The organism is Chitinimonas naiadis (assembly GCF_054780835.1).
The window spans coordinates 1-56,647 of sequence record NZ_BAAGVO010000007.1; the positions used below are offsets into that span (position 1 = coordinate 1).

At 61.7% G+C, this 56,647-nt stretch carries 50 protein-coding genes (1 of these 50 cut by a window edge); 30 read left to right on the forward strand and 20 right to left on the reverse strand.

What is annotated here, in order from left to right; translation table 11 throughout:
* Positions 1-118 precede the first annotated feature (118 nt).
* Complete coding sequence (locus ACYVHK_RS20450; protein WP_460535958.1) at positions 119-823, reverse strand: hypothetical protein; 705 nt, start codon at positions 821-823, stop codon at positions 119-121.
* Positions 823-1,737: a LysR family transcriptional regulator gene (locus tag ACYVHK_RS20455; RefSeq protein ID WP_460535960.1), complete on the reverse strand. Its 915-nt coding sequence runs from the start codon at positions 1,735-1,737 to the stop codon at positions 823-825. The genes ACYVHK_RS20450 and ACYVHK_RS20455 overlap by 1 nt, the downstream gene beginning before the upstream one ends.
* A 236-nt stretch (positions 1,738-1,973) precedes the next feature.
* Here ACYVHK_RS20455 and ACYVHK_RS20460 point away from each other — a divergent pair, with 236 nt between their 5' ends.
* The 4 genes from ACYVHK_RS20460 to ACYVHK_RS20475 all read left to right on the forward strand — a co-directional run bounded on the left by ACYVHK_RS20460 (position 1,974) and on the right by ACYVHK_RS20475 (position 3,949).
* Positions 1,974-2,270, forward strand: a complete 297-nt coding sequence (locus ACYVHK_RS20460; RefSeq protein WP_460535962.1) for a hypothetical protein — start codon at positions 1,974-1,976, stop codon at positions 2,268-2,270.
* 101 nt (positions 2,271-2,371) lie between these two features.
* Positions 2,372-3,058 (forward strand): sulfite exporter TauE/SafE family protein, encoded by a 687-nt coding sequence (locus ACYVHK_RS20465; RefSeq protein WP_460535964.1) that lies wholly within the window; start codon positions 2,372-2,374, stop codon positions 3,056-3,058.
* Positions 3,055-3,525: a DUF7931 domain-containing protein gene (locus ACYVHK_RS20470; protein WP_460535966.1), complete on the forward strand. Its 471-nt coding sequence runs from the start codon at positions 3,055-3,057 to the stop codon at positions 3,523-3,525. Before ACYVHK_RS20465 ends, ACYVHK_RS20470 begins: the two co-directional genes overlap by 4 nt.
* Before the next feature lie 136 nt (positions 3,526-3,661).
* A complete protein-coding gene (locus ACYVHK_RS20475) occupies positions 3,662-3,949 on the forward strand; it encodes a hypothetical protein (RefSeq protein ID WP_460535968.1) in 288 nt (95 codons plus the stop codon).
* Between the two features lie 171 nt (positions 3,950-4,120).
* Here ACYVHK_RS20475 and aroC read toward each other — a convergent pair whose 3' ends face one another.
* Positions 4,121-5,221 carry a chorismate synthase gene (aroC, locus tag ACYVHK_RS20480; RefSeq protein WP_460535970.1) on the reverse strand — a complete coding sequence of 367 codons (1,101 nt, stop codon included), beginning with the start codon at positions 5,219-5,221 and terminating at the stop codon, positions 4,121-4,123.
* 201 nt (positions 5,222-5,422) lie between these two features.
* Entirely contained in the window at positions 5,423-6,037 is a 615-nt protein-coding gene (locus ACYVHK_RS20485) for an FMN-dependent NADH-azoreductase (RefSeq protein WP_460535972.1), read from the reverse strand.
* Positions 6,038-6,158: 121 nt separating this feature from the next.
* Between ACYVHK_RS20485 and ACYVHK_RS20490 the strand changes: the two genes are divergently transcribed.
* The 4 genes from ACYVHK_RS20490 to thiD all read left to right on the forward strand — a co-directional run bounded on the left by ACYVHK_RS20490 (position 6,159) and on the right by thiD (position 11,290).
* Positions 6,159-7,067 carry a LysR family transcriptional regulator domain-containing protein gene (locus tag ACYVHK_RS20490; RefSeq protein WP_460535974.1) on the forward strand — a complete coding sequence of 303 codons (909 nt, stop codon included), beginning with the start codon at positions 6,159-6,161 and terminating at the stop codon, positions 7,065-7,067.
* 220 nt (positions 7,068-7,287) lie between these two features.
* Positions 7,288-8,583 (forward strand): MFS transporter, encoded by a 1,296-nt coding sequence (locus tag ACYVHK_RS20495; RefSeq protein ID WP_460535976.1) that lies wholly within the window; start codon positions 7,288-7,290, stop codon positions 8,581-8,583.
* Between the two features lie 221 nt (positions 8,584-8,804).
* Positions 8,805-10,472: a phosphoethanolamine transferase gene (locus ACYVHK_RS20500; RefSeq protein WP_460535978.1), complete on the forward strand. Its 1,668-nt coding sequence runs from the start codon at positions 8,805-8,807 to the stop codon at positions 10,470-10,472.
* Positions 10,460-11,290, forward strand: a complete 831-nt coding sequence (gene thiD, locus ACYVHK_RS20505; protein ID WP_460535980.1) for a bifunctional hydroxymethylpyrimidine kinase/phosphomethylpyrimidine kinase — start codon at positions 10,460-10,462, stop codon at positions 11,288-11,290. Before ACYVHK_RS20500 ends, thiD begins: the two co-directional genes overlap by 13 nt.
* A gap of 17 nt (positions 11,291-11,307) precedes the next feature.
* Here the strand turns inward: thiD and alr are convergent, their stop codons facing one another.
* Positions 11,308-12,375 (reverse strand): alanine racemase, encoded by a 1,068-nt coding sequence (gene alr, locus ACYVHK_RS20510; protein WP_460535982.1) that lies wholly within the window; start codon positions 12,373-12,375, stop codon positions 11,308-11,310.
* 99 nt (positions 12,376-12,474) lie between these two features.
* Positions 12,475-13,785 (reverse strand): D-amino acid dehydrogenase, encoded by a 1,311-nt coding sequence (locus ACYVHK_RS20515; protein ID WP_460537077.1) that lies wholly within the window; start codon positions 13,783-13,785, stop codon positions 12,475-12,477.
* 132 nt (positions 13,786-13,917) lie between these two features.
* Here ACYVHK_RS20515 and ACYVHK_RS20520 point away from each other — a divergent pair, with 132 nt between their 5' ends.
* The 4 genes from ACYVHK_RS20520 to ACYVHK_RS20535 all read left to right on the forward strand — a co-directional run bounded on the left by ACYVHK_RS20520 (position 13,918) and on the right by ACYVHK_RS20535 (position 18,685).
* Entirely contained in the window at positions 13,918-14,388 is a 471-nt protein-coding gene (locus ACYVHK_RS20520) for an Lrp/AsnC ligand binding domain-containing protein (RefSeq protein WP_460535984.1), read from the forward strand.
* Between the two features lie 74 nt (positions 14,389-14,462).
* Complete coding sequence (locus ACYVHK_RS20525; RefSeq protein ID WP_460535986.1) at positions 14,463-15,869, forward strand: amidohydrolase family protein; 1,407 nt, start codon at positions 14,463-14,465, stop codon at positions 15,867-15,869.
* Between the two features lie 1,071 nt (positions 15,870-16,940).
* Positions 16,941-17,999 (forward strand): SphA family protein, encoded by a 1,059-nt coding sequence (locus ACYVHK_RS20530; protein WP_460535988.1) that lies wholly within the window; start codon positions 16,941-16,943, stop codon positions 17,997-17,999.
* Positions 18,000-18,073: 74 nt separating this feature from the next.
* Entirely contained in the window at positions 18,074-18,685 is a 612-nt protein-coding gene (locus tag ACYVHK_RS20535; RefSeq protein WP_460535991.1) for a chalcone isomerase family protein, read from the forward strand.
* A 303-nt stretch (positions 18,686-18,988) separates the two neighbouring features.
* On the opposite strand, the gene ACYVHK_RS20540 is transcribed toward ACYVHK_RS20535, so the two are convergent.
* Complete coding sequence (locus tag ACYVHK_RS20540) at positions 18,989-20,257, reverse strand: mechanosensitive ion channel family protein (protein WP_460535994.1); 1,269 nt, start codon at positions 20,255-20,257, stop codon at positions 18,989-18,991.
* A gap of 75 nt (positions 20,258-20,332) precedes the next feature.
* On the opposite strand from ACYVHK_RS20540, the gene pcaC reads away from it, so the two are divergent.
* From pcaC to ACYVHK_RS20560, 4 genes are all read left to right on the forward strand, one after another.
* Positions 20,333-20,710 carry a 4-carboxymuconolactone decarboxylase gene (gene pcaC / locus ACYVHK_RS20545; protein ID WP_460535996.1) on the forward strand — a complete coding sequence of 126 codons (378 nt, stop codon included), beginning with the start codon at positions 20,333-20,335 and terminating at the stop codon, positions 20,708-20,710.
* Positions 20,703-21,284 carry an adenylate/guanylate cyclase domain-containing protein gene (locus ACYVHK_RS20550; RefSeq protein WP_460535998.1) on the forward strand — a complete coding sequence of 194 codons (582 nt, stop codon included), beginning with the start codon at positions 20,703-20,705 and terminating at the stop codon, positions 21,282-21,284. The genes pcaC and ACYVHK_RS20550 overlap by 8 nt, the downstream gene beginning before the upstream one ends.
* Before the next feature lie 121 nt (positions 21,285-21,405).
* Positions 21,406-22,704, forward strand: coding sequence for an HD-GYP domain-containing protein (locus ACYVHK_RS20555; RefSeq protein WP_460536000.1), 1,299 nt, complete (start codon positions 21,406-21,408; stop codon positions 22,702-22,704).
* Between the two features lie 80 nt (positions 22,705-22,784).
* On the forward strand, positions 22,785-23,690 hold the full coding sequence (locus ACYVHK_RS20560) for a DMT family transporter (RefSeq protein ID WP_460536002.1): 906 nt from the start codon (positions 22,785-22,787) through the stop codon (positions 23,688-23,690).
* Positions 23,691-23,707: 17 nt separating this feature from the next.
* On the opposite strand, the gene ACYVHK_RS20565 is transcribed toward ACYVHK_RS20560, so the two are convergent.
* Positions 23,708-24,175 carry a Dps family protein gene (locus ACYVHK_RS20565; RefSeq protein WP_460536004.1) on the reverse strand — a complete coding sequence of 156 codons (468 nt, stop codon included), beginning with the start codon at positions 24,173-24,175 and terminating at the stop codon, positions 23,708-23,710.
* A 444-nt stretch (positions 24,176-24,619) separates the two neighbouring features.
* On the opposite strand from ACYVHK_RS20565, the gene ACYVHK_RS20570 reads away from it, so the two are divergent.
* Positions 24,620-25,465, forward strand: a complete 846-nt coding sequence (locus ACYVHK_RS20570) for a tryptophan 2,3-dioxygenase (protein ID WP_460536006.1) — start codon at positions 24,620-24,622, stop codon at positions 25,463-25,465.
* A gap of 14 nt (positions 25,466-25,479) precedes the next feature.
* Here ACYVHK_RS20570 and ACYVHK_RS20575 read toward each other — a convergent pair whose 3' ends face one another.
* The 3 genes from ACYVHK_RS20575 to ACYVHK_RS20585 are packed head-to-tail and all read right to left on the reverse strand — an operon-like array spanning position 25,480 to position 27,171.
* Positions 25,480-25,875 (reverse strand): group II truncated hemoglobin, encoded by a 396-nt coding sequence (locus ACYVHK_RS20575; protein WP_460536008.1) that lies wholly within the window; start codon positions 25,873-25,875, stop codon positions 25,480-25,482.
* Positions 25,876-25,894: 19 nt separating this feature from the next.
* Positions 25,895-26,233: a YkgJ family cysteine cluster protein gene (locus ACYVHK_RS20580; protein WP_460536010.1), complete on the reverse strand. Its 339-nt coding sequence runs from the start codon at positions 26,231-26,233 to the stop codon at positions 25,895-25,897.
* A gap of 8 nt (positions 26,234-26,241) precedes the next feature.
* Positions 26,242-27,171: a tRNA dihydrouridine synthase gene (locus ACYVHK_RS20585; RefSeq protein WP_460536012.1), complete on the reverse strand. Its 930-nt coding sequence runs from the start codon at positions 27,169-27,171 to the stop codon at positions 26,242-26,244.
* 211 nt (positions 27,172-27,382) lie between these two features.
* Here ACYVHK_RS20585 and ACYVHK_RS20590 point away from each other — a divergent pair, with 211 nt between their 5' ends.
* Entirely contained in the window at positions 27,383-29,011 is a 1,629-nt protein-coding gene (locus ACYVHK_RS20590; RefSeq protein ID WP_460536014.1) for a methyl-accepting chemotaxis protein, read from the forward strand.
* Here ACYVHK_RS20590 and ACYVHK_RS20595 read toward each other — a convergent pair.
* The 4 genes from ACYVHK_RS20595 to ACYVHK_RS20610 all read right to left on the reverse strand — a co-directional run bounded on the left by ACYVHK_RS20595 (position 28,964) and on the right by ACYVHK_RS20610 (position 33,016).
* Entirely contained in the window at positions 28,964-29,620 is a 657-nt protein-coding gene (locus ACYVHK_RS20595) for a GNAT family N-acetyltransferase (protein WP_460536016.1), read from the reverse strand. The genes ACYVHK_RS20590 and ACYVHK_RS20595 overlap by 48 nt on opposite strands.
* A gap of 11 nt (positions 29,621-29,631) precedes the next feature.
* Positions 29,632-30,165, reverse strand: coding sequence for a peptide-methionine (S)-S-oxide reductase (gene msrA / locus ACYVHK_RS20600; protein ID WP_460536018.1), 534 nt, complete (start codon positions 30,163-30,165; stop codon positions 29,632-29,634).
* A 71-nt stretch (positions 30,166-30,236) separates the two neighbouring features.
* A complete protein-coding gene (locus ACYVHK_RS20605) occupies positions 30,237-31,556 on the reverse strand; it encodes a TldD/PmbA family protein (protein WP_460536020.1) in 1,320 nt (439 codons plus the stop codon).
* Positions 31,556-33,016, reverse strand: a complete 1,461-nt coding sequence (locus tag ACYVHK_RS20610; protein WP_460536022.1) for a TldD/PmbA family protein — start codon at positions 33,014-33,016, stop codon at positions 31,556-31,558. The genes ACYVHK_RS20605 and ACYVHK_RS20610 overlap by 1 nt, the downstream gene beginning before the upstream one ends.
* A gap of 366 nt (positions 33,017-33,382) precedes the next feature.
* Here ACYVHK_RS20610 and ACYVHK_RS20615 point away from each other — a divergent pair, with 366 nt between their 5' ends.
* The 4 genes from ACYVHK_RS20615 (at position 33,383) to ACYVHK_RS20630 (ending at position 39,864) form a co-directional block, all read left to right on the forward strand.
* Positions 33,383-34,567: an efflux RND transporter periplasmic adaptor subunit gene (locus ACYVHK_RS20615; RefSeq protein ID WP_460536024.1), complete on the forward strand. Its 1,185-nt coding sequence runs from the start codon at positions 33,383-33,385 to the stop codon at positions 34,565-34,567.
* Positions 34,568-34,579: 12 nt separating this feature from the next.
* Complete coding sequence (locus tag ACYVHK_RS20620; protein WP_460536027.1) at positions 34,580-37,723, forward strand: efflux RND transporter permease subunit; 3,144 nt, start codon at positions 34,580-34,582, stop codon at positions 37,721-37,723.
* A 2-nt stretch (positions 37,724-37,725) separates the two neighbouring features.
* Positions 37,726-39,168, forward strand: a complete 1,443-nt coding sequence (gene adeC / locus ACYVHK_RS20625; protein WP_460536029.1) for an efflux transporter outer membrane subunit — start codon at positions 37,726-37,728, stop codon at positions 39,166-39,168.
* Between the two features lie 84 nt (positions 39,169-39,252).
* Positions 39,253-39,864 carry a TetR/AcrR family transcriptional regulator gene (locus ACYVHK_RS20630; protein WP_460536031.1) on the forward strand — a complete coding sequence of 204 codons (612 nt, stop codon included), beginning with the start codon at positions 39,253-39,255 and terminating at the stop codon, positions 39,862-39,864.
* A 15-nt stretch (positions 39,865-39,879) separates the two neighbouring features.
* Here ACYVHK_RS20630 and ACYVHK_RS20635 read toward each other — a convergent pair whose 3' ends face one another.
* From ACYVHK_RS20635 to ACYVHK_RS20650, 4 genes are all read right to left on the reverse strand, one after another.
* Positions 39,880-40,713, reverse strand: a complete 834-nt coding sequence (locus tag ACYVHK_RS20635; protein WP_460536033.1) for a DMT family transporter — start codon at positions 40,711-40,713, stop codon at positions 39,880-39,882.
* A 32-nt stretch (positions 40,714-40,745) separates the two neighbouring features.
* Positions 40,746-42,038: an MFS transporter gene (locus ACYVHK_RS20640; RefSeq protein WP_460536035.1), complete on the reverse strand. Its 1,293-nt coding sequence runs from the start codon at positions 42,036-42,038 to the stop codon at positions 40,746-40,748.
* A gap of 120 nt (positions 42,039-42,158) precedes the next feature.
* Entirely contained in the window at positions 42,159-43,355 is a 1,197-nt protein-coding gene (locus ACYVHK_RS20645) for an aminotransferase class V-fold PLP-dependent enzyme (RefSeq protein ID WP_460536037.1), read from the reverse strand.
* A gap of 97 nt (positions 43,356-43,452) precedes the next feature.
* Positions 43,453-44,061 (reverse strand): putative metalloprotease CJM1_0395 family protein, encoded by a 609-nt coding sequence (locus ACYVHK_RS20650; RefSeq protein ID WP_460536039.1) that lies wholly within the window; start codon positions 44,059-44,061, stop codon positions 43,453-43,455.
* Positions 44,062-44,340: 279 nt separating this feature from the next.
* Here ACYVHK_RS20650 and ACYVHK_RS20655 point away from each other — a divergent pair, with 279 nt between their 5' ends.
* The 8 genes from ACYVHK_RS20655 (at position 44,341) to ACYVHK_RS20690 (ending at position 55,422) form a co-directional block, all read left to right on the forward strand.
* On the forward strand, positions 44,341-46,053 hold the full coding sequence (locus ACYVHK_RS20655) for an autotransporter assembly complex protein TamA (protein WP_460536042.1): 1,713 nt from the start codon (positions 44,341-44,343) through the stop codon (positions 46,051-46,053).
* Between the two features lie 2 nt (positions 46,054-46,055).
* Entirely contained in the window at positions 46,056-49,964 is a 3,909-nt protein-coding gene (locus tag ACYVHK_RS20660; protein ID WP_460536044.1) for a translocation/assembly module TamB domain-containing protein, read from the forward strand.
* A gap of 111 nt (positions 49,965-50,075) precedes the next feature.
* Complete coding sequence (locus ACYVHK_RS20665) at positions 50,076-51,512, forward strand: exonuclease domain-containing protein (RefSeq protein WP_460536046.1); 1,437 nt, start codon at positions 50,076-50,078, stop codon at positions 51,510-51,512.
* A gap of 109 nt (positions 51,513-51,621) precedes the next feature.
* Positions 51,622-52,716: a bifunctional 3,4-dihydroxy-2-butanone-4-phosphate synthase/GTP cyclohydrolase II gene (gene ribBA / locus ACYVHK_RS20670; protein ID WP_460536048.1), complete on the forward strand. Its 1,095-nt coding sequence runs from the start codon at positions 51,622-51,624 to the stop codon at positions 52,714-52,716.
* 70 nt (positions 52,717-52,786) lie between these two features.
* Positions 52,787-53,272, forward strand: coding sequence for a 6,7-dimethyl-8-ribityllumazine synthase (gene ribH, locus ACYVHK_RS20675; protein WP_460536051.1), 486 nt, complete (start codon positions 52,787-52,789; stop codon positions 53,270-53,272).
* Between the two features lie 136 nt (positions 53,273-53,408).
* Positions 53,409-53,894, forward strand: a complete 486-nt coding sequence (gene nusB, locus ACYVHK_RS20680; RefSeq protein WP_460536053.1) for a transcription antitermination protein NusB — start codon at positions 53,409-53,411, stop codon at positions 53,892-53,894.
* Between the two features lie 71 nt (positions 53,895-53,965).
* The gene (gene thiL, locus ACYVHK_RS20685; protein ID WP_460536056.1) at positions 53,966-54,925 is read left to right on the forward strand and encodes a thiamine-phosphate kinase; all 960 of its coding nucleotides are present in this window, start codon (positions 53,966-53,968) and stop codon (positions 54,923-54,925) included.
* 5 nt (positions 54,926-54,930) lie between these two features.
* Complete coding sequence (locus tag ACYVHK_RS20690) at positions 54,931-55,422, forward strand: phosphatidylglycerophosphatase A family protein (RefSeq protein ID WP_460536059.1); 492 nt, start codon at positions 54,931-54,933, stop codon at positions 55,420-55,422.
* Positions 55,423-55,528: 106 nt separating this feature from the next.
* Here ACYVHK_RS20690 and ACYVHK_RS20695 read toward each other — a convergent pair whose 3' ends face one another.
* On the reverse strand, positions 55,529-56,647 hold the 3' portion of the coding sequence (locus ACYVHK_RS20695; RefSeq protein ID WP_460536061.1) for a carbohydrate porin. Its footprint extends 153 nt past the window's final position; the window shows 1,119 of its 1,272 coding nt (coding positions 154-1,272); its start codon lies off the right edge, out of view; the stop codon is at positions 55,529-55,531.

A 56,647-nucleotide genomic window follows, 5' to 3' on the forward strand; every position in this document is an offset into this window, starting at 1 on the left:
AGATAAGCGCATTGAACCAGACCAAGCCCCGCGGTGAAGCCGCGGGGCTTGGTGCGTTCTGGCTGGTTTTTTGAGTATCGAGGTATCCCGGCGCACCCCTGTACCGTGGATACGCGACTTAGCCGGCAGCTTGTTTCTGTTGGTGTAGCCACAGCAATAGCGCCGCCAGCTTGCGGGCCGGAGAGTCAGTGGCAACGCTATTGGGCGGCGTTAGCGAGAATACGGCGGGCAGGGGATTGATGGGGTGGTAATCCTCATCTCCACTCCCCGCCAGATAGCGCTGTGCCAGCTCGGCCAGCCGGGCAGACAATGCTTTCTGGCCTTGCCAGAACGGGTCCAGGCCGGTGGCTGGATTGCTCAGAAACAAGGGTGCCAGTCCAGCTAGCCCGCCTCCGCATTCTTCCATGACCTGGTTGAAAAAGGCGGGTGCGCTCAAGCCGCCAGCATGCAGCCAGGCGCCAGGATTGGGTGCCAGTGCATCAAGCAGGGGGGCCGCAAGAGGAATCAACGCCGCAGGCCCTCCTACCGTCAGAAGAAAGCCATGCGCCACTGCAAACGGGCTTCCTTGCCAGCGCAGGCCGAGCGTCTGTGTCGCTGCCGCGGCTGGCGTGGTATCAAGCAGAACGTCGTCCGTTGCCAGCGTTGGCTTACGTCCGGCCGCGCTCAGCCATACCCTTGGCCTGTTCAGTGCCTCTGCCGCATCCATGCTGGCCAGCGCCTGCCAGCTTGAGGGTGGGTCGGTACCCAGGCAGGCACCCGACCAGCCTTTGCTGGCCAGGCGCTGTGCAATTTCCGTTGGGGTATCGAGCAGTACCAGTTGCATCAGACGGAAGCGCCCTCGCAAAGGCGGCGCTGTACCGCCTCATTGCTCAGATTGTCGAGGAACCAGCGCAAGGCATTGCCACGGGACTTGGTCGGCCAGCCGACAAAGAGTTGCGCTCGCGGCTTGCTTTCTTCCACTTCCAGCGCGACCAGGCGGCCCGCTGCGATATGAGGGACCGCAATCCGTTCAGGCAGGAAGCCAACACCGAGGCCGGCCAACTGGGCTGCGAGTTTGTCGCGCTGGCTCGATACGCTCAGGGTAGGTTGTCCTGTCAGCAAGCCGGATGTTCTGGGGGCCAGGCTGCGCGAGCTGTCTGCCACGCTGACAGCGCGATGGGCGCGGATGGTCTGCATCGGGATGGGTTGTGGTTCCTTCGCGAGCGGATGGCCGGGCGCAACGGCCAGTACGAAGGTCACGGTGCCCAGCGACAGGCTCTTGAAGCCACCGCCGGGCGGGGCTTCGTCCGGTGCTCCGATAGCCAGGTCGGCCCTGCCGGTATAGAGCGCATCCCAGGTGCCACCATAGCCCTCATGGGAGAAACGCAGTCGGGTCGCTCCGCCGACCCGGTCAAAGGCCGCGACGGACTCCAGTAGGACATCGAAGTCGACCAGATCCCCCACGGCAATACGTAATTCGGGTTCCCAACCTGTGGCCACGCGCTTGACGCGGGCCTCCAGCGCGGCTGCCGCATCGAGCAAAGGTCGGCCTTCTCGCAACAGTTCCTGGCCGGCCGGCGTCAAGCGGGCGCGATGGCCGCTGCGGTCAAAAATCAGAACATCCAAATCTTGTTCAAGCTTTTGTATGGTGTAGGTCACCGCGGAAGGGACACGATGCAGTTCCCCTGCGGCGGCAGCAAAGCTGCCCTTGCGTTCTATGGCATCCAATACGATCAGTGCGTCGAGCGATAAGCGCATTTCAATTTTTCCGATGCAGTCCAGGACTGTATTTACAGGCCCTCCTAATAGGGATTATGAGCGAGTCAGGGTGGGCTGCCGGATATTTCATCGGATTTATTGAATGGATGCTGCGCCGCACCATGAAAATCAATGCTAGGTTATTGATCGGTAGGGGTTTTCCGGTGATTTGTGCAGGAGTAGGATGCATTTCAGGACCGGCGTTAGATCGGGACAAAAACATGGAGACATCCTGCATGAAACTGAAGTCGATCTTGGTACTGTGGCCTTCGTTTCTAGTGGCCGGTATTGTGAACAGCCTGTTTTTCACCTTGTTTGATCCATTGGACCTGATGGTCAGTGGCGAGCCGATTTTTGATAGCCGTGTGGTGGCCTACTCGGTTGGTTTTTTTGTCTGCTGGCTGTTTGCCGGCCTGTCGAGCGGACTGACACTGTTTTTCGAGCGGGATGGGGCGGAGGTCAACAAGTACTGCCCGGTTGATTTCAGCAAGCCGCGTGGCGATGAGGAGAGCGGTACGCTCGCTCCCCATTGAGCATCGCAGCTTTTCTACAGACAAGGCACCCGAGTGGGCGCCTTGTTCATTTGTGGCGCCGTGGCTCGCCAGGGTATGGTCGACCTTGTTAAGCTGCCGCCATGTTTTCCGATACCTTGTTGTTGAGTCTTGCGGGCTGGTTGCTGGCGGGTTTCCTGGGGGGCGTGCATTGCCTGGGGATGTGTGGCGGGCTGGCAGCGGCGCTCGGCTTGCAGAGCCGCCAGTCAGGGCGATTCCCGATGCTGCTGGCGGCCAACCTGGGGCGTATATCGAGCTATATGCTGATTGGTGCGCTGCTAGGTGGTTTGTCCGGCTTGCTGGCCTGGCTACCCCAGGCATCCCATGTTCAGGCAGCCCTCTATTTGCTGTCCTTGCTGCTGGTCCTGCTGCTGGGCTTCTATCTTGCGGGCTGGTCGCCCTTGCTGGCGCGGTTGGAGCGCCTTGGCGGGCCGTTATGGCGCCGGCTGCAACCCTTGCTGGGGCGGCTATTGCCCTTGCGCAGCTTGCGAGGCGCATTCCTGGCCGGTGCGCTATGGGGTTGGCTGCCTTGTGGCTTGGTCTACACCGCGGCAACCGGGGCGCTGGCCAGCGGGGCGGCCTGGCGTGGAGCCGTGATTTTGCTGGCTTTTGGTCTGGGCACCTTGCCCAATCTGATGGCCATGGGGCTGGCAGCTGGCCAGTTACAGCGCTTGCGCCAGCACCGTGCGGTGCGATTGACGGCAGGGGTGCTGCTAAGCAGCTATGCTGTCATTGAACTTGTTCGCTACTTCATGAACCAAGCGCTATGAACGATCTGGCCTTTGAGGATCTGAATACCTATCGGGACGAACTGACCAAGGTAATGGCCGGCGCGACCCGGAGTGTGAGCTGGCTGGATGGCGACCTGGCGGAGACCGGTGCGCACGAGCAAGCCAATGCCCAGGCGCTGCGCCATTTGCTGGCGGGGTCACCGCAGGCTAGGGTAAGACTGTTGTTGCTCAGCGAATCATGGTTCTGGCGGTATTGTCCACGACTGGTGGAGTTGCTGAATACCTATGGTCATGCCTTTTCAATCAGGACCTTAAGTGAAAGCGATAGCAATACACCGGATAGATTTTTGCTGACAGATAATGCGGTGGTACGTCGTTTTCATCCTGAAAATCCGAGGGGTGAGACGAGTATTCAAGGCAGAACGATGGCGCAATGCCATCAGGAATTCGAACTCTTTTGGCAGCGTGCAGAACCTGCCGGGGAGGGGAGACGTCTATTCATATAGATGTTGCGGAGCCATATGTCTTGCTGCGGTGCAATTTCCCCCTAGTTTTTTCTTGAGAAGCTGCTAGAATTTTGGCGTCGGTCGTCTTTGATGCTGTCAAAGGTTTCAAGCCCTCGATCAACGGTCGATTGCTTACTTGTTTTCTGTTGTGAACTCCACTTTTTCAAAAGGTAAAACCATGAATAAGACCCTGCTCGTCGCTGCTCTGTTCGCCCTGGGCCTGGCCGCTTGCGGCAAGAAGGAAGAAGCTGCTCCTGCTCCTGCTGCTGAAGCTCCTGCTGCTGCCGCTCCGGCTCCTGCTGCTGAAGCTGCTCCGGCTGCCGCTCCGGCCGCTGACGCTGCTGCTCCTGCTGCTGCCCCGGCTGATGCCGCTGCCGCTCCGGCCGCCGCTCCTGCCGCTCCGGCCGAAGCTCCTAAGCAGTAATTTGCTTAGTTGCTGCGCTAGCGCAAGCAAGAAAAGCCGACCCTTGGGTCGGCTTTTCATTTGCCTGATTCATAACCCGGATTGAATAGGGTTTGATAGTCGGGCAATAGAAAAGGACGCTCATCGGCGTCCTTTTCTATTGCCTTCAAGCTGTATCGTCCCGCAGGATGATCAGGCGATCTTGCCGGGTATGCGTGGTGTGCTGACGGCTACATCGGCATTCTGGGCGCGATGCCGTAGTGCATGGTCTATCAGGACCAGGGCTACCATGGCTTCGGCGATCGGTGTCGCGCGGATGCCCACGCAAGGGTCGTGGCGGCCAGTGGTCTGCATCATCACGGCCTGACCATCCTTGTCGATCGAATGGCGCTCCTGTGGAATGCTGGAGGTTGGCTTGATGGCGATGCTGGCGCGGATATCCTGCCCGGTCGAGATACCGCCCAATACGCCACCAGCGTGGTTGCTGGCAAAACCGGCTGGGGTTAGTTCGTCGCCATGGACGCTACCGCGTTGCGCGACGACATCGAACCCATCGCCGATCTCTACGCCCTTGACTGCGTTGATGCTCATCAGCGCGTGGGCAAGGTCTGCATCCAGCCGATCGTAGACGGGTTCACCCCAGCCGACCGGCACGTTTTCGGCAACGACCTCGATACGGGCACCGATGGAGTCGCGCTCGGCGCGTATCGCATCCATATAGGCTTCGAGTTCGGGAATGATCTCGTCGTTGGGGGCGAAGAAGGCGTTCTCGGCAATGTGCTGCCAGCCCTTGAACGGGATTTTGATCTCGCCCAGCTGGCTCATGTAGCCACGAATCTCGATGCCGAACTTTTCCTTGAGCCATTTCTTGGCGATGGCCCCCGCTGCAACACGGACCGCCGTCTCGCGAGCAGAGCTGCGGCCGCCACCGCGATGGTCGCGGATCCCGTACTTGTGCCAATAGGTGTAGTCGGCATGACCTGGACGGAAGGTTTCGACGATCTTGCCGTAGTCCTGGCTGCGTTGGTCGGTATTGCGGATCAGCAGGGCGATAGGGTGCCCGGTGGTACGGCCTTCGAATACGCCGGAGAGGATCTCGACCGTGTCGGGTTCCTTGCGCTGGGTGACATGGCGGCTGGTGCCCGGCTTGCGACGGTCCAGCTCGGCCTGGATATCGGCTTCAGCAAGGACAAGGCCCGGAGGGCAGCCATCCACGACGCAACCTATGGCCGGGCCATGGCTTTCGCCAAAGGAGGTGACGGTGAACAACAATCCCAGGGTGCTACCCGACATGATGCGACCTCGTACGTGTGATCCGGCCTGAATGCCAGCCTGAATGATCCGGTAAAGAGTGTGAGTCTAACACAGCACCCAAGGGCCGAATCGCGGCGGCAGGCGGCACGCAGACGGGTCGATCCATGACAAAACCCCCGACCATGACTGGTGCGGGGGTTGTGTGCTGCTATCCGGTACGCGGTACCGAATGGCTCCGTCTTAGCTGACAGTCGCTTCGAACAGGGCGTCGATCTGCTTGCGTGCATCGGCAAAGGCCGCTTCGCGAGCTTCCGGCCCCATGGCGAGGCCTTGGGCGTGGATTACCGTGACGTCGGTGATGCCGACAAAGCCGAGGACAAATTTGAGGTAGTCCTCATGGGCTGCAGCCGATACCTGGCCTGCATGCTTGCCACCTGCGGTGGAGACGATCACCACCTTCTTGCCACCTGCCAGGCCTACCGGGCCGTTGGCGCCGTAGCTGAAGGTCTTGCCGGCCACGACGACGCGGTCGATCCAGGCCTTGAGCTGGCTGGGGATGCTGAAGTTGTACATCGGCGCGCCGATGACGATGCCGTCGGCGGCCAGGAATTCGGCCATGACGTTTTCCGACAGGGCGGCTTCGTGCTGCTGGGCTGCGTCACGCAGCTCGGCAGGAGTACCGTTCGAGCCAAGGGTGAAGCCGGTCAGTTGGGCGACGGAATCACCGCCCAGGTCGCGGTAGCTGACTTCAACACCAGCCTGGCTGGTGCGCCAGGCATCGGCGACTTCGCGGCTGAGTTGGCGCGATGCGGATGCGTCGCCGAGGATGCTGGAATCGATGTGCAAGAGTTTCATGGTTTGCTCCTGAGTGATGTCGCCAACGCCGGCGACTTGCTTGGAGCGAATACTATTCATCGTATCAATTGCGCACTAGATAGCTAAAATGTGATGCATCGTTCTACTGGTGGGACAATCTATGCAAGACCTCAATGATCTGCACTACTTTGCCAAGGTGGTGGAGGCGGGCGGCTTCGCGGCGGCTGGCCGGCTGCTGGGGATACCAAAGTCCAGGCTGTCCCGGCGCATTGCCGAACTGGAAGGCCGGCTGGGGGTACGGCTGCTGCAGCGGACAACCCGCAAGCTCGCTTTGACGGATGTCGGTGACCGATATTTCCAGCATTGCCAGGCGATGCTGCAGGAAGCCGAAGCGGCTGACGAGGCCGTTGCGGCCTTGAGCATCGCGCCACGTGGCCGGATACGGGTGTCTTGCCCGGTAGCGCTGGCGCAGACCCAGTTTGTCGATATCGTGCCGGCGTTTCTCGCAGCCTACCCGGAGGTGCGGCTGGAGATGGTGATGACCAATCGCCGGGTGGATCTGCTGGAGGAGGGCGTGGATGTCGCATTGCGGGTGCGGACCAGCGGTGACGAAGATCCGTCGCTGGTCACCCGACGCTTGCGGCCGGCGAGCAGCATCCTGGTCATGGCGCCCAGCTTGCGCCGGGCGGTGAGGGTACAGAGCCCGGACGACCTGATGCGCCTGCCCGTGCTGGGGGCGATCGAGCAGGACAAGCGCGTGCATTGGTTGTTTACTGCCCCGGATGGACGGCAGCAGGAGGTTGCGCTGGAGCCGCGGCTGGCCATTGATGAGTTCGGCATCCGCAAGGCGGCGGCCGTGCGCGGACTGGGTGTGACCATGTTGCCAGAGGTGTATTGCCTGGAAGAGCTGGCGGCGGGCACACTGATGCGTTTGCTGCCGGACTGGACCATGCCGGGTGGCCATTTGCAGGCTGTCTATGCGCACCGTCGCGGCTTGCTGCCGGCGGTTCGGGTGTTCGTGGATTTTCTGGCGGAAGCTTTTGGGCGGGATGGCGACAGGCTGGTCTAGACTGGTTTGCCCGTGCTTGCTGAATGGCCGGGATGGGGAATACCCTTAGCGCAGAGTGTCTGCCAGTTTGCTAACCTCGATCACTTGCGAAGCGTAAAACGCTCTGTCTGGCGCCACCCGGCCAGTTCATGCGCTCCTTTATGCTGTACCTCGGCACTCCTGCACTGATATCCGCCGTGCAGCGCTTCGCTTCTGATCCCTATCTGGAAGCGAGTACGCGATGTCTGTTTCACACGCTGCAGCCACTGCTGCGGCGCCGCGCACCCTGGGTGCGGGCGACTATAAGACCCTAGGCCTCGCTGCCTTGGGCGGTGCGCTGGAATTCTACGATTTCATCATTTTTGTTTTCTTCGCCGCGGTCATCGGCCAGCTGTTCTTCCCACCGGAAATTCCGGACTGGCTGAGGCAGGTGCAGACCTTCGGCATCTTCGCTGCCGGTTATCTGGCACGGCCGCTGGGCGGCATCATCATGGCGCATTTTGGTGATCTGCTTGGCCGCAAGCGCATGTTCACGCTCAGCATCCTGCTGATGTCGGTGCCGACCCTGCTGATGGGTTGCTTGCCGACCTATGCAAGCATTGGCATGGCTGCACCGGTCCTGCTGCTGGTCTTGCGGGTACTGCAAGGTGCCGCGGTGGGGGGCGAGGTACCCGGTGCCTGGGTGTTCGTCTCCGAGCATGTGCCGCATCGGCATATCGGCTACGCCTGCGGCACGCTGACTGCCGGCCTGACCTTTGGCATCCTGCTGGGTTCGTTGGCCGCCACTGCGATCAATACCGCCTTCAGCCAGGCAGAGCTGTATAGCTATGGTTGGCGCATCGCCTTCCTAGTGGGTGGTGTCTTTGGCCTGTTGTCCATGTATCTGCGACAGTGGCTGCACGAAACCCCGGTCTTTGCCGAACTGCAACAGCAGAAGGCGCTGGCTGCGGAAATGCCGCTCAAGGAAGTGGTGCGGGATCATCGCCGCGCGGTACTGATCTCCATGCTGCTGACCTGGATGCTGTCTGCTGCCATCGTGGTCGTGATCCTGATGACGCCGACCTTTTTGCAGAAGCTGTATGGTTTCAGCGCTGCGACGGCGCTGCAGGCCAATAGCCTGGCGACCTTGTGCCTGACGCTGGGTTGCGTGGTGGCAGGTAGCCTGGCCGATCGTATCGGTGCCAGACTGGTCCTGTCGGTGGGCGGTACTTTGCTGGCCATCTGCAGCTATGTGCTCTTCAGCAGCCTGTGGACCCAGCCGCAGTGGCTGTTCCCGCTCTATGCGCTGGTTGGCTTCCTGGTCGGCACCATTGGTGCCGTGCCCTTCGTCATGGTGCATGCCTTCCCGGGCAAGGTGCGATTTAGCGGATTGTCCTTCTCCTACAATGTGGCCTATGCGATCTTTGGTGGCCTTACGCCCGTGCTGGTCAGCCTGCTGCTCAAGTTCGACAAGTTGGCGCCGGCCTACTATGTGGCCTCGGTGTGCATGGTTGGTGTGGCGACGGCACTGTTCCTGCTCAAGCCGGGAAAGTCCTGACGCCCTGCTGCACGAACAAAACGGCCCGCTGGGCCGTTTTGTTCGTGCAGCCTGTGCTGTGGGCCGGGTCTTGCGATGGAGACGAGGAGACGGGCCGGCGCTCCGTGGCATTTGCCCGTAAGTGGATGCTGGCCGGGTCTTCAGCTTGGGTTAAGCATGCGCGCGCCGCTCCATGCTACATTCCCGCCCCTGTAGCTCTCCTCCCGTTTTGATAGAACGCCATGTCCTCCAACCGCATGTTTGCCTCATCCCCCGATAACTGGTTTGCCCGCTTGCGGGCCTGGCGTCCCGAGATGACGGTGGAGCGCTTGACCTTGCTGGTCACGGCGTTTTTTACCCTGTTCTGCAATGGCCTGTTCTGGCAGGCGGCCCTTGCCGGGCGTGACTGGTCCCAGCCGAAGAACTGGCTGTTCGCGCTGGCCATCTGGATTGCACTGACGGCCATCCATTTCGCCGCGTTCTCCCTGTTCGCCAACCGCTGGACCGTCAAACCCCTGCTGAGCGTGCTGTTGGTGGTCACGGCGTTCGCGACGTACTACATGCAGCGCTACCACGTTTTTTACGATACCAGCATGGTGCGTAACGTCCTGAAGACGGACGTCAAGGAAGCCAAGGAGTTGATGACTCCGGGCATCCTGCCGCATCTGTTCCTGTTCGCTGTATTGCCGCTGGTCGTGTTGTGGCGCAGCCGACTGCAGCTTCGTAGCTGGAAACGGGCCTTGCTGCTGCGTATCGTCTGGATCGGCGTGGCGGTGGCCGTAGCCGTTGGTGCCACCTTGCTGGTTTTTCAGGATTTCTCGGCCTTGATGCGCAACCAGCGGGAGATCCGTCACCTGATCACACCCGGTAACTATGTGGTGTCATTGATCCGCGTACTGGCGGCGGATACCGCGGCTGCCGGTCCGCGCAAACCGGTCGGCAAGGATGCCAAACTGGCGGCGAGCTGGGCCCAGCGGGACAAGCCGGCCGTACTGGTGATCGTCGTGGGTGAAACCGCCCGTGCTGCCAATTGGGGCCTGAATGGCTATGCCCGGCAGACCACGCCTGAGCTGGCGGCCATGGATGTCGTCAATTTCAGTCAGGTGAATTCCTGCGGGACCAATACCGAAGTATCGGTGCCCTGCATGTTTTCGCCGTTTGGGCGCCGGGATTACAACGAAAAGAATATCCGTCAGCATGAGTCCCTGCTGCACGTGCTGGACCATGCCGGCCTGAAGGTGCTCTGGCGGGACAACCAGTCGGGTTGCAAGGGGGTTTGTGATGGACTCGAGACACAGCAGGTTGATAGCGCCAAGGATCCCAAGCTGTGCGATGGTGAGCGTTGTCTGGACGAGATATTGCTGGGCGGCCTGGCGGATCGTCTGAAGAGCGAGAAGGGTAGCCTGGTTGTGGTGCTGCACCAGTTGGGTAACCACGGGCCGGCCTACTTCAAGCGCTACCCTGATGCGCAGCGTCGCTTCACGCCAGAGTGCACGACCTCCGAACTGGGCAAGTGCACGCGCCAGGAAGTGGTCAATGCCTACGACAATGCGCTGCTGTATACCGATCACTTCCTGGCCCAGACGATCAAGCTGCTACAGGCACAGACCAGCCATGATGCGGCCATGATCTATGTGTCCGACCATGGTGAATCGCTCGGGGAGAACGGTATCTTCCTGCACGGCCTGCCATATGCGATCGCACCCAGGGAGCAGACCACGGTACCGATGGTCATGTGGGCATCGCAAAGCTACGCCAACAGCTTTGGCCTCGACATGAACTGCGTCAAGCAGCGCAGCAAGCAGGAGATCAGCCACGATTACCTGTTCAGTACCGTGCTTGGCCTGTTGCAGGTGAATACGCAGGTCTACGACAAGAACTACGATTTCGCGGCGGCGTGCCGTCGCTGAACCAGGGCGGGAACCAGGCGATGATCCATCATGCGCTGACGATTGCGGGCTCCGATTCCGGAGGCGGGGCGGGCATACAGGCCGATCTGAAGGCTTTCTCGGCGCTGGGGGCCTATGGGCTGAGTGTATTGACGGCACTGACAGCACAGAATACCCAGGGCGTGCAGGCCGTTCATCCCGTTCCCCCTGCCTTTGTGGCGGCGCAACTCAAGGCGGTGTTTGACGATATCCGTGTCGATGCCGTCAAGCTCGGTATGCTCGCCAATGCCGAGATTGTCCATGCCGTGGCGGACAGCCTGTCGCTATACCGGCCCCGGCATGTGGTTCTCGATACCGTGATGATCGCCAAGGGTGGGCATCCATTGCTGACGCTGGACGCGGTGGCGGCCATACGCGAGCGCCTGCTGCCGCAAGCCAGCCTGATTACCCCCAACTTGCCGGAAGCCGCTGCCTTGCTTGGTTGCGAGGTTGCGCAGGATGAGGCGCAGATGCGTGAGCAAGGCCAGGCCTTGCTGGCAGCGGGGGCACAGGCCGTGCTGATGAAGGGGGGGCATCTTGGCGGGGTCGAGAGCCCGGACTGGTTACTGGCGCCGGACCTGGCGCAGCGCATTGTCTACCCGCGCGTGGCCACTACCCATACCCATGGTACGGGGTGTACCTTGTCCGCCGCACTGGCGGCACTGCGGCCTCGTCACGCCGACTGGCCCAGTACCATTGCGGCGGCCCGGGCCTATCTGCAAGCCGCCTTGCAGGCTGCAGACCGGTTACAGGTAGGACAGGGTATCGGTCCGGTGCACCACTTTCACGCCTGGTGGTAAGCGTTGCCTGACAGGGATTAGCCCTGGTAGTCGAAGTGGGCTCGCTTGACGTTGCAAAACAGTTCGTAGTCGATCGTTCCTGCCGCCGTGGCAATTTCTGCTGCGGGCAAGCCTTCACCCCAGAGCCGGACGGGCGTTCCCACTGTGGCCTCGGGGTGGTCGGTGAGGTCGATGGTCAACATGTCCATCGACACTCGGCCGATCAACCTACCGCGTTCTCCCGCCACCAGGACGGGTGTGCCATTGGGTACGACGCGCGGGTAACCGTCCGCATAACCACAGGCAACTACACCCACCCGGGTGGGGCGATCGGTGATGAAGCGGGTGCCGTAGCCAATGGTTTCGCCCGCTGCCAGGTGCCGTACCGCGATGACGCGGCTATCGAGGTTCATCACTGCTTGTGGCCAGTCAGCCAGACGACGATCCGTACTGGTGCCGCCATAGAGCATGATCCCGGCACGCGCCCAGTCGCCATGTAGATCGGGCCAGCCCAGTATGCCACCGGAGTTGCACAGGCTGGTTTCCACCGGCAGGCCTTCGATCGCGCGGACAAAGCACTGCTGCTGCTTGGGGCTGGTATCGGAATCCAGCTCGTCGGCCCTGGAGAAATGGGTCATGGCGATGATCTTGCCGACCTTGCCGGTTGCCATCAGGCGTGCGTAGGCAGCCCGGAAGTCATCCGGGTGCAGACCCAGGCGATGCATGCCGCTGTCTATCTTGGTCCAGACGGTGAGCTTCTGCTTGATATCGGACTGTTCAATATCGGCGATCTGCTCAAGGCTGTGTAGCGCGGTCCAGAGCTTGTGCTGGTCGATCAGGGGCAGTTCACTGGCGTCGAACCAGCCTTCGAGCAGCAGGATGGGCTGCTGGATGCCGGCCTCGCGCAGCTGGATGGCTTCTTCGATGGCGGCCACGCCAAAACCGTCCGCAATATCCGCCAGCGCCTTCGCGCATTGGACTGCACCATGGCCGTAGGCATTGGCCTTGATGGTGGCCAGCACTCGGCCGCCATGCAGGCGCTTGGCCAGCAGGTAGTTGTTGCGCAGTGCGGCGAGATTGATGGTAGCGGTCAGCGGGCGGCTCATGATCGGTCGGGCTCAGGAAAGGCTGGGGGGATTATCCGGCAAAACGGGACCAGCCGCCCCGGTACGGCGCAGGGCGGTTGGTCCTGGTCTGTATCGTGTTCAGGCGGTGGCGGGTTGCAGGCTGCCAAGGCGGCCAGCGATGGCTTTGCGGCCATAGCGGTCCAGTGCCAGGCCTTCGGTACTGATCTCCGGACGCTGGCCGGTGACGATGTCGGCCAGCAACTTGCCGGAGCCGCAGGCCATGGTCCAGCCCAGGGTGCCATGGCCGGTATTGAGTGAAAGGTTAGCGTAGGGGCTGGCGCCGACGATAGGGGTGCCATCCGGTGTCATGGGGCGCAGGCCGGTCCAGAAACTGGCGGCGGCGACATCGCCACCCTGTGGAAACAGGTCATTGACCACCAATTCCAGCGTCTCGCGGCGGCGCGGGTTGAGACTCAGATCATAGCCGCTCAGTTCGGCCATACCGCCGACGCGGATTCGGTCGTCGAAGCGGGTGATGGCGATCTTGTAGGTCTCGTCCAGGATGGTAGAGACCGGTGCACCAGCCGGGTCGGTAATGGGGATCGTGAGTGAATAGCCCTTGGTCGGGTACACCGGCAGGTTCAGCCCCAGTTCCTTGACCAGGTGGCGGCTGAAGCTGCCGAGTGCGACCACGTAGTGATCGGCCGTCAGGCGCTCACCGTTGACCTGTACCCCGGCAATGCGGCCACGCTCCACCACCAATTGTTCGATCCGGCTGTTGAAGCAGAACGCCACACCCAGTTGCTCTGCCCGCTGGGCAAGCTCGGTCGTGAAGCGTTGGCAATCGCCGGTTTCGTCGTTGGGCAGGCGCAGGCCCCCAACGATACGTCCCGGTACCTTGGCTAGCGCCGGCTCCGCCTTGGCGCAGCCGGCCTCGTCCAGCAGCTCGAATGGTACGCCACAGGCGTCCAGCACCGGGATGTCGCGTGCGGCACCGTCCAGTTGTTTTTGGGTACGGAACAGCTGCAAGGTGCCACCGCTACGCTCTTCGTAGTGCAGGCCGATATCCCTGCGCAGGGCGCGCAGGCAATCCCGGCTGTACTCGGACAGGCGCATCATGCGTTCCTTGTTGACGGCATAGGCGGCGTCATTGCAGTTGGCCAGCATCTGGGCCATCCATTGCCACTGGAATAGGCTGCCGTCCGGCTTCACTGCAAGGGGGGCATGGCGCTGAAACAGCCATTTGAGGGCCTTGGTCGGAATGCCGGGTGCTGCCCAGGGGGTGGAATAACCGGGCGAGATCTGGCCTGCGTTGGCAAAGCTGGTTTCCAGCGCTACGCCGGACTGCCGTTCCAGTACGGTGACGTCGGCTCCGGCACGTGCCAGGTAGTAAGCCGTCGATACACCAATCACACCGCCGCCGAGTACGATCACACGCATGGTTTGCAGCCCGAATTCAAGGTTAGTTAATTCGCGCAGTCTATTGAGCTAATGGCAAAAAGTGCCACCAAGTTTTATGATGAAATCAGGAATAAGTCCTGCCAATCTGGGTTATGACTAGAAAAAGTCTGGAAATGAGCTATGCGTGAACTGGATCGTACCGATCGCAAGATATTGACGCTGTTGCAAGCGGACGGCCGCATGGCCTTGACCGAGTTGGCCGAGAAGGTGGGATTGTCGACTACGCCTACCTCAGAGCGCGTGAAACGACTGGAGCGGGAAGGGGTGATCGAGGGCTACTACGCGCGGGTGAATCCGCGGGCGGTGGCCTGTGCGCAACTGGTTTTTGTCGAGCTGCGGTTGGCGGCGAAGTCGGCGGAGATATTCGACCAGTTCCGGCGCGAGGTTATGAAACTACCGAATATCGTGGAATGCCACCTGGTTTCGGGTGACTTTGACTACCTCGTCAAGGCGCGTATCTCCGATATGTCCCAGTACCGGACCCTGTTGGGCGACATCCTGCTGAATCTGCCCGGTGCCGTGGAGTCCCGCAGTTACGTGGTGATGGAGGAAGTGAAGGAAACGCTGGTTTTGCCGGTGATGGGCAACTGACCACGCCGGGTCCCGCTGCGCTGGCAGCCGTTGTAGCCTGCCGTTGATAACCTGATCAGGATGAACCCGCTCTCATGCCGAACTGGACATTGACCGCCGCGCTGGCGCTTGGCGCCTCGCTCACCTATGCCGCCAATACCGAGGAATTCGTGGCGCTGCGTGACCCTTTGCTGGCCTTGACGCATGTGGAGCTGTTCGACGGCACCGGCGGTCCGGTCCAGACCGATATGAGCGTGCTGATCAAGGACGGGCGAATTGCCGCCCTTGGTAAAACCGGCAAGCTGACATTGCCCAAGGGGACTGTGGTCAAGGATCTGGGCGGAATGTCGCTCACGCCCGGCTTTGTCATGCTGCACGAGCACACTTTCTACCCGGTCGCGATGGGGGCCTATGGCGCGCTGTTTGATTCCTTCCCGCGTCTCTATCTGGCGGGCGGTGCGACGACGATCCGGACGGCTGGCAGCATGAGCCCGTACGCCGACCTCAATCTCAAGCGGGATATTGATGCGGGTAGCAATATCGGCCCGGATATGGATGTCACGGCACCGTTCCTGAACGGCGCCACGCCATTTGTGATGCAGGTACAACGCATCACGAGCCCGGAACAGGCCAAGTCCATGGTGAGCTACTGGGCTGGCGAGGGAGCGACCTCCTACAAGGCCTATATGCACCTGACCCGGGCGGAGCTGGCGGCTGTGGTCGCTGAGGCGCATGCGCACCAGCAGAAGGTGACGGGTCATCTGTGCGCCATCAGCTATCGGGAGGCGGCCGATATCGGTATTGATAATCTGGAGCATGGTTTTCTGGCGGCCAGCGACTTTGTCGCCAGCAAGCAGCTGGATGCCTGCCCGGCGGCCGATGCCGTACCCAAGAGCCTGAACGCCCTGGCGGTGGATAGTCCGGAGATGCAGGCATTACAGAAGCATCTGCTGGAAAGGAAAGTGGCGCTGACTTCGACCCTGACCGTATTCGAGACGTTTGCCAGCGGCCGGCCGATTGCACCGCAAGGCGCGCTGGACCTACTGATTCCGCAATTGCGGGAAATGTACTTGACGCGTTGGTCCGCCATCGCGGCCCAGCCGGGCAATATCTGGAGCAGTTTGCTACCCAAGGAAATGGCGTGGGAGAAGCAGTATTTCGATGCGGGTGGACTTTTGGTGGCCGGCACTGATCCGACTGGCTACGGCGGCGTCATCCCTGGTTATTCCAATGTGCGCCAGATCGAACTGCTGGAAGAAGCCGGCCTCAGTCGTGCGCAGGCACTGCAAGTCGCTACCTTGAACGGTGCCGTCTACCTGGGGCGTGAGCGAGACATCGGCTCGGTCACCGTGGGCAAGCGGGCCGATCTGGTGCTGTACCAGGGGAGCCTGAGTCAGGATGCCACTGCCTTGAGGCGTATCGTCTGGACCATGAAGGCGGGCGTCGCCTACGACTCTGGCAAGATCAAGGCGGCTTACAAAGGGAAGGTGGGCTTGCAGTAGGGGTTGGTTGGTGAGGTCAGGCTGATAGCCTGATCGAGATCGGTTGGTGGGGGCTTATTGGACGGGCAGTCGTTACAGCGAGGGCTTGCTGGTTAACATGCCAGGTTCAAATGGTGAATTGATGCATCATTCTCTGTGCGAAAGACAGTCAGGATTTGGCTCAATTGCCGGCGTGCAGGGTAAGCGGTCATTGCAAGCGGAGAGGGCGATTTAATATCGCGATTATGGCTGAGTCATAGGGTGTATCGGCCGGTGAATTTAATACTGCTTGAGCATAAGCATGAAATGGCGACGGAGAAATTCGATGTCGTCTGGCTGGCTGCAAAACGGTCTTAAATGGTTCGTGGTCTGGCGAATGGTTGTTGAAATGGGGCCGGTAATCCGCATGGCTTGTCCTGATAGGGACACGTTCAGCCTGAATAACCCAATGGCCCGACATTAAGGTGATTATTACCGCCTTATTGGAAAGTTTCACGTAAGAAACTCTCTGCGCAAGGCACACGCTGGTTTTGCGGGGCGCGGGCCGTATTTCGATCTGTCCTACAAACAGGTGGGAAACTACGTAGAGGACGGTATAATGCGGCCCCGATCAAAAGGTCAACTCCCGTCGGTTGTTGCGCCGCCATGTCGTCCTCAAATGGGTTCAGCAGGCAACGCCTTGCTTGAGACCAGGCCCTGGAGCAGCACATTTCCATGGTAACTGAGACTCTGCGCCGGACTGTTTATCAGGCAGTTCAGGACGCGGAGCTGATCGGCCATGTCTATCGGCGCATCTTCTTCACGCCGGGCTTGTGAGAATTGCTGGCTGCATCAGCCAGCTGTTGCAGCCAATGCGAAGATGCCCAGTTTGCGCTGTAGCGCAAGGCTGGAAATTATTGGCGGATTCCAAGAAGAATACGACTAAAAGCTAGAGGTTGTGTGCCTCGCAGCCCTGTACCCAGTAGTACTTGAATTCAAGCTGGAACCTATCTACAACCAATTGTTACTGTAAAGTAATTGCTCTACTTATTTGCTGTTTGTCCTTGAATGCTTGGTTCGGATAGTCGGCAAATTTGTTTTGGAAAGATGATTATGCGGATTACCCTTGTTTGCCTGCTTGCTGTTGCAGTACCTGGCGTTGCGATTGCCAGCGAAAACTACGATTTGCGCTATGCGCCTGGTATTGGTGGCGCAGACATGTCGGCTCCTTACGAGAGCGGCTGGGTTGTGCAGACGCCAATCTATCGCTATCGCGGCAGCATTCAGCATGATTCCCGCCAGCAAATTGACCTGCAGGCATTGGGCGCACCGGCCGGCTCCGTTGCCAATGTCACGACGGGTAGCAAGATCCGTATTGGGGCAGAAGGTGTGCTGGCACGCCTCAGCTATATGAGCAATACGCAGGTGCTGGGCGCGCAGTTGGGCTTCACCGCCTTGCTGCCGCTGCTGCGCAAGAAAACCGACGTTACGATTGAGCGCGCCGATAGCCAGATCACCCCGGCCAGTCTTGAAGCGCTTGGGCCGGTTGTCCGTGCCGCTGCATTGCAATCGGCCCGCGGTATTGCCAGAACCAATTCGAACAGCAGCACCGGCATTGGTGACCTGGAGCTGGCACCGATGCTGCGTTGGTCTACCGACAACAGCCAATGGATGTTTGTGCCGGCCATTGTCTTGCCGACCGGTTCTTATGATCGCGACAAAGCGGCCAATCCGGGGAGCGGCAAGTTCTACACTTTCCGTCCCTTGGTCCAGTACAGCTATATCGGCGATGGCTGGGACGTGGGTGCGCGTGGTTCGCTGGCGATCAACAGCCGTAACAAGGACACCCATTTCCGCACCGGCAACTATGTGAATGTGGACCTGGCCTTGATGAAGACGGTGACCGAATCATGGCGCCTGGGTATGGCCGGGTATGCCGTGGTGCAGACCACGGAAGACAGCCGTAGCGAGACCCCGCAGGACCCGGCCGTGCTGGCCCGTCAAGGCCTCACCCTCGGTGCCAAGGGTCATGTTTACGGTTTGGGCGTTCAGTTCGCCTACTTGCAGGGCGGTGGTGACTATCTGGTAGACGGCCGCCTCTTGCAGGAGTTTGGCGCCAAGGACCGTCCAGAAGGCACCACCTTTGTACTGAACCTGACGAAGCCGTTCTGAGCCTGTTAATTCCGGTAGGACAGGAGCGTTGTGCGCTTGCCCTCCCTGCACTTTAAGGAATCACGATGATTCGTATGATCCAAGTCTCTTTGGTGGCATTGCTTGCATTGGTCACCATGGTCTCGGCACAGGCCGCAGTTGAAATCGATGGTACCAGCTTCGAGGAAACCATCACCCTGGAAGGTACCAAGCTGCAGCTCAATGGTGTGGGCTGGCGCAAGCGCGGCTACAACAAGGTCGACACCACGGGTATCTATCTGGTGCAAAAGGCCAGCACGCTTGAGGATGTCGAGAAGCTGGCCGGCCCCAAGCGGATCCAGTTGATCATGCTGCAGGATATTTCCGGTGCGACCGCATCGCGCTATTTCCTGTCGGACTTCGAAGTCGCTGCCAGTCGGGACGAGTTCAACCAGCTGATCACCGAGACCTTCCAGATGGGCGCCATCTACAACTCCTTGCGGAAGCTGCAAAAGGGCGATGTCGTGACCATAGACATCATCCCGGGCAAGGGATTGGCTGCATCGATCAATGGCACGCCGCTACTGGTGCCTGAGACCAAGGCGCGTTATATCAACAGCGAATTGATGGGGCGTATTTTCCTACGCATGTATATCGGTGCCCGTACTTCTGCCGAGCTACGGCAAAACCTGCTTGGTACCTCCAGGAGTATGCGTGAGGGAAAATAAGCGCTGCCCTGCATGAGGAAGTTGATTCCTTGTGCAATGCTGACAAAAGTAAAAAGCCGACCTCGTGGTCGGCTTTTTACTTTCAGGGTTACCGTATTGTGTTTTCGTATTGCAATGTCAATTGCAGGACTTTCCTGGTATTCAATCTTGAGCGCGTCAGGATAAAAACCAAAGCAATATTGAGGCGCGATTATGGGTCGATATTGGTAGGGCACTGCAAATATGCACCCTGCGGGGCCTCGGACTTTATTCCCCTATTCCCTGTCGCTATCTGCCTTATGGCCTGCGCCTCCTCATCGGTGGTCAATCCTTTCGGGAGCCCTCTGCCGGCGCTGCATACCATTGTTCCGGCGGCGTGATCACGGTGGTCCTTGCACGATCGAAGTAATGCGGCGACATGATCTGTACACCATGGCGGTTGAAGCTGTCCTGCACGCTGCCATTGAGTGCAGAGAGCACGAAGGGCAGGCGCTCTGGCTGGTTGGTGTAGGCGTTCAATTCGTAACGGATGTAGAAATCCTGCAACTCGGTCTGCAATACAAAGGGCACGGGTGTTGTCATGACTTCCGGAGTATTGGCGGCGGCCTCCAGCAGAAGGGCGTGCACCTGTCGCCAGGGTGTGTCATAGCCGACCGTGATGGCCGTTGTCACCAGCGCACCGCGAGCAGCACCGCTGGAGGACAGATTGGTTACTGCACCTTGCAGGACCACCGAGTTGGGAATGGTGATTTCCTGATTGCGGATGGTATGCAGCTTGGTGACCAGCAGCGAATGGCTGGTGACTACGCCTTGCACGTCACCAATGCGCACCAGGTCTCCCGTCCGATAGGCCCGCATATAGGTCAGAATCACGCCGGCCACGATATTCGATACGGCGCCGGTCGAGCCGAGCGAGAACAGGACACCGATAAACAGCGTGACGCCCTTGAACGCGTCCGAGCTGGAGCCGGGTATATAGGGATAGGCGACCATCAGCGCAAAGATGATCAGCAGGAAGCTCACGATCTTTTGCGTCGGACCCGCCCAGTCCGGATAGAAGCCCTCTACCCGCAGGCTGCCGCGCCCGATCTCCCGGAACAGATAGCGCAGGACGCGCAGCAGGTAGCGGGTGACCAGGATGACCACGAGCAGGAACAGCAGCTTGGGCAGTTGTTCCAGCATGGCCAGCATGCCGTCCTGCAGCGGATCCAGCATCCAGCCGGCAAGACGATCGGCCAGTGGGCGGGTGCTGGGGAAGTAGCTCAATATCCGTTCCAGCGCGACATAGAACACGAGCAGGAACAGCAGCACACGGCCCAACTTGAGCAGGCCGCTTTCCAACCGCAGCAAGGGCATGGCGCGTACGACGCGATGCGTCTTGCGTTCCAGCGCCTGAGCGGTACGGCGGCTGGCACGCACGATCAGTGCGTGCAGCTTGCGATACAGCTTGTTGAGCAGCGCGGTCGCGGTGATGGCGACGATGAGGGTCAGCGCGGTATAGAGCAGGCTGTACCACAGTTGATCGTCTGGCATGTCGGCGGCAAGCGCGGTTTGGGTGATGGCGGCGAGCAGGGGATAAGCGAGTTTGCGCATGAACGATGAAATAGGTGGCGCTGCGGCTATGATGGGAAACCTTTGCATATTAGCGCCAAACAGGAATTGACCAAGATGAGCGAACAATTTGAACGCGGTCTGAAAGTACGCCGTGAAGTGATGGGTGATGCCTTTGTCGACAAGGCATTTGCCGATGCCGATGATTTCACCCGGCCCTTGCAGGAGTTCGTCACCGAGCATGCCTGGGGAACGGTCTGGAACCGGGAAGGGCTGGATCGCAAGACCCGCAGCTTCATTACCCTGGCGATGCTCGCAGCCCTGGGACGAACCCAGGAGCTGAAGGGCCATGTCCGTGGTGCGTTGAACAACGGCGCAACCGTCGATGAAATACGCGAGGTGCTGATGCATTCGGCCATCTACGCCGGTGTACCACTCTGCATTGATGCGGTACGGGCCGCGCGTGAGGTGATCGCCGAGGTTGGTCGTGACTGAGGCGGAAGCGCTCAACGTTTTGCTGGCGGACAGACAGGAACCCGGCGCCGACAAGGTAGCAATCGAAACTGAGATATTCCAGCGCTTCGGGCGGACGCGGGCGGTCATGTTTACCGATCTGGTCGGCTTCTCCCGGCAGGTCGAAGCCTTTGGGATTGTCCACTTCCTGCAACTGATCGTGGAGGCGGAGAACCTGTTCCTGCCTCTGATCGCCCGGCATCAGGGGTATTGCCTCAAGCGTGAAGGAGACTCCTTGCTGGCCGTATTCGAGCAGGCTGGCGATGCGCTGGCTGCAGCAAGGGCGATGGTGGCTGCGACCGAGCAGGTCAATGTCGGTCGCGCAGCAGAAACCCGGATCGAGGTATGTATCGGGCTGGGCTATGGCCAGGTGCTGCTGATTGACGACAAGGAGGTGTGGGGGGCCGAGGTCAATGCCGCTTCCAAGCTGGGGGAAGAGCGCGCAGGGGGTGGCGAGATATTGCTGACCGAGCCGTTCCGCCAGGCTGTTCCGGCAGTGGATTGCCAGCACCATGGTCTGCTGTTTGGTCACCGCAAGGTCTACCGGGCGGGCTAGGTCCTTGCCCATGATTCTTGTTCGCCTTGCGCCGACTGTTGGGCAATGGGCTATGGTGGCATAGGACGAGGAATTGCTTTACCCATCAATGGCCATCGCAGTACAACAATGAGCCGGAGCCGTGCCTGACCTGCTGCTGGAGAATCCCAACCCACACCTGCTTGACCGTGTCCTGTCGCTTGCCGACAGCAAGGAGGTGGTGGCTGCCGAGGATATCTACACCGACAAGGGCGTCAAATTGCTGGCCCGCGGTAGCCAGCTTGACCGCAGCATGCAGGAGCGGCTGCTGGTGCATAAGCTCAAGCGGCCCTTGCTGCAGAGCCTGAGTGTGGCGGAAGGTGTTACGGTCGAGGCGCTGGTGTTGCTGGCCGGTGTGATGCTGGAAGAGCAGTCCATGCTGGCGCCCCTGTGCGAGCAGGATGCGCAGGTGCGCCTGGCGAAGCGCCTTGCCGCCGTGCCGCTGGATCGTGTCTCCTTGCTGCTGCTGACGCTATCCCACCATACCGAAGGTGCCGCCATGCGGCACTCCCTGCTGGTGACGCTGATCGCGCTGGGGCTAGGGCGCAGCATGAAGCTGCCGGTCGATATCATGGGCAGCCTTGTCACGGCGGCGCTGCTCCATGATGTTGGCGAGCTCTATATCGATCCGGCGGTGCTGGAGGGCAGCCACAAGGTGACGCCGGACGAGTGGCGCAGCGTGGCGGTCCATCCGGTGGTGGGCCATCGGCTGCTGCGGGAGACGACGGGGCTTGGTGAAACGGCCGCCCGTATTGTGCTGGAGCACCATGAACGGATTGATGGCAGCGGCTATCCGCGCGGTCTGAGTGGCGCGGTCATCAGCCCTGCGGGGCAGGTACTTGCCGCTGCCGAGATGGTGGTAGGCCTGTTGGGCAAGACTGCCGATTCCTCGATCCGTCTGGATCTGGCGCTCAAGGTTGTTTCTTCTGGGCACTCGCCTCCCATCATGCTGCACCTGAGGGACTGCTTGCTGCCAAACTCGGCCATGGCAGGCTTGCCGCTGTACAGCAATGCTGGCGTGCTCAATGAGCTGAACCAGCTGATACAGACCTTGGCCGTCACCCACGGTGCCTTGGAACGTGCCAAGGCGGATGCCGGTAGTGTGCGGGCGCAGGCGCTGATCGTCGATGCCGAGGGCCGTTATGGGGTAGTCCGGCAGGCGTTCCTGCGGACAGGCCTGGGGAGCATACCGGCTGCCGAGATATCGGCGATGCTGGCCGATACCCCCGCCGCCGAGCTGGCCGAAGCCATGGGGATTGTTGCCGAACTCAATTGGCGCTTGCGCGAGCTGTCCCGCTTCGTCGCCTTGCGCATCGGCATGGTGCCGGCGGACGAGCGCGGTGGCCTGGAGGCTTTGCTGGTGGCGTTGGCTGATCCCTTGAAGCAGGCTTTGCCCGCTTGAGCGCAAGAAGCGGATGGATGCCAGCTCCCGCCCGGTTTAGTCTGTAGGCCAGAATCGATCATTCACCGCCAAGGCCAAGCATGCGATCAAAAGACTTTCTGGAGCTGGTAGTACTGGCTGCCCTATGGGGCGCCTCGTTCCTGTTCATGCGCGTTGCCGCACCCGCCTTCGGGCCGGTCGCGCTGATCTTTGTCCGGGTGCTGCTTGCAACGGCCTGCCTGCTGCCAGTGCTGCTGTGGCGTGCAGAAGGCCGTGCCATGCTGGCGAACTGGCTGCCGCTGACCGTGGTGGGGCTGTTGAACTCGGCGTTGCCTTTCTGCCTGTTCGCCTGGGCCTCGCTCTCACTCTCCGCCGGGTTCACTGCAGTATTGAACGCGACGACGCCATTGTGGGGCGCGGTGGTTGCCTACGTCTGGCTGAAGACATCTCTGGCACGCAGTCGTGTTGTCGGGCTGGTGATCGGTTTTCTCGGGGTGCTGGTGCTGGTCTCGGACAAGATCAGCTTCAAGCCGGGTGGCGATGGCCTGGCGGTATTGGCGGCGTTGATCGCGCCGCTGTCGTACGGTATTGCAGCCAACTACACCAAGCAGAAGCTGGCGGGGGTCTCACCCTTGCTGGTGGCGACGGGTAGCCAGCTCGCTGCCAGCCTGTTGCTGCTGCCATTGGCTATCCTGCTCTGGCCGGCTGGGCCGGTGCCGGCGACGGCCTGGGGGGCGAGCGTTGCACTGGCGGTCGCGTGTACCGCCGTGGCCTATTTCATGTATTTCCGGCTCATTGCCCATGTCGGGCCCAGCAAGGCGATCACGGTGACCTTTTTGATCCCGCTGTTCGCCATCATCTGGGGCTGGCTGTTCCTCGATGAAATGCTGACCCGCTCCATGATGCTGGGTGGCAGCATCATCCTGCTCGGTACCGCGTTGGCTGTCGGTTTGTGGCAACCGCGCTGGCTGCAGGGGCCGCAACTGGACCCCGCAACCAAGACATAGTGGGGCGCGGTTCCGGCTTACTCCAGCATGGCGCGCAACATCCAGGCTGTCTTTTCATGCAGTTGCAGGCGCTGGGTCAACAAGTCGGCGCTGGCTTCGTCGTTGACTTCGTCGACCGCCTGGAACAGACCGCGGGCGGTACGTACGACCGTCTCCTGACCCTTGAGCAGGATGGCGATCATGTCGCGGGCAGGCGGGACTCCCTCTACTTCCTCTATCGAGGTCAGCTTGGCAAAGGCGCCATAGGTACCCGGTGCCGGGAAGCCCAGCGCACGTATGCGTTCTGCGATCAGGTCCACGGCGAGCGCGAGCTCGGTGTACTGCGTCTCGAACATGAGGTGCAGGCTGTTGAACATCGGGCCGCTGACGTTCCAGTGGAAATAGTGGGTTTGCAGGTAAAGCGTATAGGTATCGGCCAGCAAGCGGCTCAGGCCTTCTGCGATCGATTTGCGTTGTGCTTCCGGTATGCCGAGATGGAGTTCCATGGTGTGTTCCTTCCCTCAGGTTAAGTACTGGAAACCGATCTCCGGTTTGCTGTCGCACCGGGGATCGATGGTTCTTGCCAGGTCGGGCAGCCGCACTAACTGCCTGGTAACGGGGGGGCGTGCCCAAGGCGAAACGGGACAACGCTGGCGGGCATCCTGCATTGCGCCCCTGAGATTGGCAGCCAGGCGGTTGGTTTGTTCCGCAGCAATCGAGCCGGGTCTACCCCAACACCGGTGTTGCCACTGGGGACTATTGCAGGTTCAGCATAGTCCGGCTTTGCCCTGACGCGGCCTATCGACTGGTCTTAGTATTGCAACTGGCTATTAATTGGTGAAATTGAATTATTGAAATCAATCAATAGCGCGGACCTATGCCGCGCTGCGCCTTGAGTCCGCGCCGCGCTACGCGCATCATCGCGGCCTTGCTTCGTAAGGATGTTGTCCATGCAACCCAATCAGCGTGATCTTGAAGCCGGCATACAGACCGATTTCACCGACCGGCTCAGCTATGGGGGCTATCTCCGGCTGGACCAGCTGCTGGCCGCCCAGCAGCCACTTTCCAATCCGCCGCAGCATGATGAAATGTTGTTCATCGTGCAGCATCAGGTGTCCGAGCTTTGGCTCAAGCAATTGATCCATGAACTGCGTGCGGCGATCATGCATGTGCGGCACGACGAGCTTGAGGCCTGCTTCAAGATCCTGGCGCGGGCCAAGCTGATCCAGCAGCAGTTGTTCAATATGTGGGCGGTACTGGAGACGATGACGCCATCGGAGTACGCCGAATTCCGGCCGGTACTGGGGCAATCGTCGGGGTTCCAGTCGCACCAGTACCGTACGCTGGAATTCCTGCTGGGGAACAAGCACGCGGGGCAGGCGGAGGTCTTCAAGTATGACCCGGCGCTCTATGCCCAGATCCAGCAGGACCTCAATGCACCCAGCTTGTGGGACGAGTTCCTACGCCACCTTGCACGGCGTGGCTTTGCGATTCCGGCGGACCGGCTGGAGCGGGATTTCAGCCAGCCCTATGTGGCGAGTGACGCCGTGGTGGATGCCCTGAAGTTGATCTACCAGTCACCCCGCGTGCATTGGGATGCGTATGAGATGGCGGAAAAGCTGGTCGATGTGGAAGAAGCATTCCAGCTTTGGCGATTCCGGCACATGAAGACGGTGGAACGCATCATCGGCTTCAAGCAGGGCACGGGCGGCTCCAGCGGGGTTGCCTTCCTCAAGCGTGCGCTGGAGCTGACTTTCTTCCCGGAGCTGATACAGGTGCGCTCGGTCCTGGCTTGATCCTGGCCAGGGCGTCAGCCTGCGTTGCGCATGAAGTCTGCCGTCTTCATGAAAGCCTGCTCCAGGTGCGCTTTCAGCGGGTCGTCGCCCGGCATTTGTTCGTCCATCGCCTTGTACATGCAGTACAGCCATTCATCACGCATGCGTTCGTCGATGCGGAAGGGCAGGTGGCGGGCGCGCAGCATGGGGTGGCCGTACTTTTCCACATAGAGTGCGGGCCCACCCATCCAGCCTGTCAGGAACAAGCGCAGTTTTTCCCGGGACGAGGTCAGGTCGGCCGAGTGGACGCCGCGCACACCGGCGGCGACAGGGTCGGTATCCATGATGTCGTAGAAGCGTTGTACCAGGCGGGCGACACCGGCTTCTCCGCCGATCAGTTCAAAAGGGGTGGCTTCCAGTAGTTGGCTCATGGGGCGTGCTCGTTGAAGTTCAATCTTGGGTAGCCAGGGCGGGCAGGCCGTGGCGGGCGCGGGCCCGGTTGCAGGCCGACGGGAAAATACCGTGCTCGGCCAGGGGCGCGAATTCCCGGCACGGGCCGGGACGTTCGCCATAGATGCCGCAGCGTACCGCCTGGCCGATCTGGCCGACCAGGGCGATGCAGCGGGGTTTGAGGTAATCGGTACCCCGCAAGCGGCACAGCTTGTCGTTTTCGTAGTCGACCAGGCTGCTGGGGACCCGGCCGGCTTCTTCGTCCAGTTCGCTACGGTCAAAGCTGACCCGGAAGGCGGCGCAGCAGGCACCGCAGCTCAGGCAGGGGTTATCGCTCATGCTGGGTATCAGGCGGGCAGGGCGCCAAGTTGTTGCTGGGTACGGATTTCCCGGAACAGGGCGGTGGCCTCGGGGTAGCTGCGGCGCAAATAGCCCAGCCATTGCTTGAGTCGGCCCGGGGCATAGGTCGGGGCGCCAGTGCCGATCAGGTTGTTATGGAAGCGCCGGACGATGCCCAGCAGCTCGGGCCATTCCACTGTATCGGGCGCTTCACCGGCCAGGGCGGCGCGTATCTGCCGGGCCAGGTCAGGCCGGGCGATCAGGCCGCGGCCGAGCATCACGTCGTCGCAGTTCGACTCGCTGCGGCAGCGGAAATAGTCTTCCACCGTCCAGATTTCACCATTGGCAACGACGGGTGCCTTTACCACTTCCTTGATCCGGGCAATCCAGTGCCAGTGCGCCGGCGGTTTGTAGCCATCGAGCTTGGTGCGGGCGTGTACGACCAGTTCGGCACTGCCGGCTTCATCCATCGCACGGGCGCAATCGAGTGCCAGCGCGGTGTCCTCATAGCCCAGGCGCATTTTGGTGGTGACCGGAATATGAGCGGGTACTGCTCGCCGCACTTCGCTGACGATGGCATGTAGCAGTTCGGGTTCCTGCAGCAGTACCGCACCTCCCCGGTGGCGGTTGACGGTCTTGGCTGGGCAGCCAAAGTTCAGGTCGATGCCGGGCGCGCCGAGTTCTGCGGCGCGGGCGGCGTTATCGGCCAGGCAGGCAGGATCGGAGCCCAGCAGTTGCAGCTTGAGCAGTACGCCGGCAGGCGTGCGCCAGCCGTTGGCGTATTCGGGCGCTACCCGCTTGAAGTACCGCGGGGGCAGCAGCGTGCTGGTTACGCGTACGAATTCGGTCACGCACCAGTCCACGCCGCCGATCTCGGTCAGTGCGGTCCGTAGCGGGGCGTCGACCAGGCCCTCCATGGGTGCCAGAGCAATTCGCAAGATGTAGTCCAAGCCTTTGAAAAGGCGCGGATTTTACCAAAATCCTGACCTTCGTGCCGAATATCAAACCGGACCGCAAATTGCCGGCTTCTTGCATATGCTACAAAAAGGCCTCACCGCGAGGTGAGGCCCTGGCACAACCGTACCGCCCAGGCCCGGGATGAGATAACGGATCGCCAGCTAACCAGGGCTAATAAGCGGAGAAGTGGCCATGAATAACCTGAGTTTTGCCGTGCGCATCGGCGCGGGATTTGCATTGCTATTGGTACTCATGCTGGCGGTGGCGTTGACCGGCTCATGGGGTGTCGAAAGTCAGTACACGCGGGTGAAGTCCCTGGTTGAGGGAGATCTCGCCTTGAATACGGCCGCGGGAGATACCCGTTATCACATGGGCAATCTGCGCCGATTTGAAAAGGACAGCTTCATCAATATCGGCAGCCCGGAGAAAGTGAAGGAATATCGTGGCAAATGGGGAGAGTCCTTGACCAAGGCGCAAGACAGCTTGCAACGGGCCGAAGGTCTGGCGGGCGAAGAGGACAAGCAGCGCATTATTCAGCTGCGTGGCCAAATGAAGCAATATGCCGAGGGCTTTGGCAAAGTAGCCGACCAGCTAGGCCAAGGGTTGACCAGTACGGCGGATGCCAACAAGGCCATGGGGGATTACAAGGCCTATGTGCATGGCATGGAAGAGTCGCTCAATAGCTTGCTTAAAAGCACCAACGACAAGGCCGAGCACGTAGCGTCCGAACTGGCGGCGGCGAAGGCCAATACCGAGCGGGCGCTGTGGCTGCAGGCAGGGCTCGCTATCCTGCTGGGTATTGGTGTGGCCGCCGCAGTGGCGCAGTCCATACGAAGGCCTCTAAATGCTGCTGAAAGTGCGGCCCAGCGGATATCTGCGGGTAACGATCTGACGGTTACGATGCCCAGCAACGGTGACAATGAAATAGGTCGCACGGTCGGTGCCTTCTGCCGGGTGCTGGATGGGTTACGCAGCCTGGTGATCGATACGCGCGGCGGTGCCCGGCAGGTGGCGGAATCTGCCAGCGAGATGGGCACAATCTCGGAACAGGTTGCCAGTGCCTCCTCTACCCAGGCTCAGGCGTCAGCTGCCGTTGCGGCGGCAATCGAACAATTGACGACGAGTATTGCCGTCGTTGCGGACAATGCCGAGTCGGTGCGTAACGCCGCCAATGCCGCCGTGGGGCAGGCCGACGATGGCGAACGTCTGGCCGACCGCACTGCGGGCGAGATTGCCCATATTGCGGATGCCTTGGCGTCAGCGTCGCAAGCGATTGCGGCGCTGAATGCCCGTTCTGATGAAATTGGCGGCATCGTACGGGTGATCAAGGAAATCGCTGATCAGACCAATCTGCTGGCACTCAACGCCGCAATCGAAGCTGCGCGTGCGGGAGAGCAAGGCCGGGGTTTTGCGGTGGTGGCAGACGAGGTACGCAAGCTCGCTGAGCGCACGGCCAATGCCACGGCCGATATCTCGGGCAAGATTGAAACCGTGCAGCAGGATACAGTCAGTGCCGGTAGCCGCATGGAGGAGGCGAGTAGCCGTATCCAGTCCGGCGTCTCCCATGCGAGGGAGCTGGCTGCCGCAATGGAATCGATCCGGGCCAGCTCCACGACCACCTTGCATACTTTGACCGATATTGCCCAGGCAGTGCGGGAGCAGCGCGGCGCTGCAACCCAGATCGCCCAGAATGTTGAGCAAATCGCGCAAATGAGCGAGGAGAACCATGCTTCGGTGTCGTCTGCCAATTTGCTGGCCAAACGGCTAGGCGATCTATCTCGGGGCCTGAATGCCCAAATCGGACGGTTTGTTGTGGACTGAGCCTGATTCTTGGAGGTATTTACCCAGCCAGACACAGCCTGGTTGGGTAAACAGGGTGCCAAAGCCCTGGCGCGTGTACCAGGCCAACGCACGCGCGTTGCGTGGGTCGACACCTAGGTGTACGGCCGGGACCTCGGCCGTCTTCAGGTCGTCGAGCAGGGCCTGCATCAGCCGGCTACCCAGCCCCAGGCCTTGTGCCCGGTCCAGCAGATCAATATGCAGATGCGCTGGCCAGTCCGCCAGTTGCGGATCAAGCGCAAACGGCGTCTGGAGTCGGTCGATCAGCCACTGGTCGGCGGGGATGCGGGCGGTGATATATTGCTGCCGCAGCAGCGGCAGCCATGCTGTTTCCATGCGGTCGTAGAAGTGTCGGGAATCGGCCACGGCGAGGGCATAGCCGCAGACGCCTTGTGCGTCCTCGACCACCCAGGCGAATTCCGGGGCTAATGCCAGATAGGGGCCGGCGTAGATATGGCCGTACAGTTCGCCCTGGCGGCCCGGCAACGAGGCATCCTTGCCGGCGTCGCCGGTGGCGAGGCAGATGGCATACAGCGCCGCCCGGTCCTCCGGGCGGGCGCGGCGCAGCGCGATTGCAGCGTGGCTCGACATCCCCTGCGGGCTTACTTCAACTTGGCCGAGAATTTGTCTATTGCCTTGCGGACCTTGGGTGCAACCACGGCCATGCAATAGGGCTGATAAGGGTTGGCGTCGAAATAGCCCTGGTGATAGCCCTCGGCCGGCCAGAAGGTCACGGCCGGCACGACTTCCGTCACGATGGGTTTATCGAATGCATGTTCGGCAGCCAGTGCGGCGATCGTCTCGCGGGCGGTCCTTTCCTGTGCGGCATCATGAAAGAAGATCGCAGAACGGTACTGGGTACCGACGTCGTTACCTTGCCGGTTGAGCGTGGTCGGGTCATGGATCACGAAAAAGACCTCCAGCAGATCGGCATAGCTGATGATGGCGGGGTCATAGTGGACCTGCACCACTTCGGCGTGGCCGGTGTCACCGCCACATACCTGTTTGTAGCTTGGGTCCTGCAAGTGGCCGCCCATATAGCCGGATACGACCTTCTCAATGCCTCGCAGGCGGAGAAAGACGCCATCGAGACACCAAAAGCAACCGCCAGCCAGCGTGGCAATTTCATGCGCCATGATTCACTCCTTGTCGGGATGATATGCCTTGGTCGACCAGGGCACAGAGGGCTTACATCGGGGCGTGGTGGTCAAAGCACAAGGTTGAGTTCCCGCAGCAGGGCGCCGGGCAGCAACTGGCTGGCGGTGGAGCGGGCGCCATAGCTACCAGGGTCGGCCATCAGTTCCCGTTCCACGGTCAGCGCTTCCAGCTGGCTGCCGAGCATGCGATAGAGGCTGTCATCAAAGCGCATGACATTCAGCGGTGCGACGATCTCGCCATTCTCCACCCAGAAGCAGGCAAAGCGGGTCATGCCGGTAATCCGGGCTGCTGCGCGATCGGAGTAGTTCAGATACCAGAGGTTGGAGACGTAGAGGCCGGTCCCGAGGGCAGCGAGCACGTCCCGCGTTGGCAAGCTGCCCGCTGTCATGGCCAGTGCATCGCAACCTTCCTGGCTGCGAGCACCGTTGCCGGCGATGCCGTATTCCTTGGCCGTGCGTGGGCTGATCATGCTGCCGGCGTAACGGCCGGTGTCGATCAAGGGTATGTGCGCCGGCTTGATGAAGCCTTGCGCCTGGAATGCGGGTGCAAGGCCGTGGGCCGTGTCTTCCCCCAGTGTCAGCAAGGGGGAGAGCTGCTGCTCGCCGGCGGAGAGTTTCAGCAAGGCGCTGCGCTTGGCCCGGTGCTGCTTCTCGGAAAAACTGTCCCAGTTGAGCAGGGACACGATCTCGGCCAGCGCCGAGGGTGTGAGGTAGGCGCGATAGGTGCCGGGTGGCAAGGATTTGGCCGGTATGCTCAACAGCGCGAGTTCGGTACGGGCGGCGGTCAGGGCTTCCCGAAGTTGTGAGGCGGACCAGGTAGTCCCCGCCGAGCCACGTTTGACGGCCTTGTCGCCCTGGGCGTATAGGCTCCAGTCAAAGTTCCAGCTATTGGCTTCCTGCCAGTTGAACTGGCCAGCGCTGTTGGCAAAACCGTAGCAGAGGGAGCCTGCGGCAAGTATGCCGACCAGATCGCTGCCATCGGCTGCCGCAACGATATCGGCAACCATGCTCGCAGTGGGTGGGAGCGGGGTGGTGTCGATCCGTTCGCTGCTTTGCAACTCGGTGTTGAGCAGCAGATAGGGGTCTTCGGCCACGTCGGGCAGGAGTTGGCGTAAGGCCTCAACGGCGTGATCGAGCAGGGCCAGATCGTCGTCGCCACCGGTCAGCGAGAGATTCTGGCTGACGTGCCGAGCCCCTTGCAGCAGGGTCAGGTCCAGATAGGCCTGCTGGACGGCGCCGGCCTGGCGGACCTGGCCGTGGTTGAAGCGAACGAAGTCACTGTTTTCGCCGGAGAGCCATAGGGTGAAGGACTCATGGGCGTGCAGCCGCTCACGCAGGTGCGCTGCCAGCCTGGAAAAATGCGCCCGCATCAGGCTTCTCCTCCAAAAACGTCGACGTCGGCGAAGACGCAAGCCGGCGAGGCGTGACCGACCCGGACCGCCTGGTTGGGTTCGCCCTTGCCGCAGTTCGGTGTGCCCATCACGTCGATGGTGCTGGCATCCCCCACGGCCTTGAGGGAGCGCCAGAACGTGGCCGAGATGCCACGGTAGCCTGGATTCTTCACGACACCCTTGAGCTCACCATTCTCGATCAGCCGGCCAAACTCGCAGCCGAACTGGAATTTGTTGCGTGAGTCGTCAATTGACCAGCTGACATTGGTGTCCATCAGTACGCCGTGCTCGATACCGGCGACCAGTTCCTTGAGTGTCTTGTCGCCCGGTTCAATGTTCAGATTGGCCATCCGGTCTATGGGGGGCCTGTTCCAGGCGCAGGCCCGGCTATTGGCAACACCGCCCAGGGCATAGCCATTGGCGGCGGCGCGAGCTTGCGATATCTCGCCACCGAGCGGTTTTTGCAGCAGGCCATGCTCGATCAGCAGGACCTTGCGTGCGACGGCGCCGTCGTCGTCCCAGCCGTAGCTGGCGTATTCGTTGGCGATGCTTGGGTCGTAGCTGACATTGAGGAGTTCGGACCCGTATTGGTAGTTGCCGAACATGTCGAGCGTCACGAAGCTGGTGCCCGCATAGTTGCGCTCATCGCCCAGGATGCGGTCCAGCTCCAGCGGGTGGCCAATGCTCTCGTGGATTTGTAGCATCATCTGCTCCGGCATCAGCAGCAGATCCATGCGGCCGGTGGGGCAGTTGGGGGCGGCCAGGAGTTGCAGTGCTTCTTCCGCAACCCGGCGTCCCGCGCCGATCAGGCCGGTTTCGGACAGGATCTCCATGCCGCCCTGTCGGCAGATGCCGCCGTACTGGCCGCCCAGGCTACGGGTCTGTGTATCGCCGTTGGCATAGGCGGTGACCGACAGGCCGGGGACCAGCATCTGATGGGCTTGCTCCACACTGCCGCCGCCCAGGGTGATATAGCGCTGTCGTACCGACAGTCGTGACAGCTCGGCCGACCAGTCGACAATACGGGCGTCATCCGCCTTGGCGGCGGCCGATTCATCCAGCAACAGGTCCAGCAGCGCCTTGCGCTGCCAATCCAGCGGTCGTTCGAGCCCACTTCCCCGGTACTGTCCGCTGGGTTCCGGTAGCTGAAGCTGCCGATAGTCAAAAACGGCGTGCGCGCGGCTTGCCTCTGCCCAGGCCTTGGCTTTCTCGAGGGCGGTGGCGAGGCCTTGGGTAGAGCAGTCGGCCGTGGCGGCATAACCATAGCCACCCTGGTGGACCACGGTGATCATGGCGCCTCTATCCTGGCGGCGGCGTACTGGTTCTGCCGTGCCTTGCCGGACGGCCAGGGTCTCGGCGTCTTCCTCGACATAGCGCAAGGCGCAGAAATCGACGCGCGGCTGCAGGGCGCGAAAGCGTTGTTCTATGGTGTCAAACATGGGCTATTCCAACTGATCCGGCTAATCCAGCATGGTGGCGGGCGCCTGCAGGGTTATGGCAGGTGCCTGATCCGACCATCATACCGACGGGTATGTCAGGCTGCCATTGCTTCGTGGCGGTGGTGCCCTGATGTGTAAAAAAGCGTGTCCTGCCGGAACTGGATGCGGACTGCGGGGACTCTCGTCGGCAATCTTCATTGGCTTGCCCGTGTTGGGGTTTAAAATTAGAATGATCGTTCACTCTAATATCGATCAGGCCGACTGTCGGCGACGTTCATGTCGCAGTCCGGCCTGATGACGTCGGGTTGATCGTCATTGCGCGGAACAGCCGGCTGCTTGTACCCAATTCCTTTCGACAGGTGCTCTATGCATATCAAGAACAAGACCTTGCTGACCACGACCCTGGTGGCGATGGCCGGTGGGCTGGCGCTCAGCGCTTGCGGCAAATCTCCCGCTGCCGGGGCTGCCGGTGGCGGCGGCCCCGCTGAAGTCGGCATCTATACGGTACAGGCTGCGGCATTGCCGATCAGCACCGAACTGAACGGCCGGACGGCGGCGTTCCGGATTGCAGAGGTGCGGCCGCAGGTGGGTGGCATCATCCAGCAGCGACTGTTCAATGAAGGCGCGGAAATCCGCCAGGGCGAGGCGCTGTACCAGATTGATCCTGCCACCTATAAGGCCGCCTTCGACAGCGCGCAGGCAACTCTGGCCAAGGTCGAAGCCAATGCCACGGTCAGCCGTCTGAAGGTGGAGCGTTACCAGGAGCTGGTCAAGATTAAGGCAGTCAGCCAGCAGGATTTCGATGAAGCATCGGCGACGCTCAAGCAAGGCGAGGCCGATGTCGCCGCGGCGCGTGCGGCGGTGGCCAATGCGCGCATCAACCTGGGCTACACCCGCATCAGCTCGCCTATTGGCGGGCGTATCGGCCGTTCCGCCGTGACGCCGGGCGCGCTGGTGACCGCGAACCAGGCGGGTGCGCTGGCGACAGTCCAGCAACTGGACCCGATCTATGTGGACGTGACGCAGACCAGTACCGAGCTGATGCGCCTCAAGCGGGACTTGGCCAGTGGCGCGCTCAAGCGCACCGGCAAGGACGCCGCCAAGGTCAGTCTGGTGCTGGAAGATGGCACGGTCTACCCGCAGGCCGGTAGCCTGCAGTTCTCGGAAGTCAGCGTGGATGCCGGTACCGGTAGTGTCACGCTGCGGGCCGTGTTCCCTAATCCCAAGCAGGAGCTGCTGCCGGGCATGTATGTCCGGGCGCGCCTGGAGGAGGGCGTGGACGAGGCGGCCATCCTGGTGCCGCAGCAGGGGGTGACGCGTGATGCCAAGGGCAATGCCGTGGCCCTGGTGCTGAATGCTGAAAACAAGGTCGAGCAACGCCAGTTGCAGACGCGCCGTGCGCTGGGTGACCAGTGGCAGGTGACCGATGGCCTCAAGGCCGGCGATCGCCTGATTGTCGAAGGTCTGCAAAAGGTGAAGCCTGGCGCGAGCGCCAAGCCCGTACCGTTCCAGTCTGCTGCCGGCGCCGCCGCTGCGCCCGCCAAGCCCTAAGGAGCACGGTACATGTCTCGTTTCTTTATTGATCGCCCCATCTTTGCGTGGGTGATCGCCATCGTGATCATGCTGGCAGGGGTGCTGTCGATCACCTCGTTGCCGGTGTCCCAGTACCCTGCCATCGCGCCGCCTGCGGTAGCGATCACCGGCACCTATCCAGGCGCCTCTGCCCAGACCGTGCAGGACTCGGTCACCCAGGTGATCGAGCAGAAGATGAAGGGCATCGATGGCCTGCACTACATGTCGTCGAGCAGCGATTCGTCCGGTGCAGTGACGATCACCTTGACCTTCGATAGCGGGACCAATCCCGACATCGCCCAGGTCCAGGTGCAGAACAAGCTGCAACTGGCCATGCCGCTGTTGCCGCAGGAAGTCCAGAAGCAGGGCCTGACGGTTGCCAAGTCCACCAAGAACTTCCTGATGGTGATGGCCTTCGTTTCCGAAGACGGCAGCATGAAGCAGTCGGACCTTGCCGACTATGTTTCCGCCAACGTGCTCGATACGATCAGCCGCGTCAAAGGGGTAGGGGATGTCACGCTGTTCGGTGCGCAGTACGCCATGCGTATCTGGCTCGACCCGGCCAAGCTCTACAACTACAAGCTGACACCCAACGACGTCAGCCTCGCCATCCAGGCGCAGAACGCGCAGGTATCCGCCGGCCAGTTGGGTGGTACCCCGGCGGTCAAGGGCCAGGCGCTGAATGCGACCATCACGGCCCAGAGCCGTTTGCAGACGCCGGAGCAGTTTGGCGAGATCCTGCTCAAGGGCAATGCCGCAGGGGCGAGCGTGAAGCTCAAGGATGTCGCGCGTATCGAGCTGGGCGCCGAGAGCTACAGCACCGTGGCGCGATTCAATGGCAAGCCGGCAACCGGTATTGCCATCAAGATGGCCACCGGTGCCAATGCCCTCGATACCGCCAACGCGGTCAAGGCCAAGATCGACGAGTTGTCGAAGTTCTTCCCGACGGGCATGAAGTCGGTTGTCGCCTACGACACCACGCCGTTCGTAAAGATATCCATTGAGGAAGTGGTCAAGACGCTGGCTGAAGCCGTGGTGCTGGTGTTCCTGGTCATGTACCTGTTCCTGCAGAATTTCCGCGCCACCTTGATCCCCACGATTGCCGTGCCCGTGGTACTGCTCGGTACCTTCGGCGTGCTGGCGGCCTGCGGGTTTTCGATCAACACCTTGACCATGTTCGGCATGGTGCTGGCCATCGGCCTGCTGGTGGATGACGCCATCGTGGTGGTGGAAAACGTCGAACGGGTGATGAGCGAGGAAGGCCTGCCGCCCAAGGCGGCCACCCGCAAATCCATGGGCCAGATTACCGGCGCCCTGGTGGGTATCGCGCTGGTGTTGTCGGCCGTGTTCGTGCCGATGGCTTTCTTCGGTGGCTCGGCCGGTGTCATCTACCGGCAGTTCTCCATCACCATCGTGTCTGCCATGGTGCTGTCAGTGATCGTTGCCATGGTGCTGACGCCTGCCTTGTGTGCGACCTTGCTCAAGCCGGTCGAGAAGGGGCATCACCTCAGCAACCGCGGTTTCTTCGGCTGGTTCAATCGTACCTTCGATCGTTCGAGCCGCGGCTACCAGAGTGCGGTCAATCGCATCATCCACCGTGGCGTGCCGTACCTGCTGATCTACGCCGCCATCGTGGCTGGTATGGCGTTCCTGCTGGCGCGTCAGGCCAGCGGTTTCCTGCCGGATGAGGACCAGGGCATCCTGTACAGCCAGATCGTCCTGCCGGCCGGTGCGACGCAGGAGCGAACCCTGCGGGTGATCGAGCAGGTGGAACACCACTTCATGGTCGACGAGAAGGATTCGGTTGCCACCATGTTCGGCGTGGCCGGCTTCAGCTTCGGGGGGAGCGGCCAGAACGCCGGTCTCGCCTTTGTGCGGCTCAAGCACTGGGATGAGCGCCAGCGCCCAGACCAGAAGGCGCAAGCCATCGTGGGCCGCGCCATGGCCAAGTTCTCCAAGATCCGCGATGCGATGGTGTTCGCCTTTGCCCCGCCGGCGGCGCTGGAGCTGGGTAACGCCTCGGGCTTCGACTTGCAGTTGCAGGATCGTGCAGGCCTGGGCCATGAGAAGTTGATCGCCGCGCGTAACCAGCTGCTGGGCATGGCGGCCAAGCATCCTGCCCTGACCGCAGTGCGTCCCAATGGACAGGAAGATACGCCGGAGTTCCGGCTGGATATCGACCGTAACAAGGCCAATGCGCTGGGTATCTCGCAAGCGGATATCAACAGCGTGATCACGACTGCCTGGGGTAGCAGCTACGTCAACGACTTTATCGACAAGGGACGGGTCAAGAAGGTCTATCTGCAGGGTGATGCCCCGTCGCGCATGCTGCCGTCCGACCTGAACAAATGGCATGTGCGCAACGCCAGTGGCGAGATGGTGCCGTTCACCGCCTTTGCCACGACGCGCTGGGCCTTCGCTTCGCCACGACTTGAGCGCTACAACGGCATGCCGTCGGTCGAGATCATGGGTTCGCCGGCACCGGGGCATAGTTCGGGCGAGGCCTTGCTGGCCATGGAAGAGATGATTGCCAAGCTGCCGGAGGGTATTGGTTTCGAATGGACCGGCTTGTCTGACCAGGAGCGTAGTTCCGGCTCGCAGGCACCAGCCCTGTATGCGATCTCCATGCTGGTGGTCTTCCTTTGCCTGGCAGCCCTCTACGAAAGCTGGTCGATTCCGTTCGCGGTCATGCTAGTGGTGCCGCTGGGTATTGTTGGTGCGGCGTTGGCGGCCTTTGGTCGTGGGCTGGCCAATGACGTCTACTTCCAGGTTGGCCTGTTGACCACGGTGGGCCTCTCGGCCAAGAACGCGATCCTGATCGTGGAGTTTGCCAAGGAGCAGATGGAGCACGGCGTAGGCCTGATCGAGGCCACGCTGGAGGCGGTACGCATGCGTCTGCGGCCTATCCTGATGACCTCGCTGGCCTTCATTTTCGGGGTGTTGCCATTGGCCATCAGTACTGGCGCCGGCTCCGGCAGCCAGAACGCCATCGGTACCAGCGTGCTTGGCGGCATGATCAGTGCGACCGTGCTGGGCCTGTTCTTTGTTCCCTTGTTCTTCGTGCTGGTGCGCCGTGTCTTCAAGGGCAAGCAGCAGAACAGCACGGGTGAGGTGTTTTCCGAGGAGGGGCGTTGAATATGCCCAAGTTGACAATCGCAGCGGCGGTCAGCGCCGCCCTGCTGGCCGGCTGCGGCACGCTGGCCCCTCACTATGAACGTCCCCAGGCACCGGTACCGGCCGCCTGGGTGGGCAATCACACCGATGCGCAACCGGCGGTCGACGACATCGGCTGGCGCAGCTTCTTTGCCGACGCGCGATTGCAAGGCGTGATTGAACTCGCCCTGACGAATAATCGCGACTTGCGCGTGGCCGCTTTGAATATCGAGCGGGCGACGGCGCAGTACCAGATCGAGCGCGCCGATCTCTTCCCCAAGCTTAATGTTACCGGCGGTAGCAGCGCCGCCCGTACGCCGGGTGACCTCAATAGCTCGGGCCAGAGCCTGGTCAGCCGCCAGTACAGCGCCAATCTAGGCATCAGTGCCTACGAGCTGGATTTCTTCGGTCGGGTGCGCAATCTCAAGGATGCCGCTCTGGAGCAATACCTGGGTACCGAGGAAGCGCGGCGCAGTAGCCAGATCAGCCTGGTGGCCGATGTGGCCGCCGCCTGGCTGAACCTGGCGGCTGATCGCGAGCGCCTTGGCCTGGCACAACGAACCTTCAGCAGTCGACAGTCGTCCTTGCAACTGACCCAGCGCAGCTTCGAGCTGGGTGCGGCTTCCCAGTTGAGCCTGAGCCAGGCCCAGACCGGGGTTGAATCCGCGCGCGGCGATGTGGCCCGCTATACCAGCCAGGTGGCGATCGACCAGAACGCCTTGTCGGTGCTGCTCGGTACCGTGCCGCCAGCGAATTTGTTGCCCGACAACCTGACGCAGCAGGTTTCCAGCTTGAGCGAGCTGCCGGTCGGCTTGCCATCGGAGACGCTGCAGCGTCGGCCAGATGTGCTACAGGCCGAACATGCCCTGCTGGCCACTTACGCCAACATCGGTGCCGCACGGGCGGCGTTCTTTCCGAGTATCAGTCTGACAGCCAGCGTTGGCACCGCCAGCGCCCAGTTGTCAGGTTTGTTCGATACCGGCTCGCGCGCCTGGAGCTTTGTGCCCCAGATCCGCTTGCCGATCTTCGATGCCGGTACCAACCGGGCCAATCTCAAGATTGCCCAGGTGGATAGGGACATCAAGTTGGCGCAGTACGAGAAGGCGATCCAGGTGGCCTTCCGCGAAGTAGCGGATGCGCTGGCGCAGCAGAGCACGCTGGAGGAGCAACTGTCGGCACAGACTGCCTTGGTCAGCGCGACGCAGCAGAGTCTCGATCTGTCTGACGCCCGCTTCCGCAAGGGGGTGGACAGCTACCTGACCTTGCTGGATGCGCAGCGCTCGCTGTACACCGCCGAGCAAGGCCTGATCACGGTGCGACAGACGCGGCAGGCCAATCTGGTCACCTTGTACAAGGTGCTCGGCGGGGGATGGCAAGAGACGAATGGTGCCAATCCCGCTAAGATCGCGGCCGCTGCAAAACATTAGAATATAAAATCTTCAAGTTGACAGGGTTGGTGGTGCGCAGACCCATAGACCACCAACCTGTCGTTGTGCCTGGAGGAGGCATATATGGTTGCCCCAGACTGCAAATCTTCCACCGAACCCAGCCGGGCCGAAGCGCGTTGCCAGCAAGTACTGGACGCGGCGGCGGAGTGTTTCCGTCGCAAGGGTTTTCACGGTGCCAGCATGGCGGATATATCCAGGGCCGCCGGCATGAGTGCCGGCCATATCTACAACTATTTCGACAGCAAGGACGCCATCATCGGTGGCATCGTCGAGCGAGAGATGATGGAGGTCCTGGCCAATATCAGCACGCTGGAGGGCGCACCGGATGTCTACCATGCCATGGTGGAACACGCGGGCGAGGGCATGGAACGCAGCCTTGACCGGCGCAGTTCCGCGCTGAAGCTTGAGGTGCTGGTGGAATCCACCCGAAACCCGGCTTTGGCAGGCCTGGTACACGATGCTGATCGGCATGCCTTGCAGCGGCTGTGCGAAATGATACGGAAAGGGCGAGGCAACAGCCCGGCCTTGTCGGAGGATGAGCTGGTCAGCCGGGCGGAGCTGTTGATCGCGACTTTCGATGGTCTGCGTATCCGCGCCCTGCGTAATCCCGACCTCAACAAGGAAGCCATCCTGCATGTGCTGAAGCGGCAATTGCAGCGCCTGCTCAACGATTGAACAGGCCATGCCTGCTCAGGGTTGACGGCTTCTGCCCAGCCAGGCGCCCGCCAGGATCAGGACCAGGGCGACACCGGTCTGCCAACTGAAGTGACCATTGCCCAGCAAGGCTAGCAGACTGGTGGATAGCAGGGGTGTCAGATAGGCGAGTGTGCCGATCGCCCGCGCATCCCCTCGCTTCAACGCTGCGTCCCACAGAAAAAATGCCGCACCCATCGGCCCCAGACCCAGCACGGCCAACCAACCCCATTCTGTATTGTTGAGGACATAGGCGGGTTCCAGCGCGGCATGGGCGAGCAGGGCCAGCAAGCCGGACAGCAGACAGAAGCCGCCGATGGCGCCGGTCGAGAAGGGCGGTACCCGGCGGGTCAGCAGGGAGTAGCTCGACCACATCAAGGCGGCGATGGCCGCCAGCGCATAGCCCAGACCGTGTTGTCCGTTCAGGGAGAGTTGCCCTTTGCCGAGCACGATCAACACACAGCCACTCATGCCCAGCAATCCGGCCAGCCAGTGCCGGGGCGCCAGCCTGGTTGGTGGCAACAGCAAGGGCGACAACAGCACGATCAGCAAGGGCCACAGGTAGTTGATCAGGTTGGCTTCCAGTGCCGGCGCGTAGCGTAGTGCCATGAACAGGCAGAAGTGGTAGCCAAACAGACCGTAGCACCCCAGCAGCAAGGTCTGCGGCGGTACCCGCCATTCACGCCAGCGGGGCAGGCCGCAGAGGCTGCCTATGCAGAGCGCCAGCCCGACCAGCAGGAAGGGTGGGACATGGACCAGTTGCACCGACAGCAGGGCAAGCGAAGCCCATAGCAGGATGGCGGCAAGGGCATAGAGGGTGGCAGGGGACATGGCGGGCTTGAGGCGTGTTGATCGGAGAGGCGTCAGATCCTGGCCTTGCGCCGCTGGAAGGCGGCCGGGAAATGCTGGCCGTACCAGTTTTTGGCAATGTCATGGTCCAGCGACAGGAAGGCGCGATAGCCTGGCAGCAATGGATAGCAGACAGCGCAGAGCAACAGGGCCGCACCGAAGCCGATGTAGAGCTGTGCGGCATTGCCGTGCAGCAGCAGTATGCCGGCGATGGCAGGTCCTAGCGCGCCGGCCATGTGCATGACCATCAGGTTGCTGGCACTGAAGCGTGCGCGAAAATCGTCAGGCACCGCCAGCATGCGGTGAGTCTGGCCCACCAGTTGCACGACTGACAGGCAAACCCCGGAAACAAAGAAGCACAGCGGCAGCGCCAGACGTGCATCCAGTACGCCCACCAGGCCCAGTGCGATGCCCTCGCCCATCAGGGCTGCGACGGCGGCGCGGTAACGTCCCAGCCATTCCGTCGCCAGGCGGGCAAAGTAGAAGGCCCCCACCAGCATGCCGGCGGACAGGGCGGCCTCACACCACCCCAGCCAGGCGGCAGACCATTGCAGGGACTGGATGCGCAGCGGCACCAGCATGCCGACGGCCGGACCGAAGAACAACATGGTGCAAAAGGCCAGGCCGGTCCAGTAGCGCTCGACCGGGATCAGCCATTTGGCGCGCAGGCCCGCCAGCATTTCGCCCAGCCAGTCGGCGTCCAGATTGGGTGCGTGGTGGGGCCCCTGAGGGATGCGGAACGCCGCCCAGGCAGCAACGGCCAGCAGTATCACATGCAGCCAGAGCGCCGTCCTCACGCCGGAGAGGGCCAATACCATACCGCCCAGCGCGGGACCCAGCATGCGACCCAAGGCCTGGGCGGTCTTTTGCAGGCTCATGGCGTCGGCTAATTGATCGCTGCTGACCAGTTCTGCGGCAATGGTCATCGCGGCGGGCTGCATGATGGCCAGTGCCATCACTGCGGTCATCTCCAGTAGCAACAAAGGCAACAGGTGATAGCCGAGGAACTGTGCCATCAAGGCGAGCAGAAAGGTTTCTGCCACAAAAACCAGCAGGCCCCAACCCAGCAGGTCGCGCTTGGCGTGCCGGTCACCCAACGGCGACAGCAAGGGCATGGAGATGAACATGGTGATCGACATCACCACGCCGTAGATGGCGAGATGGTGCGCGCCGCCTTGCTCCGCGATCCACCAGGCCACACTGACATGGCCTAGCAGCAAGGACAGCAGGGTCAGTACCTCGCTGATCAACAACAGCTCAAACGGTGGGCCAAGCTCTGCGACTCGCCGTCGGGTGGCTTCCAGCATTGTCTTCCTGGGTCATTCCTGGGTAGAAGGCGCGACCTGCCTGGCAGGGGCGCCGGATGGTGAGCCGCAGCCATACTGATGGATAACTTGCGGGCCGGCTTGGCTGTCCCCGGCGCATATTCAGGTAAGGCTGCGCGCCAGGGTGTCGGCAGCATCGATCATCTGCCGTTCCGTAGTCAGGATATCCGGGCACAGGCGCAGGCCAGCGGCACGGGCGTCGCCATTGACGCCTGCTGCCCGCAAAGTCTCCGACCATTGCATGGGCTGTATGTGCGGGACGGTGATGAAGGCACCAAAGTCATGGCCTGCACCAAAATGCCGTATGCCCCGTTCCTGCAGTTGGGCGGACAGGAATCCTTTCTGCTGCAGGGAGTATTCGCGCAAGCGCGCCACCCCGAGTTCACTGACCAGCGCGAGGCCGGCCCGGGCCTGATAGAAGCCCAGCGGGTTGAACGTCGATTCGAGCCAGCCATCGCCGCCGCTGGCGAACTCCGGTGGAACCGGTCTGCGGTAGCTGAAGGGGTCCTTCTTGGCAAACCAGCCGGTATCCAGCGTGGTCATGCCGCTCGCCAGCATCTCAGGGGAGACGTACAGCCAGCAGACGCCCGGACCGCCGCGCAGGTACTTGTAGCTGCCGGCGATGGCAAAGTCGACATCCAACGCCGTCAGGTCCAGTGGCAACACGCCGTAACCGTGGTAGACATCAAGCAAGACTTGGGCACCGGCCTCGTGGGCGGCGGCGACCAGGCGCTCCAGGCCATCGAGCACCTGGCCGGTGGCGAAGAAGACCTGGGATACGACAACCAGGTCGATGCTGTCGAGGCGGGCGATCAGGTCGTCGACATGGAACAGCCCGTTCTCCCTGGCGTTTACCGTGGTCAATACGGCGCGGCCTCGGTGGTCATACTGCTTGAGGATATGGTCGATCGAGTCGAACTCGCCGTTGGTGGACAGGACGCGTGGTACGGTCGCATAGCTGTTGAGGACGGCGCGCAGACCTTGACCTGCGCTGGTCTTGGGAACAATGCAGTCGGCCCGTGCTACGCCCAGCAAGGTGGCCGTGTTGCTGCGCCAGTTCTCCATTTCCTGCCACCAGGGAGACCAGGCGCCGTCGAGCTGCTGGAACCAGGCATTCGATCCTTCGGCGATATCCGCCTCGGTGGCATCGAGTGGCCTGCCCAGTGAATGGTTGGCCAGGTAGATATCCCGGCTCTCGCGGTGCAATACCTTGCTGAACAGCGGGAATACCTGCTCGGCCAGCAAGGTCTCGGTCAATGAGGTGCCGCTGGGCAGCGTCAGGTGCTTGGGGTGAGGCATGATGTGCTCCGCATTAGGCTGCATGCGACGACCGGAGAGGGCGGGGCGCGCAAGAAACCAGTATCCTAGCGGAGAGTGTGGGGCGGGGCGACTGGGTTCAGGCGTAAGCGCTGATGGAATTGTAGTTCACGTTGCCATCCTGTTGCGTCTGGTAGGCCTGTTGCGCGCGGTTGCCCGCCGTGGTGGCGCCGCCCGGCTTGTCGGCCGCATCGGAATCCTCACCCTTGCCGGATGCGGCTCCGGGCTGCTCTGCCAACTGCAACTGCGCTTCCTGCGCCATCTGACGTGCCCGGGCGGCGACCGAGCGATCCGGGCTGCTGGGATCCTTGGGGGCGAGCGCCGCGCGTTCGATCTGGCGCGCCTTGCGCAGTGTTTCTTCCGGTGTATTGCCGGGTGAGGTATCAATGCTGACTTCACCGCCGATCGCGTAGTTCACGCCATCGGGTCCGCGCTGGTAGGAAAAGCTTGGTCCGCTGATGGTCAAGCCACCCGCGGCAGCCAGGTGGGCCTGCTCATGCTGGCGTACCTCGCGATCCCGCGCCTTCAGCTTTTCGACCTGGGCCAGCTCATCGGCGGACAGTTGCTTGCCAACCTGGGTGAGCTGCGTCTTGCCTTCCTGGGACTGGATGTCGGCCGTGGGGGAACTCGTGTCGACCGGTGTGGGACTACAGAGCGAACAGGTGCAGCCAGGGCTGTGCAGACGCACGCTGGTCGTCGTGTAATAAACGCTACTCGCGCCTGATGTACCTGAAACATTCATGGTGTGACTGCCGTTGGCTACACCTGATACCGGTTCTTCTCATAAGCCGCTGCTTGTTCATGGTACGCCGGTGTCATGGGGGTGGAAATGCCGAGTGTCGCTTAAACCATCATCCTTGGCGCCAGACGGCGATGTTTGCTTACATGAACCATGACGATACCGCGCACCCTCGCTACACTCCCCGCTGTGCCTTGTTTCAAACGACTTCTTCCTTCCGCGCTGCTTGTGCTCTTGCTGACCGAGCCAGCCTTTGCTGCCGGCCTCGAATACCATGTCGAGATCGACGCCCCTTCGCCGCTGGCAGATCTGTTGCGCAACAATCTGGGGGTACTGCGCTGGCAAGGCAGTGACTATATCGACAAGGAGCAGCTCGATAGGCTGTATGAGGCAACGCCCAGGGAGATCGAGGCGCTGCTTGCGCCGCAGGGGTACTTCAATCCCAAGGTCAAATCCGTCATGCAGCCCGAGCGTGCTGGCTGGCGGCTCCGTTTTACGGTTGAACCCGGCGAGCCTACGTCCATCCGGGACGTCGAGCTGCAAATTGAAGGCGCCATCCGGCAGGAGCCGGATTTCCAGACCCGCTGGGCAGAGTTGCTGGAAGTCTGGCCCCTGCCCATCGGCGCCAACTTCACCCAGCCCGATTGGGATGCAGCCAAGCGTCGCGGCTTGCAGGCGTTGCTGATCGATCGTTTTCCTGCTGCCGCCATCAAGGACAGCCGCGCCGAGGTGGATCCGGTCCAGTCTACGGCTGAACTCTCCGTGGTCTACAACTCCGGGCCGCGGTTCACCTTTGGCGACCTGTCCGTCAATGGCCTGAACAAGTACCCCCGCAAGCTGGTTGAGCGTTTGCAGACCTTCCAGGCCGGTGAGCCGTACAGCCAGCAAAAGCTGCTGGATTTCCAGACGGCCCTGCAGAACACCCCTTACTTCGCCAGCGTGTTCCTGGACGTACCGATCGATTCGGCCAAACCGGAGAATGTACCGGTCAGGCTGGAAGTGACCGAAGCCCCTCGCTACAAGACCGATGCGGGTGTGGGTTTCGATACCGACAAGGGACCGCGCGCGAGCCTGGCGTTCCGCGACAGCAATCTGCGCCAGTTGGGCTGGATCGGTAGTCTCAATCTGAATCTGCAACGTCGGGAACAAACCTTCAATGCAGGCGTCGAGCTACCGGTGGACCTTGACGGTTATCGTTATGGCAGCAGCTACAAGGTGGAGCATTCGGATGTGGCCGGCCTCGACAAGACGACCCAGACGCTTGGCGTGCAGCGCAGCCGGCTCAAGGGCCGGATCGAAGTGACCCAGGCCATCCAGTACACCAATGCCAATGAACGGCTGGATGGTGAGGAAACCAAATTCAACAAGGCGTTGATCTTCTCCCAGTCCTGGACGCGCAACGGCCTCGACAAGCCGGCAGATCCGCAGCGTGGTCTGCTGCTGAGCTGGCAACTGGGCGGTGCCGCCAAGGCGCTGTTGTCCGATACGAACTTCGTCCGGGCCTGGGGACGGGCAGCCTGGTACCACCCGCTGGGCGAGAAGGGGCTGGTCCTGTTCCGGGGCGAAGCCGGCCAGGTGCTGGCAGACAATACCGACAGCGTACCGAGCGATTGGCTGTTCCGCGCTGGCGGTGCCGGCTCGGTGCGGGGCTATGGTTATCAGACCTTGGGGGTGAAGGCGGAAAACGGTGCTGTGCAAGGTGGGCGACTGTTGTTGACGGGTAGCGCTGAATACCAGCACCGCGTGGTCGGACCGTGGCGTGCGGCCGTGTTTGCCGACGTCGGCAATGCCGCCAATGACTGGTTGTCGTTCAAGGCCTACAAGGGTTACGGGGTCGGGGCGCGTTATATCAGCCCGGTGGGCCCGTTTGCGCTGGACGTCGCCTACGGGGCTGCGGATCGCAAGGTCAGGTTGCATTTTTCCCTGGGGGTTGGTTTCTGACGATGAGCCAAGCGGCACCACCTTCCAAGGCCAAACCTGATCGTCCTGCCAAGCTGCGCCGCCGACTGCGGCTCGGCCCGCTATGGCTGGAGCTGATCCTGTTTGCGTTGGTGGCGGGCTTGGCGGCGCTGGCCCTGTTGACTGCGAGCGAGCGCGGTACCCGCTTGCTGTTCCAGTTGGCCGAGCGTCTTTCGGGCGGCAGTGTTTCCGTTGCGCACGTCGAAGGCACGATCTGGCATGAGCTGCGCTTGCTGGATGTGCGGGTGGATACCACCGGCAGCAAGGTAAGGCTGGATCGGGCCGAATTGCGCTGGCAGCCTGGGGCGCTGTTCGAAGGGCGTATCGAGGTGCAGCGCCTTGCGCTGGGGAAATTACAGATCAGCACCCAGCCTAACGAGGAGCCGGTCACGGTACCGGCGTCGCTGGCACTGCCGTTGGCGGTCACGGTGGAGGATGCATCCCTGCAGGGCTTGACGGTGGATGGCCAGCAGATACTGAAGCTGACCCGCCTGAAGCTCGATAGCGACGGCGATCACCATCGGCTGCAACTCTTACAGGCAAACACCCCCTGGTTCATTGGGGAGGGGACGCTCAAGCTCGGTGGTAGCCGCCCCTTTCCCGTTGACGGCAAGCTGGCCGTCCACGGTGACGCAGAGGGAGCACCGTGGCAGGTGAATATGGCAATCTCCCATAGCCTGGAGGCACTCACCCTGAAAGGAAAGGGTGCGGGTGGCCCGCAGGGCGCGAAGCCGTTCAAGGCGGACTTCGACCTGGGACTGCAGCCATTCTCCCCCTCACCGTACGGCATACTCAAGACTGGCCGGCTCGATACCGAGGCGATGGATCTGCGCGTGCTGTCTACCTCCCTACCCCGTACCGCGCTGGATCTGACATTGCAGGCCGAGCCACGAGGGGAAGCCGTGGCGGCTACGCTGACGCTGAAAAACCCGCTGGCCGGCGACTGGCTCGCCGGTCGATTGCCGCTGGCCGAGGTGCAATCGAAGCTGCTGCTGGACAGCCAGCAGGTACAGATACAGCAATTGCAGGCCGATGCTGCCGGGGGCAAGGTGGATGTGACTGGCAAGGCAAGCCTCGACAAACTTGATCTGGTAGTGGTGTTGAGCAAGCTGGACCCTCGCAGGTTTGGCGGGCCTGCCATGTCCTTGACCGGCAAGCTGGCGGTGCAAGGCAGCCCCTCCGAGCCTCACATTACGGGGGCGATCAGCGACCAACGTCTGTCGGCCAAGCTCGATATCGGTTTGCAGGGCAGTGGGGAGCGGCGCCAGTTGATTGCCCGGCGTATCGAGCTCGATAGCGCGGAAGGTTCGCTGGTGCTGGAGGGGCAGTTGGGGCTGGCGGCCAAGCAGGCGCTGACGCTCAAAGGCAAGCTGGCGGGTTTTGATCCTTCCACCTTGTCTGGCCTGCTGGACTACAAGCTGCCGGCCGGTAATCTCAACGCAGATCTGGCTTTCAATGGCCAGCTCGCTAAACCCATGGGGCTTGCAGGCAAGCTGGTCTTCCAGCCCAGCCGGTTCAATGGGCAGCCCTTGACCGGCCAGCTGCAGGGAAGCTGGCAAGGTGAGCAACTCGACGATATCAAGGCCGCCCTGCAACTGGGGTCGAACCGGCTCAATGCCCAGGGCGGTTTTGGCCGACAGGGCGAGGTGTTGCGTCTGGATGTGCAATTGCCGGACGTAGCGGATTTTGGTCGCGATTTCAAAGGGCGGCTGGAGGCGCAGCTGAGCCTGTCAGGCACCTTCCGGCGGCCTTCGCTGGTCGGTTCTGCGCTGGGTGAAGGGCTGCATTTGCCGGGCAAGCTTGCCGTAGGCCGGGCCAGCCTGAGCGCTAGATTCGATGCGGCGCCCGATAAGCCGGCGAGCAGCCCGCTGTCGCTCAAGCTGGAGGTGGCGAATCTGACAGCGCCGGAGGTGGGGGTGGATACCTTGCGGCTGAATCTGGCGGGAACGCAGGCGGGGCATACCATCGATCTGGCTGGTACAGGCAAGGCGGCAGGTCAGGCTTTTGATCTGGTGCTCGCTGCAAACGGGGCGCTGGACAAACAGAACTGGCGTGGCCGGGTGGAGACGCTGGAAAACCGTGGTCACTGGCCTTTGCGGCTCAACGCACCCATGCAGCTTGCGATCAGCGCTGATGGCGCCACGCTTTCCGGGCTTGATGCCGTTGCCGTGGGGGCCAAGATACGGGTACAGCACGGCGAGTGGCATGGTGGCCGCTTCGCCGGACAGGGCGATATACGGGATGTGGCGGTGGCGGAGTGGCTTGGGCGCCTGCCGGATATCGGCAAGCATGTGGCGACCGACCTGGTGCTGGGGGCAAGGTTTGACCTGCGTGGTGACGAACGCCTGGCTGGCAGCCTGCTGATAGAACGTCAATCGGGCGATCTGGCCTTGTCGGTGGATGACCCGACGATCAAGCCGATGCCTCTCAAATTGTCGAGTGCGCGTTTGCAGCTGGATCTGAATGGCGAGCAGGCAACGGTGGCGGTGGACTTGAAGTCCGCGGCCTTCGGGACGGCTGCCGGCAAGATGACGACGCGCTTCCAGAAGACCGAGAGCGGCTGGCAACCGGCGCGGGGCGCGCCGCTTGAGGGCAGCCTGCAGGCCGAGATGCCGTCGCTGGCCTGGATCGGGCCTCTGCTAGGCCCGACAGGCAAGGTGGAAGGCAAGCTGTCAGCCGAGCTGACTGCCGCAGGGGTTATCGGCGCGCCGCGCTGGTTTGGCAAGCTGAAAGCCCAGGACGTGGCGATCCGTCTGCCGGACGCGGGCATCAATTGGCAACAGGGTAATCTCGAAGCCACGCTGGATGGCGATACCGCCCAGCTTGCTGCCTTCTCGCTCAAGGCGGGCAAGGGCGGGGTCACTGCGGCCGGCAAGATGGCCTTGCGCGATGCCGGGCCGGAAGGGGGGCTGGATGTCACCTTCGATCATTTCGGCGCCCTGACCCGACCGGATCGCAATCTGGTGGTGTCGGGTACCAGCAGCCTGGCAGTGCAGGGCGAAGCGTTGACCCTGACCGGCAAGCTGGCCGCGGACGAGGGGCTGATCGAACTGCCCAAGAGCGATGCGCCGGTATTGGGGGACGATGTGGTCGTCAAGGGACGACCGCAGCAGGACAAACGTCGCAGCAAGCCTTTGCTGCTGACCTTGCGGCTGGACCTGGACCTGGGGCAGAAATTCATCTTCAAGGGGCAGGGGGTCGATGCCCGTTTGTCTGGTCTCGTGCGGTTGACGGCCAGTCCGACCCAGGCACTGGCCGCCAGCGGGTCCTTGAAGGTGGAGGAGGGGCGCTATGCGGCCCATGGCCAGAACCTTGCGATCAGCCGCGGCATCGTCACCTTCCAGGGGCCGATTGATAACCCGGCACTCGATATCCTGGCTGAGCGCAAGAACCTGCCGGTAGAGGTGGGGGTGAAGATCGGCGGCACGGCGATGGCGCCCAATGTGACGCTGACCTCCGATACGGCGATGGCCGATGCGGAAAAGCTTTCCTGGCTGATCCTCGGACGCGGCTCCGCCAGCGGTGGCGGTGACGCCGACTTGCTGCTGACCGCCGCAGATGCCCTGTTCACGGCCGGGGATTCGGTCAGCTTGCGACAGCAGATGGCCGGCCGGCTGGGGCTGGACGACATCAGTATCGGCCGCTCCGACACCTACACCAACAAATCCGACAGCAAGACCGATAGCGCAGGGAATACCAGCACCGTTGCCGGTCGCGTGGTGAGCTTGGGTAAGCGCCTGTCTGACCGGGCTTATGTCAGTTACGAGCAGAGCCTTGACGGCGTAGGTTATGCCGTCAAACTGACCTATCAACTGACGCGGCGTGTGTCTGTCGCCCTGACCGCGGGTGAAACCAGCTCCGCCGATATCCTCTATTCCTGGATATTCGATTAGTACCGTTCACGTTCAGGTTTCTCCTCGCCGCCCGGCGGACCAGATGGGACGAGGGTGTCCTAGTCCGGCAACTTTGATTAAGCTTGCTGCCCAGCCAGCTTTCGCCCATCCATGACCAGTCTGCTTGATCGCCCCTTTGTCTTTGTCGACCTTGAAACCACCGGTGCCAACGCGCAGCGTGACCGGATCACCGAAGTCGGGATCGTGACCTGGGACGGCGAACAGGCCAGTGAATGGAGTTCCCTGGTCAATCCGGAAACACCGATCCCCCCCTTTATCAGCCAGTTGACCGGTATCACCGACGCCATGGTCGAGACGGCACCGTTGTTCTCGTCGCTGGCCACGGAGTTGCTGACGCGGCTGGAAGGCTATGTGTTCGTCGCGCACAACGCGCGCTTTGACTATGGCTTCCTGCGCAATGAGTTCAAGCGCCTGGGGCTGGATTTCAAGGCCAGGGTCGTGTGTACCGTCAAATTGTCCAAGCGCCTGTTTCCTGGCGAGTACAAGCATAACCTCGACGCAGTTGCCGCCCGTAACGGCCTGGTCGTGGCCGGTGAGCGGCATCGGGCCTTGACCGATGCGCAGCTGATCTACCAGTTCCTGGTCAAGCTCAAGCGAGAGTACTCGCGCGAGGAGCTGGACGCGGCGCTGGAAGGCATCAGCCGGCAGCCCATCCTGCCGGCGGGGCTCGATGCAGAGACGCTGGACGATATCCCGGATGGGCACGGGGTCTACCTGCTGTACGGCGAGGATGACCGGCCGCTCTATGTGGCACGTAGTGACAATCTCAAGAAGCGGGTGTCGTCATATTTTTCTGCCAGTTCGCGAGTGCAGAAGGAGATGCGGCTAGGGCAGCAGACACGGCGCATAGACTGGGTATCCACCGCTGGCGAGTTGGGCGCTTTGCTGACTGAAGCACGGCTAATTCGCAGCCTGCAGCCGCTGCACAATCCGCAACAGCGGACCGAGCCAGAACTATGCGCCTGGCGCTATGAGCCCAACGAGGATGGCAGCGCCCAGCCGGAACTGGTCTATGCCCGCGATCTGCATTTCGGTCGACAGAACAACCTCTACGGCCTGTATGGCGGTCAGAAGGAAGCCACCAATACCCTGCGCAAGATTGCGGAGGCCAACAAGCTTTGCATGACGGCGCTGGGGCTGGAACGGGCCAGCCGCCGTGCCGGCACGCCGTGCTTTGGCATGCAGGTAGGCAAGTGCCGGGGCGCCTGCGTCGGCAAGGAACCCATGCTCACGCACCAGGCACGAGCCTGTGCGGTACTGGCCAAGCTCAAACTCTCTCCCTGGCCCTATGGTGGCGTGATCGTCGTGCGTGAGCGCTCCGACGCCAGTGTCGCCAGCGACCTGCATGTGTTCGACCACTGGTGCCATCTGGGCACCGTCGCTTCCGACGCTGATCTGCAGGCCTTGCTGACATCGCCCGCGGAGCCGGTGTTCGATGTGGATATCTACAAGATACTGAACAAACAGCTGCGCAGCGGCACCGGCTTGAAGATCATGTCCGTCGGCGCATCGCTTGCCGGTCTATAATTCGCCTCGATCAACGAACCCGCGACGAAGGTCCGTCCCCGTGTCGCCTGTCTAATTGGGCGTGTTGACCACCCTTGGTGGCCAGCCATCCCGGAAAGTAATCAACGTCATGTCCGTCAGTATTTCCCCCATTCCCGATTTGATCGCCGAGCTGGCCGCTGGCCGCATGATCATCCTGATGGATGATGAAGACCGCGAGAATGAGGGTGATATCGTCATGGCGGCGGAGCATGTCACGCCCGAAGCCATCAACTTCATGGCCAAGCATGCCCGTGGCTTGATCTGCCTGACCCTGACCGAACAGCGCTGCAAGCAGCTGGAGCTGCCGCTGATGGTGACGCGCAACGGGGCCTCGCACGGCACCAACTTTACCTTGTCGATCGAGGCGGCTGAGGGTGTCAGCACCGGTATCTCCGCCGCGGACCGCGCCCGTACCGTACAAGCCGCGGTTGCTCGCGATGCCAAGCCCGCCGATATCGTGCAGCCAGGGCATATTTTTCCGCTGATGGCCCGTGAGGGCGGCGTACTGGCGCGCGCAGGCCACACCGAAGCCGGCTGCGATCTGGCAAAGATGGCCGGTTGCCTGCCTGCGTCGGTCATCTGCGAGATCATGAATGACGACGGCAGCATGGCCCGATTGCCGGAGCTGCTGCCTTTTGCCGCCCAGCATGGTCTCAAGATTGGCACGATCGCCGACCTGATCCAGTACCGTAGCCGTACCGAGTCGTTGGTGGAACGGGCTGGCGAGCGTACGGTGCAGACGCCTGCCGGTGAGTTCCAGCTGGTGGCCTTCCGTGAGCAGGGCAGCGCGGCGACCCACTTGGCACTGGTGAAGGGCAAGTTCAGCTGCGATGACGAAGTGCTGGTGCGCGTGCATGAGCCCGTCAGCGTGATGGACTGGATGGACGCCGGTCAGTCGCGTCACTCCTGGGGTATCTACCAGAGCCTCAATGCCATCAACGAAGCAGGCCGGGGCGTGGTTGTCATGCTGCACCGGGATGAATCCGGCGATGATCTGTTGGCCCGAGCGCTGCCGGAACTGAAACTCAACAACCCGACCAAATGGGATCTGCGCACCTATGGCGTTGGCGCGCAGATGCTCAAATCCCTGGGCGTGGGCAAGATGAAGCTGCTCTCGCCCGAACGCAAGATGCCGAGCATGGCAGGCTTCGGTCTGGAAGTGACCGGCTTTATGGCGCCGTGATTTTTGACCTGATGACGGTAAGTCATTAGAATTTCGACCCTTTTTGATCAATCAGCTGTTGAGGCCCCGCATGTCTCGCTTTGAACATATTCCCGAGATTGAATCCAGTTTCGATGGCGCCGGCCTCAAGATCGGTATCGTGACCGCGCGCTTCAACAGCGACGTCTGCAATGGCCTCCTGACCGCTTGCCGTGATGAGCTCAAGCGACTGGGTGTTGCCGAGGCGGACATGTTGCTGATCAGCGTGCCGGGTGCACTGGAAATCCCGCTGGTGCTGCAGACCATGGCCAAGTCGGGCAAGTTTGATGCCTTGATCGCGCTGGGTGCCATCATTCGCGGCGAGACCTATCACTTCGAGCTGGTGTCCAACGAGTCGGGTTCCGGCGTGACCCAGGTTGGCCTCGACTTTGGTATTCCCATCGCCAATGCCATCCTGACCACCGAGAACGATGATCAGGCTCTGGTCCGCATGCAGGAAAAGGGCAGCGACGCGGCGAAGGTGGCTGTCGAGATGTCCCGCCTGCAAAAGACCTTGCGCGAACGCTTCAAGATGTAAGGATCAGGTGGGCCGTCAGGCCACCTTGTCCATCACTCCTGTGCCTGTCGGCGCGGGGCAGGCCGGATGTGGCCTGCAAAATCGGAATCAACCATAGCGCGGCGTCAGCCGCGCTTGCTCTTTGACAGGAAACTCCATGAGCCAAGATCAGCAAGCCCCCGAAGCCAAGAAGACACCGCAGAAATCCTCCCGTCGCCGTGCGCGTGAGTTTGCGGTCCAAGGCCTGTATCAGTGGCAGCTCACTGGCGATGGCGTAGCCAATATCGAGCGTTTCCTGCGTGACAGCAGCACCAGCTTCGTCCGCGCCGATGAAGCGCTGTTCCGTGACCTGTTCTACAACGCCCTGCGCGATGCGGAGGCCCTGAAGACCGCACTGGCACCGCATCTGGATCGTGACGAGGTCGATGTCAGCCCGGTTGAGCGCGCCGTACTGCTGGTGGCGGCATTCGAGCTGATTCACAAGCCGGAAACCCCCTACGCAGTCGTGATCAACGAAGCGATCGAGATTGCCAAGACCTTTGGCGGTACCGATGGCCATCGTTTCGTCAACGGCGTGCTGGACAAGCTGGCCCTGGAAGTTCGCGCGGCCGAAGTTGCCGCCGGCCGGACCAAGCGTCGCTAAGGCCCGGTGCGGCAACCGGGGTCTGGTCACCGCCTGGTGATCGGACCGAGCCGGTGGCCTGCCTGACGACCATGCCGCTTGATGAATTTGTCCTGATCCAGCGCTACTTCACCCGACCGACGCCGAATACGTTGTTGGGGGTGGGGGATGATGCTGCCTTGCTGGTGCCAACGCCGGGCCGGCAACTGGCTGTTTCCGCCGATACCCTGGTAGAGGGCCGCCATTTTTTTGCCGGTGCCGATGCCGAATCCCTGGGCTGGAAATCCCTGGCGGTGAATCTGTCCGATATGGCTGCCATGGGCGCGAGCCCTCGCTGGTTCACGCTTTGCCTCACCCTGCCGGCCACAGAGCCGGAATGGCTGGCCGGTTTTTCACGCGGACTGTTTGCCATGGCGGCGCAGCATGGGGTCGATCTGATCGGTGGGGACACCACCGGTGGTCCCTTGTCCATTTCCATCCAGATCATGGGTGAGGTCGAACCCGGCCAGGCCTTGCGACGTGACGGTGCGCGGGCGGGGGACGATATCTGGTTGTCCGGCCCGACCGGTGCGGCAGCCATGGCGGTTCGGCATCGCTACGGGAGCTTGCAGCTGGAGTTGGACGACCTGGCCGTTTGCGAAGCCAGGCTGGATAGGCCGCAACCCAGGCTGGCCCTGGGGCGTGCGCTGTGTGGGATCGCGACGGCGGCCATTGATGTCTCGGACGGCCTGCTGGCTGACCTGGGGCACATAGCCCAGCGTTCCCGCCTGGCTGCGATACTGCAACTGGGTGATCTACCCTTGCCACCATTGAGCGACGAGGCCTGTGCCTTGCCGGCTTTCGACAGCTGCCTGCTGGCTGGCGGGGATGACTATGAGCTGTGCTTTACCGCCGCGCCACAGTCCCGCGAGCAGATACTGGCCCTTGGCCGGCAGTTGCACCTGCCGTTGGCCCGGATCGGCCAGATGACTGAGGGCGGCGGCGTCAGTGTGCTCGACTGCACCGGAAGCAGCGTCAGCCTCGCCCATACGGGCTTCAACCACTTTGCCTGAGCATCATGCCTGCCCTACGCCAACCTGACCTGCGGTTCCTGCTGGCTCACCCCAGTCATTTTCTGGCGCTTGGCTTTGGTAGCGGCCTGGCGCCCAAGGCGCCGGGTACCTTTGGGTCGCTGGCCGCAATCCCGCTCTATCTTCTACTGAGCCTGGTCTTGTCGCCGTGGTGGATAGCGGCGCTGGCCGTGCCCCTGTTCCTGCTGGGCATCCCGGTGTGTGACCGGACCGGCAAGGCGCTGGGAGTCAGCGATCACGGCGCGATCGTCTGGGACGAGATCGTGGCCATGCTGCCCCTGCTGGCCATGGTGCCGCAGACGCCGCTCGGCTGGGCTGCAGCGTTCATCCTGTTCCGCCTGTTCGACATCACCAAGCCCTGGCCGATCGGCTGGGTGGACGCCAGGGTGAAAGGTGGCCTGGGCGTCATGCTTGATGACGCCCTGGCCGCGCTGCCGGCTGCACTTATCCTGTACTTTGTCGCACCTTACCTCGCCTGATCCTGGGCTTTCCCCGCGTGGCATGTAAAAAAGCGGTATGGCTTGCGCCATACCGCGAACTCTCTTTAGAGAGGAGTGAGTTCGTGCAGCGGGACCTAGGCGAGGCTTACCACCAGGCCTCCACCTGGGCACCGATGGTCGAGCCGTTGTGCTTGTTGCCGAATACGCGGGCCAGCCGGTCGCCGTTGACCCAGTTGTCGGACAGTACCTTGCGGGCGGCCTCGTTCCATTTGGCGTAGGTGTAGAACACCCGGAAGGTGGGACGTGACCAGGCATCCTTGCCTGCCGAGATAGCGCCCATCAATGTCAGCTTGGTCATGTTGCGCGTCTCGCCACCCTCGGGCTTGATGATGTCGTGGCCGAGTTCGGCCAAAAAGCGGAAGGGGCCGGCGATATGAGTGTCGGTACGGCCGCCGATCGAATACCAGTCTTCATCCTTACCGGTCACGGTCTTGCGGCGGTACTCGGCGATTACGTCCCAGGCGGTCTTGTCTATCAGGCCGGTCTGTTGGACCACGGCGCGCCATTGGCGGAAATCCTTGCCGGACTCGAACTTGGTGCCGAGGAAGGTGGCGCCACCCAAGGTGCCACCGGTGCGATGGTAGAATCCGATGCGCTTGGTGCCGTCACCACTGGTGTAGTCAGTGCCGGAAATCTGGTCCTTGCTCGCGGTGTTGTCGTGGTAGCCGAAGTAGATGTCCAGCGTGCTGTCCGGCAGGGTCTTGATGCCGGTGACGCGGAAGGCATGTTCGTAGCCGGTATCGTTGGCAATCTCGGTCCCATTGACGTCGTTGCCGGCGCGCGGGTTCATTAGGAAGGCATAGCTGAGCTTGGCCACGCCGAAATCCACGTCCTCGATACCCGCGCCTTCACTGTCGTGGTTTTCCAGGAACTGGTCGTTGATACCAAGCTGCACCCGGTCGTAAAAGCGCCGGCCGCCCCAGACCGTGCCGTTGTTCAGCTGCGAGATCTTTTCGCCGTAGATGTAGACCTGGTTGTAGCGGGCCAGCAGTTCATCCGTGCCGTGCGTGGTACCGATGGGCTTGCCGTCCTTGTCATACACCGTATTGCCGAACTCCTGGCTGCCGTAGCCTCGGTAGACGGACGGCATGAACTGGACCTTCCAGGTGCCGTATTCATCGGTCTTGGCGGCGGTGTAGATCAGGTTGGGTTCGATCACATAGTCGCACTCGTTGCCCAGGCGCCATTTGGTATCTGCCCCGGG

Bases quoted from the DNA above. Each gene is read 5' to 3' on its own strand.
- ACYVHK_RS20450 (WP_460535958.1), bottom strand. From the start codon at position 823: ATGCAACTGGTACTGCTCGATACCCCAACGGAAATTGCACAGCGCCTG.
- ACYVHK_RS20455 (WP_460535960.1), bottom strand. From the start codon at position 1,737: ATGCGCTTATCGCTCGACGCACTGATCGTATTGGATGCCATAGAACGC.
- ACYVHK_RS20460 (WP_460535962.1), top strand. From the start codon at position 1,974: ATGAAACTGAAGTCGATCTTGGTACTGTGGCCTTCGTTTCTAGTGGCC.
- ACYVHK_RS20465 (WP_460535964.1), top strand. From the start codon at position 2,372: ATGTTTTCCGATACCTTGTTGTTGAGTCTTGCGGGCTGGTTGCTGGCG.
- ACYVHK_RS20470 (WP_460535966.1), top strand. From the start codon at position 3,055: ATGAACGATCTGGCCTTTGAGGATCTGAATACCTATCGGGACGAACTG.
- aroC (WP_460535970.1), bottom strand. From the start codon at position 5,221: ATGTCGGGTAGCACCCTGGGATTGTTGTTCACCGTCACCTCCTTTGGC.
- ACYVHK_RS20485 (WP_460535972.1), bottom strand. From the start codon at position 6,037: ATGAAACTCTTGCACATCGATTCCAGCATCCTCGGCGACGCATCCGCA.
- ACYVHK_RS20490 (WP_460535974.1), top strand. From the start codon at position 6,159: ATGCAAGACCTCAATGATCTGCACTACTTTGCCAAGGTGGTGGAGGCG.
- ACYVHK_RS20495 (WP_460535976.1), top strand. From the start codon at position 7,288: ATGTCTGTTTCACACGCTGCAGCCACTGCTGCGGCGCCGCGCACCCTG.
- ACYVHK_RS20500 (WP_460535978.1), top strand. From the start codon at position 8,805: ATGTCCTCCAACCGCATGTTTGCCTCATCCCCCGATAACTGGTTTGCC.
- alr (WP_460535982.1), bottom strand. From the start codon at position 12,375: ATGAGCCGCCCGCTGACCGCTACCATCAATCTCGCCGCACTGCGCAAC.
- ACYVHK_RS20520 (WP_460535984.1), top strand. From the start codon at position 13,918: ATGCGTGAACTGGATCGTACCGATCGCAAGATATTGACGCTGTTGCAA.
- ACYVHK_RS20525 (WP_460535986.1), top strand. From the start codon at position 14,463: ATGCCGAACTGGACATTGACCGCCGCGCTGGCGCTTGGCGCCTCGCTC.
- ACYVHK_RS20530 (WP_460535988.1), top strand. From the start codon at position 16,941: ATGCGGATTACCCTTGTTTGCCTGCTTGCTGTTGCAGTACCTGGCGTT.
- ACYVHK_RS20535 (WP_460535991.1), top strand. From the start codon at position 18,074: ATGATCCAAGTCTCTTTGGTGGCATTGCTTGCATTGGTCACCATGGTC.
- ACYVHK_RS20540 (WP_460535994.1), bottom strand. From the start codon at position 20,257: ATGCGCAAACTCGCTTATCCCCTGCTCGCCGCCATCACCCAAACCGCG.
- pcaC (WP_460535996.1), top strand. From the start codon at position 20,333: ATGAGCGAACAATTTGAACGCGGTCTGAAAGTACGCCGTGAAGTGATG.
- ACYVHK_RS20560 (WP_460536002.1), top strand. From the start codon at position 22,785: ATGCGATCAAAAGACTTTCTGGAGCTGGTAGTACTGGCTGCCCTATGG.
- ACYVHK_RS20565 (WP_460536004.1), bottom strand. From the start codon at position 24,175: ATGGAACTCCATCTCGGCATACCGGAAGCACAACGCAAATCGATCGCA.
- ACYVHK_RS20570 (WP_460536006.1), top strand. From the start codon at position 24,620: ATGCAACCCAATCAGCGTGATCTTGAAGCCGGCATACAGACCGATTTC.
- ACYVHK_RS20575 (WP_460536008.1), bottom strand. From the start codon at position 25,875: ATGAGCCAACTACTGGAAGCCACCCCTTTTGAACTGATCGGCGGAGAA.
- ACYVHK_RS20580 (WP_460536010.1), bottom strand. From the start codon at position 26,233: ATGAGCGATAACCCCTGCCTGAGCTGCGGTGCCTGCTGCGCCGCCTTC.
- ACYVHK_RS20590 (WP_460536014.1), top strand. From the start codon at position 27,383: ATGAATAACCTGAGTTTTGCCGTGCGCATCGGCGCGGGATTTGCATTG.
- ACYVHK_RS20595 (WP_460536016.1), bottom strand. From the start codon at position 29,620: ATGTCGAGCCACGCTGCAATCGCGCTGCGCCGCGCCCGCCCGGAGGAC.
- msrA (WP_460536018.1), bottom strand. From the start codon at position 30,165: ATGGCGCATGAAATTGCCACGCTGGCTGGCGGTTGCTTTTGGTGTCTC.
- ACYVHK_RS20605 (WP_460536020.1), bottom strand. From the start codon at position 31,556: ATGCGGGCGCATTTTTCCAGGCTGGCAGCGCACCTGCGTGAGCGGCTG.
- ACYVHK_RS20610 (WP_460536022.1), bottom strand. From the start codon at position 33,016: ATGTTTGACACCATAGAACAACGCTTTCGCGCCCTGCAGCCGCGCGTC.
- ACYVHK_RS20615 (WP_460536024.1), top strand. From the start codon at position 33,383: ATGCATATCAAGAACAAGACCTTGCTGACCACGACCCTGGTGGCGATG.
- ACYVHK_RS20620 (WP_460536027.1), top strand. From the start codon at position 34,580: ATGTCTCGTTTCTTTATTGATCGCCCCATCTTTGCGTGGGTGATCGCC.
- adeC (WP_460536029.1), top strand. From the start codon at position 37,726: ATGCCCAAGTTGACAATCGCAGCGGCGGTCAGCGCCGCCCTGCTGGCC.
- ACYVHK_RS20630 (WP_460536031.1), top strand. From the start codon at position 39,253: ATGGTTGCCCCAGACTGCAAATCTTCCACCGAACCCAGCCGGGCCGAA.
- ACYVHK_RS20635 (WP_460536033.1), bottom strand. From the start codon at position 40,713: ATGTCCCCTGCCACCCTCTATGCCCTTGCCGCCATCCTGCTATGGGCT.
- ACYVHK_RS20640 (WP_460536035.1), bottom strand. From the start codon at position 42,038: ATGCTGGAAGCCACCCGACGGCGAGTCGCAGAGCTTGGCCCACCGTTT.
- ACYVHK_RS20645 (WP_460536037.1), bottom strand. From the start codon at position 43,355: ATGCCTCACCCCAAGCACCTGACGCTGCCCAGCGGCACCTCATTGACC.
- ACYVHK_RS20660 (WP_460536044.1), top strand. From the start codon at position 46,056: ATGAGCCAAGCGGCACCACCTTCCAAGGCCAAACCTGATCGTCCTGCC.
- ACYVHK_RS20665 (WP_460536046.1), top strand. From the start codon at position 50,076: ATGACCAGTCTGCTTGATCGCCCCTTTGTCTTTGTCGACCTTGAAACC.
- ribBA (WP_460536048.1), top strand. From the start codon at position 51,622: ATGTCCGTCAGTATTTCCCCCATTCCCGATTTGATCGCCGAGCTGGCC.
- ribH (WP_460536051.1), top strand. From the start codon at position 52,787: ATGTCTCGCTTTGAACATATTCCCGAGATTGAATCCAGTTTCGATGGC.
- nusB (WP_460536053.1), top strand. From the start codon at position 53,409: ATGAGCCAAGATCAGCAAGCCCCCGAAGCCAAGAAGACACCGCAGAAA.
- thiL (WP_460536056.1), top strand. From the start codon at position 53,966: ATGCCGCTTGATGAATTTGTCCTGATCCAGCGCTACTTCACCCGACCG.
- ACYVHK_RS20690 (WP_460536059.1), top strand. From the start codon at position 54,931: ATGCCTGCCCTACGCCAACCTGACCTGCGGTTCCTGCTGGCTCACCCC.